This window comes from Rhodococcus gordoniae, assembly GCF_001646655.1.
GTDB lineage: Bacteria > Actinomycetota > Actinomycetes > Mycobacteriales > Mycobacteriaceae > Rhodococcus > Rhodococcus gordoniae.
Window position 1 is genome coordinate 1 of record NZ_LPZN01000017.1, and the last position, 57,671, is coordinate 57,671.

At 65.3% G+C, this 57,671-nt stretch carries 45 protein-coding genes and 3 pseudogenes (1 of these 48 running past the window's edge); 23 read left to right on the forward strand and 25 right to left on the reverse strand.

What is annotated here, in order from left to right; all coding sequences use genetic code 11:
* From A8G18_RS09330 to A8G18_RS09345, 4 genes are all read right to left on the reverse strand, one after another.
* Positions 1-870, reverse strand: an 870-nt coding sequence (locus A8G18_RS09330; RefSeq protein WP_064063653.1) for an SLC13 family permease, incomplete at its 3' end; no start/stop codon positions are given.
* Positions 871-899: 29 nt separating this feature from the next.
* A complete protein-coding gene (locus tag A8G18_RS09335; RefSeq protein ID WP_064063654.1) occupies positions 900-1,550 on the reverse strand; it encodes an AmiS/UreI family transporter in 651 nt (216 codons plus the stop codon).
* 120 nt (positions 1,551-1,670) lie between these two features.
* On the reverse strand, positions 1,671-3,083 hold the full coding sequence (locus A8G18_RS09340; protein ID WP_064063655.1) for an Asp-tRNA(Asn)/Glu-tRNA(Gln) amidotransferase GatCAB subunit A: 1,413 nt from the start codon (positions 3,081-3,083) through the stop codon (positions 1,671-1,673).
* Entirely contained in the window at positions 3,073-3,255 is a 183-nt protein-coding gene (locus A8G18_RS09345; protein WP_064063656.1) for a hypothetical protein, read from the reverse strand. Before A8G18_RS09345 ends, A8G18_RS09340 begins: the two co-directional genes overlap by 11 nt.
* A gap of 715 nt (positions 3,256-3,970) precedes the next feature.
* Here A8G18_RS09345 and A8G18_RS09350 point away from each other — a divergent pair.
* Entirely contained in the window at positions 3,971-5,074 is a 1,104-nt protein-coding gene (locus A8G18_RS09350; protein ID WP_084421645.1) for a hypothetical protein, read from the forward strand.
* Between the two features lie 342 nt (positions 5,075-5,416).
* Here the strand turns inward: A8G18_RS09350 and A8G18_RS09355 are convergent, their stop codons facing one another.
* Positions 5,417-5,974, reverse strand: coding sequence for a hypothetical protein (locus tag A8G18_RS09355; protein ID WP_064063657.1), 558 nt, complete (start codon positions 5,972-5,974; stop codon positions 5,417-5,419).
* Positions 5,975-6,096: 122 nt separating this feature from the next.
* Here A8G18_RS09355 and A8G18_RS09360 point away from each other — a divergent pair, with 122 nt between their 5' ends.
* From A8G18_RS09360 to A8G18_RS09365, 3 genes and pseudogenes are all read left to right on the forward strand, one after another.
* Entirely contained in the window at positions 6,097-6,669 is a 573-nt protein-coding gene (locus A8G18_RS09360) for a hypothetical protein (RefSeq protein ID WP_064063658.1), read from the forward strand.
* Positions 6,670-6,718: 49 nt separating this feature from the next.
* Positions 6,719-6,927: pseudogene (locus tag A8G18_RS23335) on the forward strand (IS5/IS1182 family transposase); the annotation flags it as partial.
* A gap of 103 nt (positions 6,928-7,030) precedes the next feature.
* Positions 7,031-7,603 (forward strand): hypothetical protein, encoded by a 573-nt coding sequence (locus A8G18_RS09365; RefSeq protein WP_064063659.1) that lies wholly within the window; start codon positions 7,031-7,033, stop codon positions 7,601-7,603.
* Between the two features lie 175 nt (positions 7,604-7,778).
* On the opposite strand, the gene A8G18_RS09370 is transcribed toward A8G18_RS09365, so the two are convergent.
* A complete protein-coding gene (locus A8G18_RS09370) occupies positions 7,779-8,039 on the reverse strand; it encodes a hypothetical protein (RefSeq protein WP_245207816.1) in 261 nt (86 codons plus the stop codon).
* A 47-nt stretch (positions 8,040-8,086) separates the two neighbouring features.
* A complete protein-coding gene (locus tag A8G18_RS09375) occupies positions 8,087-8,650 on the reverse strand; it encodes a hypothetical protein (protein ID WP_064063784.1) in 564 nt (187 codons plus the stop codon).
* A gap of 409 nt (positions 8,651-9,059) precedes the next feature.
* On the opposite strand from A8G18_RS09375, the gene A8G18_RS23340 reads away from it, so the two are divergent.
* Complete coding sequence (locus A8G18_RS23340; protein WP_245207817.1) at positions 9,060-9,779, forward strand: cold-shock protein; 720 nt, start codon at positions 9,060-9,062, stop codon at positions 9,777-9,779.
* 1,163 nt (positions 9,780-10,942) lie between these two features.
* On the opposite strand, the gene A8G18_RS09385 is transcribed toward A8G18_RS23340, so the two are convergent.
* The 4 genes from A8G18_RS09385 to A8G18_RS09400 form a co-directional block, all read right to left on the reverse strand.
* A complete protein-coding gene (locus tag A8G18_RS09385) occupies positions 10,943-11,377 on the reverse strand; it encodes a hypothetical protein (protein ID WP_064063660.1) in 435 nt (144 codons plus the stop codon).
* A gap of 319 nt (positions 11,378-11,696) precedes the next feature.
* Positions 11,697-11,876, reverse strand: coding sequence for a hypothetical protein (locus A8G18_RS09390; RefSeq protein WP_016933627.1), 180 nt, complete (start codon positions 11,874-11,876; stop codon positions 11,697-11,699).
* A gap of 81 nt (positions 11,877-11,957) precedes the next feature.
* Positions 11,958-12,872 (reverse strand): dihydrodipicolinate synthase family protein, encoded by a 915-nt coding sequence (locus A8G18_RS09395; RefSeq protein WP_064063661.1) that lies wholly within the window; start codon positions 12,870-12,872, stop codon positions 11,958-11,960.
* Positions 12,873-12,918: 46 nt separating this feature from the next.
* Positions 12,919-13,707 (reverse strand): aldolase, encoded by a 789-nt coding sequence (locus A8G18_RS09400; RefSeq protein WP_064063662.1) that lies wholly within the window; start codon positions 13,705-13,707, stop codon positions 12,919-12,921.
* Between the two features lie 128 nt (positions 13,708-13,835).
* On the opposite strand from A8G18_RS09400, the gene A8G18_RS09405 reads away from it, so the two are divergent.
* Positions 13,836-14,441 (forward strand): helix-turn-helix domain-containing protein, encoded by a 606-nt coding sequence (locus tag A8G18_RS09405; protein WP_026003175.1) that lies wholly within the window; start codon positions 13,836-13,838, stop codon positions 14,439-14,441.
* A 272-nt stretch (positions 14,442-14,713) separates the two neighbouring features.
* On the opposite strand, the gene A8G18_RS09410 is transcribed toward A8G18_RS09405, so the two are convergent.
* The 8 genes and pseudogenes from A8G18_RS09410 to A8G18_RS09450 form a co-directional block, all read right to left on the reverse strand.
* Positions 14,714-15,337 (reverse strand): hypothetical protein, encoded by a 624-nt coding sequence (locus A8G18_RS09410; RefSeq protein WP_064063663.1) that lies wholly within the window; start codon positions 15,335-15,337, stop codon positions 14,714-14,716.
* Between the two features lie 127 nt (positions 15,338-15,464).
* Positions 15,465-16,649, reverse strand: coding sequence for a low temperature requirement protein A (locus A8G18_RS09415; protein WP_064063664.1), 1,185 nt, complete (start codon positions 16,647-16,649; stop codon positions 15,465-15,467).
* Complete coding sequence (locus tag A8G18_RS09420) at positions 16,649-17,341, reverse strand: SDR family NAD(P)-dependent oxidoreductase (RefSeq protein WP_064063786.1); 693 nt, start codon at positions 17,339-17,341, stop codon at positions 16,649-16,651. Before A8G18_RS09420 ends, A8G18_RS09415 begins: the two co-directional genes overlap by 1 nt.
* Positions 17,342-17,628: 287 nt before the next feature.
* A pseudogene (locus A8G18_RS23035) lies at positions 17,629-17,711 on the reverse strand (alpha/beta fold hydrolase); the annotation flags it as partial.
* A gap of 159 nt (positions 17,712-17,870) precedes the next feature.
* Positions 17,871-20,600 carry a helix-turn-helix transcriptional regulator gene (locus A8G18_RS09425; RefSeq protein ID WP_245207819.1) on the reverse strand — a complete coding sequence of 910 codons (2,730 nt, stop codon included), beginning with the start codon at positions 20,598-20,600 and terminating at the stop codon, positions 17,871-17,873.
* 283 nt (positions 20,601-20,883) lie between these two features.
* Positions 20,884-21,213 (reverse strand): hypothetical protein, encoded by a 330-nt coding sequence (locus tag A8G18_RS22745; protein WP_147290711.1) that lies wholly within the window; start codon positions 21,211-21,213, stop codon positions 20,884-20,886.
* Positions 21,214-21,455: 242 nt separating this feature from the next.
* Positions 21,456-22,622, reverse strand: a pseudogene (locus tag A8G18_RS09435) (IS3 family transposase).
* A gap of 633 nt (positions 22,623-23,255) precedes the next feature.
* Positions 23,256-24,086 carry a helix-turn-helix transcriptional regulator gene (locus A8G18_RS09450; RefSeq protein ID WP_064063668.1) on the reverse strand — a complete coding sequence of 277 codons (831 nt, stop codon included), beginning with the start codon at positions 24,084-24,086 and terminating at the stop codon, positions 23,256-23,258.
* Positions 24,087-24,497: 411 nt separating this feature from the next.
* Here A8G18_RS09450 and A8G18_RS09455 point away from each other — a divergent pair, with 411 nt between their 5' ends.
* The 6 genes from A8G18_RS09455 to A8G18_RS09485 all read left to right on the forward strand — a co-directional run bounded on the left by A8G18_RS09455 (position 24,498) and on the right by A8G18_RS09485 (position 29,416).
* The gene (locus A8G18_RS09455) at positions 24,498-25,232 is read left to right on the forward strand and encodes an Atu4866 domain-containing protein (protein ID WP_064063669.1); all 735 of its coding nucleotides are present in this window, start codon (positions 24,498-24,500) and stop codon (positions 25,230-25,232) included.
* Positions 25,233-25,259: 27 nt separating this feature from the next.
* Positions 25,260-26,663 (forward strand): amidohydrolase family protein, encoded by a 1,404-nt coding sequence (locus tag A8G18_RS09460; protein ID WP_064063670.1) that lies wholly within the window; start codon positions 25,260-25,262, stop codon positions 26,661-26,663.
* Between the two features lie 23 nt (positions 26,664-26,686).
* A complete protein-coding gene (locus tag A8G18_RS09465; protein WP_172506156.1) occupies positions 26,687-26,938 on the forward strand; it encodes an Atu4866 domain-containing protein in 252 nt (83 codons plus the stop codon).
* Positions 26,939-27,713: 775 nt separating this feature from the next.
* Complete coding sequence (locus A8G18_RS09475) at positions 27,714-28,103, forward strand: YidH family protein (protein WP_064063673.1); 390 nt, start codon at positions 27,714-27,716, stop codon at positions 28,101-28,103.
* Positions 28,100-28,411 (forward strand): DUF202 domain-containing protein, encoded by a 312-nt coding sequence (locus A8G18_RS22750; protein WP_064063674.1) that lies wholly within the window; start codon positions 28,100-28,102, stop codon positions 28,409-28,411. Before A8G18_RS09475 ends, A8G18_RS22750 begins: the two co-directional genes overlap by 4 nt.
* 192 nt (positions 28,412-28,603) lie before the next feature.
* The gene (locus tag A8G18_RS09485) at positions 28,604-29,416 is read left to right on the forward strand and encodes a mycofactocin-coupled SDR family oxidoreductase (RefSeq protein ID WP_064063675.1); all 813 of its coding nucleotides are present in this window, start codon (positions 28,604-28,606) and stop codon (positions 29,414-29,416) included.
* A gap of 107 nt (positions 29,417-29,523) precedes the next feature.
* Here A8G18_RS09485 and A8G18_RS09490 read toward each other — a convergent pair whose 3' ends face one another.
* Positions 29,524-32,661, reverse strand: a complete 3,138-nt coding sequence (locus A8G18_RS09490) for an NAD-glutamate dehydrogenase domain-containing protein (RefSeq protein ID WP_064063676.1) — start codon at positions 32,659-32,661, stop codon at positions 29,524-29,526.
* Between the two features lie 176 nt (positions 32,662-32,837).
* Here A8G18_RS09490 and gabT point away from each other — a divergent pair, with 176 nt between their 5' ends.
* The 3 genes from gabT to A8G18_RS09505 all read left to right on the forward strand — a co-directional run bounded on the left by gabT (position 32,838) and on the right by A8G18_RS09505 (position 36,887).
* Positions 32,838-34,196, forward strand: a complete 1,359-nt coding sequence (gene gabT / locus A8G18_RS09495; protein WP_064063677.1) for a 4-aminobutyrate--2-oxoglutarate transaminase — start codon at positions 32,838-32,840, stop codon at positions 34,194-34,196.
* A gap of 112 nt (positions 34,197-34,308) precedes the next feature.
* Positions 34,309-35,775, forward strand: a complete 1,467-nt coding sequence (locus tag A8G18_RS09500; RefSeq protein ID WP_064063678.1) for an aldehyde dehydrogenase family protein — start codon at positions 34,309-34,311, stop codon at positions 35,773-35,775.
* Positions 35,772-36,887, forward strand: a complete 1,116-nt coding sequence (locus A8G18_RS09505) for a CaiB/BaiF CoA transferase family protein (RefSeq protein ID WP_064063679.1) — start codon at positions 35,772-35,774, stop codon at positions 36,885-36,887. Before A8G18_RS09500 ends, A8G18_RS09505 begins: the two co-directional genes overlap by 4 nt.
* 103 nt (positions 36,888-36,990) lie before the next feature.
* On the opposite strand, the gene A8G18_RS09510 is transcribed toward A8G18_RS09505, so the two are convergent.
* Entirely contained in the window at positions 36,991-38,541 is a 1,551-nt protein-coding gene (locus A8G18_RS09510) for a PucR family transcriptional regulator (RefSeq protein ID WP_064063680.1), read from the reverse strand.
* A 27-nt stretch (positions 38,542-38,568) separates the two neighbouring features.
* Positions 38,569-40,128, reverse strand: a complete 1,560-nt coding sequence (locus A8G18_RS09515; protein ID WP_084421655.1) for a PucR family transcriptional regulator — start codon at positions 40,126-40,128, stop codon at positions 38,569-38,571.
* 109 nt (positions 40,129-40,237) lie between these two features.
* Between A8G18_RS09515 and A8G18_RS09520 the strand changes: the two genes are divergently transcribed.
* From A8G18_RS09520 to A8G18_RS09530, 3 genes are all read left to right on the forward strand, one after another.
* The gene (locus A8G18_RS09520) at positions 40,238-42,301 is read left to right on the forward strand and encodes a hydantoinase/oxoprolinase family protein (RefSeq protein ID WP_064063681.1); all 2,064 of its coding nucleotides are present in this window, start codon (positions 40,238-40,240) and stop codon (positions 42,299-42,301) included.
* Entirely contained in the window at positions 42,298-44,259 is a 1,962-nt protein-coding gene (locus tag A8G18_RS09525) for a hydantoinase B/oxoprolinase family protein (protein WP_064063682.1), read from the forward strand. Before A8G18_RS09520 ends, A8G18_RS09525 begins: the two co-directional genes overlap by 4 nt.
* 330 nt (positions 44,260-44,589) lie before the next feature.
* Positions 44,590-46,083, forward strand: a complete 1,494-nt coding sequence (locus tag A8G18_RS09530) for an amino acid permease (RefSeq protein ID WP_064063683.1) — start codon at positions 44,590-44,592, stop codon at positions 46,081-46,083.
* 133 nt (positions 46,084-46,216) lie between these two features.
* Here the strand turns inward: A8G18_RS09530 and A8G18_RS09535 are convergent, their stop codons facing one another.
* Entirely contained in the window at positions 46,217-48,559 is a 2,343-nt protein-coding gene (locus tag A8G18_RS09535) for an arylsulfatase (protein WP_064063684.1), read from the reverse strand.
* A 54-nt stretch (positions 48,560-48,613) separates the two neighbouring features.
* Positions 48,614-50,110 carry an MFS transporter gene (locus A8G18_RS09540; protein WP_064063685.1) on the reverse strand — a complete coding sequence of 499 codons (1,497 nt, stop codon included), beginning with the start codon at positions 50,108-50,110 and terminating at the stop codon, positions 48,614-48,616.
* Positions 50,111-50,421: 311 nt separating this feature from the next.
* Here A8G18_RS09540 and A8G18_RS09545 point away from each other — a divergent pair, with 311 nt between their 5' ends.
* Together A8G18_RS09545 and A8G18_RS09550 are read left to right on the forward strand one after the other, a co-directional pair.
* Positions 50,422-51,132, forward strand: coding sequence for a TetR/AcrR family transcriptional regulator (locus A8G18_RS09545; RefSeq protein WP_064063686.1), 711 nt, complete (start codon positions 50,422-50,424; stop codon positions 51,130-51,132).
* A 34-nt stretch (positions 51,133-51,166) separates the two neighbouring features.
* Positions 51,167-52,018, forward strand: a complete 852-nt coding sequence (locus tag A8G18_RS09550) for a TauD/TfdA dioxygenase family protein (RefSeq protein ID WP_425337696.1) — start codon at positions 51,167-51,169, stop codon at positions 52,016-52,018.
* A gap of 73 nt (positions 52,019-52,091) precedes the next feature.
* On the opposite strand, the gene A8G18_RS09555 is transcribed toward A8G18_RS09550, so the two are convergent.
* The gene (locus A8G18_RS09555; protein ID WP_172506157.1) at positions 52,092-52,997 is read right to left on the reverse strand and encodes a formylglycine-generating enzyme family protein; all 906 of its coding nucleotides are present in this window, start codon (positions 52,995-52,997) and stop codon (positions 52,092-52,094) included.
* Between the two features lie 338 nt (positions 52,998-53,335).
* Here A8G18_RS09555 and A8G18_RS09560 point away from each other — a divergent pair, with 338 nt between their 5' ends.
* The 3 genes from A8G18_RS09560 to A8G18_RS09570 form a co-directional block, all read left to right on the forward strand.
* On the forward strand, positions 53,336-55,951 hold the full coding sequence (locus A8G18_RS09560; RefSeq protein WP_425337694.1) for an AMP-binding protein: 2,616 nt from the start codon (positions 53,336-53,338) through the stop codon (positions 55,949-55,951).
* A gap of 163 nt (positions 55,952-56,114) precedes the next feature.
* Positions 56,115-57,155, forward strand: coding sequence for an iron ABC transporter substrate-binding protein (locus A8G18_RS09565; RefSeq protein WP_064063689.1), 1,041 nt, complete (start codon positions 56,115-56,117; stop codon positions 57,153-57,155).
* Between the two features lie 83 nt (positions 57,156-57,238).
* Positions 57,239-57,671, forward strand: the start of a protein-coding gene (locus tag A8G18_RS09570; RefSeq protein ID WP_037222918.1) for an ABC transporter permease. Its footprint extends 1,070 nt past the window's final position; only the first 433 of its 1,503 coding nucleotides appear in the window; its start codon is at positions 57,239-57,241; the stop codon falls past the right edge of the window.

Consider the following 57,671-nt stretch of genomic DNA (forward strand, 5'->3'; position numbering starts at 1 on the left):
ACGCGACACGACGGAGTCGCCCTCCAGGTGCGCGAACGCCGCACGAACAAGCTGTTCGACGCCGAGGGAATGAACGACCTGAACCGCAACGGTCAGGCCGATGGCGAGAGCCAGGGCTGTCCACGGGATCAAGCTCGGGCGCAGAGCCGATCGGTCGGTGACCGCGAAGGCTGTCACGAGCACCATGGCCGCCGCCGACGTCGACCACCAGAAGGGGATCGACGTCGCGAGCAGCGGCAGCAGTATCACCATGACGATCCCGGCCAAGGGAAGCAGCGGGTGCGATGAAGCCGGTGTGCCGGGCTCGCGCGACGCTACCGGGGTTCCGGTGGGTGTGCGTAGGCGCCTGCGGAACACCATCCAAACGAATCCCACTGTTACCGCGAGCGATGCGGCTGCGGGCATCGCGGCGACTTTCACATAGTGACTCGTCTCGTCGAACAGTCCCGTCTCCATCGCCAGCAGATTCGTCAGATTGGACACCGGAAGTAGGAGCGATCCGGTGTTGGCGATCCACACCACGGTCAGTGCCAGCGGTATCGGATCGTTGCCGGCCCGCCCGGCGAGCGCCAATACCAGGGGTGTCACGAGAACGGCGGTGGTGTCGAGGGAAAGAAAGATCGTGGACACCACAGACAGCAGCACCACCAGAATCCATAGCCCCGGTCCGCTGGCGGCGCGTCCTCTGGCCGCGATTGCGGCGACCCGGTGGAACACCCCCGCCCTGGCAGCAAGGTTGATCACGATCGAAATGGTGGCGAGGAACAGCATGATCGGGCCCAGACGGCCGACCAGGTCGACCATCTGAACCCGCGGCGCAAACAGTGCGTATGCGATCAGCATCCCGATCAGTACGGCCGACAGGGCCACTGATCGCATGGGTCCTCCACTGTAGATTGTCAGGTCGTCGTCACGGACGCGCGGTCGCGGGTGGTGGTCGATCGATAGCGGCGCCGAGCATCGGCGACGTGGAGAACGTAAACGATGACGACGACGATCTGCGTGACAGCGACGGCAAGTACCGGCGTGTCGTCCCACTTCCCGGTAAGCATCAGCGCAGCGGGGATGCTCGCAGTGGACAGCGACTGCATGACTGTGAGCATTCCCGTCGCCTTGCCGGCCCATTCCGCTGCGGGGGTGGTCAGGGCGAGGAAGAAGGCGGCGAACAGCACGGCCCATGCCAGCCACAGCCAGGCGAGACGAGCGTCCCCGAGCTGAACGAAATGCACCATCGACAGGAAGAGGGCGACCGTCCCGGCCCAACCGCAGTACCAGCCAAGGCCGGCGCCGGGAGCGTTCGAGAGCGAGTTGATCGCGACCGTGAGGTAGGTGAAGCCGAACAATGCGAACCCTCCGGCCGCCACCGCCGACGCCAGCCCGTCGGGCGAGGCACTGTCCGAGGGTAGGAGCAGCACGAGTGCCGTGCCGACCAGCAAGGCGCCGGTGAGGAGATTGATCGCCACGGCCGATCGCGGAGTGACCCTGTCGAGGAAGACCAACCCGTTGGCCAGGAGCACCGCTCCGACGAACAACAGCGCCACGGGGACCATGTGACTTCCCTTCGATGAGGAGAGGAAACACCCCACTCGAACCGGACGGCCGGGCGCCGTGCCGGAAGGCATCGGCAGGCCGGATATCCGGGTCGAGCAGGTGCAGTGGGTCGAGCAGGCTCAGAGGAGCACGGGAGGAGTCCGATCCCCCATCGGTCCGCCGGCTTCGATCGCCTTGCCGACGTTGAGCACAGTGCGCTCGTCGAAGGCCCGACCGATGATCTGGAGGCCGACGGGCAGATCACCGTTGAAGCCCACCGGAACGGACATCGCGGGCAGGCCGGTCAGGTTGCTCGGGCCGGTGAACCGGATGAATGAGTCGATGAGATCGACCTTCGTTCCGTTGAGGTCGGCCTCGGACGATCCGATGTCCGGAGCCATCACCGGCAGGGTCGGGGCGATCAGGACATCGACTTCGGACAGGGCCGCTCCGAAGTCGTTCTTGAGTTGGCGCCGAACCTGCTGCGCCTGAAGGTAGTCCACCGAGGAGAACAGCTCCCCCAGTTCGAACAGGAAGCGGATGTCGGTCCCGAAGTCGTCGGCCCGGTGCACAAGGTCGTTGTGGTGAATCGCTGATGCTTCGGACAGGCTGGTGGCCAGTTCGGCCCATTCCGAGTAGCGCAGGGTCGGGATCTCGACCGTCCGTACCCGGGCGCCCCGAGACACGAGCTCGTCGATCTGGGCGCGTACGAGTCGTTCGATCTCGTTGTCGACGTCGCGGAAGTAGTAGTCCTCCTCGACGCCGATCACCAATCCGGAGACATCACCGGTGAGATGGGAGGTGTAGTCCCCCACCGGGACATCGACCGCTGTCGGATCCGCACGGTCGAACCCGGCGATCACCTGCAGCATCGCCGCGGCGTCGTCCACGGTCTTGGTCATCGGTCCGATGTGATCCAAAGTCCATGCGAGGGGGAAACATCCGTCCTTGGGGACACGACCGTGCGTCGGCTTGAGGCCGACGATGCCGCAGACGGCGGAAGGAATCCGGATCGAGCCGGCGGTGTCGGTGCCCAGGGTCGCGTAGGTCATGTGCGCCGCGACGCCCGCTCCCGAGCCGCCGCTGGAGCCCCCCGGCACCTTCGCGGTATTCCAGGGGTTCTGGACGCTGCCGAAGTGCGGACTGTTGTTGTCGATACCCCATGCGTATTCGTGCATGTTGAGTTTGCCGGTCAGCACGGCGCCGGCATTGCGGAGACGGCGCACCACGGACGCGTCCTCGGTGGGCACGAAGTCCTTGTGGATCTTCGATGCCATCGTGGTGACCTCGCCACCTACATACAGATTGTCCTTCAGCGCCAAGGGAATTCCGTGGAAGACCCCGCGGTAATCGCCTCGGCCGATCTCTTCCTCGGCACGTCGGGCATCGTCGAGGGCGTGCTCGCGGAAACTGATGTAGGCGTTGATCTCCGGATTCAGCGCCTTGGCGTGATCGAGTAGCGCCGTGGTGACCTCGACCGGAGACACCTGCTTGCTCTCGATCAGGGGCGCGAGTTCGGTCACCGACTTGGTGACGAGTTCGTCAGCGGACATGGTCGCCTCCCGGGATATTGCGAACAGAAATGTCCGCGTCGTCGACTGCCACGGCCCCGAGGTCACCGCGTCGCTGCACGATCTCGGCCCACTTGGACTCGAGCGCGGCGATCCGATCCCGCGGCGGGCATATGCCCTTGTTCGCCAGAAGTTCCTGTACCGACAGTGCCATGACGACACGCTCCTTGTAGAAGGGTGACGCTCTGGGGTGGACGCCCCGGAGGAACAAATTCAAATGAAATATTTTCACTTGAATGTGTTGCGGAGACCGTATGTGAGGCGCAGCACAATGTCAACGACTCGGCGCATCTGAAAACTCGGTGAGCGTCGGCGTGTGACGGCCCGAATACGGGTGAACTCCTGGTAGGTCGGCGAGTGCTTACGTCCCTGCCCCTACCAGGAGCCCACTTGCTGCTCCGGTGTTCCCACCCGTCAGCAGTGGGATGCCGCCGCCACAGCTTCCAGAGCCATGCCCGGCAGCGGCAGCCCCATGACCACCTCGGCGAGCAGTTGGTCTTCGATTACGCTTCGCGACATCGACTCAGTTCTCCTTCGTGGGGCGGGGTTGCTCGATGGCGGCCGGCACCGGCGCAGTGGTGGGGAGCCTGATCGGCTGCGGTGGATTCCGAATGGCAGTTCCGACATCACCGAGCCCGGCAACCACCGATACCGAGTCCGTATCTGCGTCCGAGGCAGAGATACTCGCTTCGACGGCTATCTCGACGGCGACCCCGTCGAGGATTACCTGATTCAGATGTGGCGGGCGACGAGCGTGGGAGCCCCGCGACAGGTCGAACACACATCGGGTCGGTGACCTGACGCCGCGCGCCGCGGCGTCAGAATCGTCCGCCCGTCACGGTCGCGGTGGTAATGATCTACTGGACGCCATGACGGCACGGGACACTCCGGCGAACCTGACCGAGACACTGCCGGCCGGTCCGCGCGGTCGCCGTCTTCTCCTCGAATACGCGCAGATCGCCGACGACCGTACCCGCGACGGGCATACGCAGGACTCGTTCTCGTCGGGCGTCTTCTACGCCACCTACCGCATCGACATGGCACGCGGAACCGCAGGCGTCCTCTACGGGCCCGGCGCCGACCGACCCCTCCCGAACATCTCCCCCGGCGACGTAGCGCGACGATTGGCGAACGTGCCGCTGCCGGACGTGACGGAAAAGGACCTGCGCACCGTGCTCGCCGCCACCACCGACTCCGCCCGATACTGGCAAGAACCCGACGGCGACGACATTCTCGCTGCGACGGAGCCGGTGCGCCCGCAACTGCGACGCATCGCCGAGCACCTCACCGCATCGGAGCGCACCCGGTGGTGGACCACCGGCATCGTGCGGGACGAGCAGTGGTCACTGGGCTGGGTCGAACCACACGCCAATGTCCCTCGGGTCGGACACGCGCTCGCCACCTGGCGCGAGAAGGTCGTCACCGAGGAGAAACGAGCAGCACGGGAACGCCCCACCAACCCGACGGCCAACTGGTCCGGGGTGTGGTGGTCGACGCCGCTCGGCGTCCCGTGCTCCACACGAGCACTGGACGACGGCTCACCCGCATGCCTGTGGTTCGTCGAAGACTCCGGAGGCGAGAACCATACCGGGGCACGGCGACACATCGTTCCCGACACCGTCGACGTATTCGAAATCTACGGCCTCGACGACTGGGCGCAACTCTGCCGGCGGTTTCCACTCGAGGTCACCGCCCAGAAACGTCACGACTGGTACCGCACCACCGGCCGCGACGGAAAGTGGGTTCTGCCCGACTGGCGGGCCGTCGCCGAGGTGTACGGAGGAGTGCACCTGACCGTGGCCGGTTATCTCGCCGCTGCGGGCGCTGCCATCGACGTCGATGGTGACACGGCGTCGGTGATCGCGGGCTGGGCACCCGACGAAACGTTCTGGCTCACCGACGACGTCCACGCCGACGGCGACATCGTCGACTGGGTGCGTGATACCCACACCGAAACCTGGTCCGAAGCCTGACCGCCCGCTCTACGACAGTGGCACCGGAAACCGACACGTTCGCGCGATACCGGCGTCCGCAGGTTCGACGACGTCTTGCGCACCGGGGCACGGTCTTTCGGGCAGTCTCATCGGTATGACGCCGTTGGCAATCGGGTTGGTCGCGCTCGTGGCGATAGCCCCGTGGGCTGTCGGTCGAACGACAGCGCGACCGCACCCGATCCACACATCCATCCTGATTATCACGGTGATCGCCTTCGCAGCGCTACAGGATCGCGATACGAACCGCCGACAGACCGGTCGGCCCCAGGGGTCGCCGTCCAGCAATCAACTCAGCGCTACCGCCGTACCTGCGGGCAGAGCTCAGAAACGTTCCACGAATCGATACCAGTCGCCGCTGTACTGCTCGTACCCGATGTCGCCGTCGTGGCGGGGCTTACCCAGATACGGCGCGCCACCGGGCAGATACGCAAGTCCGATCGGGTCGATCAGCCCACCTTCGATGTAGAACAGACACCCACCGTCGACGGGTTGAATCCGCCGCACCTGATACACCCCGATCCGCCGACCGTCCCAGGACGGCGCACATTGCGCCGACGCTGCGACCAAAGACCCCTTCGACACCGCAAACGCCACCGTCGACGGAACCGACCACACCACCAGCACCGCGGTGGCAAGCACCAACGCCGGCGCGATCGCGGTCACGCGCAGAGCGCGAAACTTGAACCAGCCGACCAACCCGACCACCAACCACACCGCACCCAGGATCAGAAGAACCCAGGACGCCAGAGCAAACCACGGAAAGAACACCACCGGCGGGACGAACGTCCATACGATCACCCCGCACACCAACCCGACAAGGACCGCGGTCACCCCCGACAGCACGATCCACCAACGAGCCGGACGCCCAGCGACAGTCATGACTCACCTTCGCACGAACCCTCGCACCAGAGCGCAACCGCCGGACTGTGTCGGGCGAGCGGACCCCTCCAGCGGATCCACGAAAAGCCAACATCGATCCGGCAATCGGTACCATCCGAACCATGAGCGTTCGAGCGGCGACCTTCTCGGGGATCCTTGCTGCCATCCTGGCCGGCTGCGCGAGCACAGACACCCACGCGGGCACCGATCAACTCGACCCGCCCACGAGTCCCCCGCCACCCAGCGAGCAGTCACAGCTCTATGCCACCGCCCTGCACCACCTCATCCTCGTCGACAATCCCTTCGCGACAGCACCGACCCCGATCGGATCCGTCTACATCGTCGACGGCCCTGCCTCACGCAGCGCACACATGTTCACCGTCGCCGACGGGCCACCGTTCGACACGGAACTGAAGAACGAGATCAGCGCACAGTCCGCGGATCTGCCGCCGGTCGAGTTCACCGCCGATCCACAGCAGTACGCAGATCCCGCACGGCAGGGCCTGACCGGGGTCGCACACGACGGCGTCATCGTCGGCCTGTCCCCCACCTGGCCGCAGGACGACGGAACAGTCCACATCGGCGCGGGACTCTGGTGCGGCATCGACTGCGGACTCGGCCTCACCTACGTCCTCGACCAGGTCGACGGGCAGTGGACCGTGACCGGCACAACCGGACCGGTCTCCATTTCATGATTGAAGTTCATGTCAGGCAAGAAGAACTTCACCTCTATCGACGTCGACAGTGACCTGCGCGAACACCCACGGCAGTGTGATGTTGCTGCCGATGGTCACCGCGATCGAAGGTGGTGCGCTCGCATCGGGGGCCGCCCCGCCGCGAGTCCGGCCGGGTTCGGGCGGACAAGGGCTACGACCATCTCGTGCACCGGCGGTGGCTGCGGGCGTCGCATCGCCCGGCGCGGGATCGAGCGCAACAACCGGCTGGGTCGGTACCATGCGACGTGCAGCCATGGGCATGAGAAGACCACGCAGAGCCCTCTCGCTAGGATCTAGCCGTAAACCCGACGGTCATCGGCCCGGGGGAACGGAGTCCACAATGCGGTGGTTGCTGTCTTTCGTCCTCACGGTCGGTATGGGCGCAGCACTACCGCTGTCCGCCCCGGCCACCGCACATGCCTGTTCATGCGCATACGAGCCGAACGGACCGTACATCACCGAACAGATCTCCCGCGCTGCCGCCGCCTTCACCGGCACCGCCACCGGAGAACGCACCGACGGGGATACCGTCTACTACGAGTTCGACGTTCACAGCGTCTTTACCGGGGATGTCGGATCCACCACCGTCGTGTCGTCGAGCACCCAAGGTTCCGCGTGCGGACGTGGATTCACCCTCGGCATCGAGTATCTCGCATTCGTCTCGACCCATGAAACGAAGAACGCACCCTGGTCAATCGAAGCATGTTCTGCGACAACCACATCGACCAACGCATACACCCGAGACGCGGCGCACACCGTGTACGGACCACCTCACCAGCCCGATCCGCAGACACGGCCGATCGGCATCGACGACATCCGCCCCCTGTGGCAGAAATCCCTGCTGATCATTGCGGTAGTCGTTCTCGCTGCAATGTTGATGCATCGCTGGGCCATCCGCGGCAGACACCACTGACGAAGACACCGGTCGAGAACCTATCGCGAGATGCAGCGAAGACCCGCAGCACACGCCACTACACATCGACGAATTACGGCGCGGCGGCGAACCCGGCAATATCGGGGAATAGACCGTCCTGTCCCCCACTGCCTTCCTCTGACGCTTTTGCAGGCCCGTGCCTACGCGGTGCTTCCTACTCGGGTGCACGCCGCGCAAGACTCCACCCGACGCAGTGAACGAGTGCACCGACCAGCGCTCCCAGCACGCCACCACCGAGGACCAGTGCAGCCATGTACCCGTACGGCGAGGGCGCATCGATGCGGGCCGACGCGAAGTCCAGCGGCTGATAGCCGGCGGTGTAGAAATCGAACGGCTGCGAGGCGAACCACCACAACACCGCAGCGCCGGCTATCCCGCACACCACACCGAACCCGGTGAACACCAGCACAGTCACGACCACCGACCTCGGCTGCGGCTGCGGCTGCGGCTGCGGCTGCGGCTTCATGATCCGTCCGTCTCTGAGCCGCCTGATCCGTCCGTCGAGGGCGGGACGTTCTCCGGGATGCCGTATCCGGGCATCTCCCACAGTTGTGCGGGTTCGAGGACGCTACCGTCGTCGGGCCACAACCGCAGCCGCCACACATCCCCAGGGGTAGTCGAACCGGGCCAGCCGTAGTTGACGAAACCACGCCCGGACACCTGCACCACGTACTGGCCGGGCGGCACCGCCACGGTGACCGGCTCGGTGGTCGGGGACGACAGACTCAATATCCCGGGCGCATCGACTGCGAGGCGGTCTTCGCTGACCTGCTGCCACTCCGAGCGATCGGCGGCGGGGCGGCGGTCGAAGACCTGCACCTCCACGATCATCTCGAAGTTGTTCTGATGCGGGCACAACACCACGACCATGGTGCCGTCGCCGGCGCTGGGCTGCTCCGCTTGGGCCTGCTCGAGCAGCTCGAGCTCGTTGTCGATGTCCCCGAGTCCGCCGTCGAGACAGAACTGCCCGTAATCCATCGCCAGCACCACCGTCGACTCCAGAATCGGGCTCGTCTGTGTGTTCATGGCGGTGATCTTGACACGCCTACCCGACACCTCTGCGGGCCCGCACCGATGATCGCAGCCGCATCTCACCAACCACCGGTAGGGATCACCGCAGGTTCCCCTCCGGTCCAGCGCCGTTGATGTGCCGCGCACTGCCGGTGTCGCGCCACCAGGTACCCACGACACGGGTAAACACCACCCTCGTGGGGGCGTGTGGCCGAAATGTAACGCTGGAGGCGAAAGTCCATATGTGGTTATCGGTGGTCCCCGCTCCTTCTCCCTCCTCGGAGCGACGGGGCCGCTCGGTCCGCGCATTCCTCCCCGTTGTGCGTGGGCCGACGGGAAGTCCGGTGGTGCACACCCGGACTTTCCGCACCGCAGTCGTCGCCAGTGTCGGAATGCGGGGATCACCGAGGCGGAAGGAGACGTGGTGCGCACAGCGGTACGGGCCGTCACTGCCGCGGTGATGCTGACTGCGGTCGCAGCAGTGGGGATATGGACGGTCGGTGCTGTATCCGGCCCCGATGGGGTTGCAGCCGGCGACAGTGTCGAGGAAACCGGGGCGGGAGATCACGGCGCGGTGTCGAGTCGAGGTGTGGTTCGCAGCTGGGATCTCGAGCGCATGCAGGGTGTGATCGACGGCGATGAGGTTCCCGGGGGATGTCATGTCGACTTCGCGACCGTTGCGGTGGACGGGTTTCCCGCTCTGACGCCGGGCCACGAGGTGGAGTTCGAATGGGTTCGCGCCGAGAACCCGGCGGCGGGTGTCGAATTCGAATTCGAGTGTGTGCGGGCATGGCCGGCCGGAGAACAACCGGTCCGTCGTCCTGCCGGATTCGGGGCGCGGGTGTGGTCGGTTCATCCCGACGGCCGCATCGAGGAAGAGCACTTCACCGACGTTCCCGTACCGGTCCCGTCTCGGGTGACCGGCCAAACCGTCGGCACGGTCCGGGAGTGGAACGACGAACAGGGCTGGGGAGTGATCGATTCCGACCAGACCCCCGGCGGATGCTGGGCGCATTACAGCACCATCATCGGCGAGGGCTTTCGTACCGTAGCCGTCGGAGCCACCGTGGTCCTCGATTGGGAACAGGTCACCGATCAGGACGGCTACCATTATCGGGCCACCCGGATAGAGCAACCTGGCTGAAACCGGACCGGATGATCGACACGAGATCCCCAACATGGGCGGGTGGGGAATCCGCTACGACGCACAATCGGCTGGCAGCCACCCGATGACCGAAGACGTCAAGGTCGCAAAGCTCCGACCGTGTCGGCGAAGGTTCACCACATGGACGAGGCCGGTCGCGAGGGGTTGCCGGCCTCGCGGCAGGCTTGACGACGCGGCAATGAACGTGCGGCAGCTGATAGGAAAAGGCGTAGCGCGCAGGTCGACAGTTCCCTCGGCCGGGGGAACTTACGGTCGGTCTCGGGATCCGACACGACCTGTTCTGCCCAGGCCAACCCATCATTCAGTTTCAGAACATTGTTTTTCGTTGGTTTTTCTGAAATGGACGCATGCCTCGGAACGGGACAACACGTCGCCTCGGCAACAGTGTTCGGGAATTACGGCGCAAGCACGGACTGTCCCACCGACAACCGGCGGCACTGAGCGGGGCGCACGCACAGACGATCGGGCGCACTCGAGCGGGGGAGACCAGCGGCCGAGTTCGGACCTGGCAATGCATGTCAGTGCCGTGTTCGACCGGCCAGTACAGGACGTGTTCTGCGGGGCCGATTCTTCGACGATCGTCCGCGATCGGTAATCCTTTTCGCCATTCGGGCGATCGAGAGCGCGCGGCGAATACGCTCGCGAGGACCCCCGTCCGAAACGGCGACGTCAAGTCCGGTCGCTGGATCGTGGAACTGCACCGGGCTTCGCCGACGGCTCCGATCAACGACTTACGCTGCACTGAAACGACTTTTCGCTCGGATCAGCCGGTCGCTGCGTCCGGGCCTCGTACCGGAGGACCCCGACGCAGTGACATGCAGCTACACCCGCCCGCAACGAACCCCGAGCATTGGTCTACGCCCCACCGGATCCGGCGCCGCCGCCACTCGAATTGAAGGGAAAGATCGGTCCACGGGTGCCGTCCGGACGCCGCGGCGCGAGGCTCGAATATCCACTGGGCTTTCGATCATCCATGAGGTGGCGAAGGCGGAAACTCAGCCATCGGAACAGCCGGCCGATTCGTGACCGGGTCTTCGGTCCTTCGATGCTTCCCTCATCAAAGGATGGGTTCGATCGAGCAGAGCGCTCCATACCTCCTATGGTAACGACCGTTTCGTTCGACGTTCGGTGGCTTCCGGCGGTCATCGCAACGCCAGACATGTCGAACCTTCGGTGGACATCCGGAAGCTCGGGTTTCCTCGGGCTGCTTCACGGAAACCACTGATGACAGAGCCGATTACCCTCGCTCGTCGACGTCCGCCGCGTAAACGGAACCAGATCCCCAGTGAGACCACGGCAACGACAAGACCAACGATCGCGATACCTGACGGGCCCCACTCCACGACGAGGTCATCGACATGAACGCCCGACGTGAACGCCAGCTCGCAACGAGACCCGACGATACCTACCCACGTCGTGCTGAAGCTCGCCGCTGTCGCCTCCCGCGAACCGGCCTCTGCTGCACCTGGTGTCGCCTGATCGATGCAGACCTCGATCGGCGCGTTGACGAAGAACGCCGCGCCATATACCACCGCACCGACAGCGACGCCGATCAGCGCGACCACACGATAGGCCATCGAACTATGGCTCCCTCGTTGAATCCTTCTGAATGCCAATGGATCCCCTCGCGACATCGGGAGCGCACCGATCGCATCCAACTTATCCCCACGGGGATGGCGCCCTACCTGCCGACCGGCAGACCGCGGGCCATCGGGCTGCTATCGAAGACGTGAATGTCTGGTGTCGTGATGACCGCAGTTTCACAGCACCGACGGCATCGACCTCGAGGTGCGCGACGAGGGCCGGCAGGTGGTGTTCGCGCTGATCGCGACCGGATCCGGAGTCGATATCGATCCGGCGCCGCTGACCGTGCGGGGGTGATCACCTGCGCGGCGGTCACCGAGCACTGAGCGGCGCCGGGTCACGTGTGCCCTGGCGGCGGCGTAGCAGCAGTCCCACCCCGGCCACCGCAGCGCCCAGGCCGACGAGCGCGGTGACCAAGGCCGGGACCAGATGGTAGGTGCCGGTCTCGGCCAGCGGCAGCCACCCACGTCCGAGATCCGAAGAGGTAAACACGCCGATGACGATCGCACCGGCCGTCCACGCCTGCAGTTCGGTCAGCGCGCGGAGCGAACGGCAAGGGAGCGTAAGTCCCTGTCAGTTGCCGCGTGGGACATCTGCATGCGATACACATTCGCCAATGAGGTCGCGGAGCCTGCCCGCCTCGGGATCACCGAGGGGAAGCAGCGGCCTGCGAGGGAGGCCGGCGTCGATTCCGAGGCCCTTCAGACCGGACTTGATCGTGGTGGGCAGCCCCCGACTGACGATCATGTCGAGGAAGGGACGGAGGCGGCGGAAGATGGTGTCCGCCTGTTCGGCATCTCCTGTAGCGACCACGCGGTAGAAGTCGACAATCTCGTGAGGGATCAAGCACGGCGCAGCCGTGCACCAGCCTGTCGCCCCCGCGCGCAGCGCTTCCAGGGCCAGCGGGTTGCTTCCATTGAAGAATGGAAGCTCCCCACCGCTGAGCTCGCGGAGGCGGTGCATGCGCGTCACGTCTCCGGTCGATTCCTTGACCATCGTGATGTTCTCGACATTGCTGAACAGATCGAACAAAAGTTCGGGCTGCATGTCGATGCCGGTCGTGGCTGGGTTGTTGTACACCATGACGGGGATTCCGATGGAATCGGCAAGGGTGGTGAAGTGGGTTCGCACTTCCTCCTCGGTGAGGCGCCAGTACGACGTCGGCAAAGCCATCACTGCCGTCGCCCCGAGACGCTCGGCGATCTTCGCGCGTCGCACCGTACCTGCTGTGGTCAGGTCGGAGACCCCGACGATCGTCGCTACACGCCCTTCGGCGGTCTGGATGGATTCTGTTGCCACAGTTATCCATTCGCTGTGATCGAGGTAAGCCGCTTCCCCGGTGCTACCGAGAGGCGCAATGGCGTCGACACCGGCATCGATCATCCGGTCGATCAGCAGGCGGAGAATCTCCACATTGATCACATCGTTGTCAGCGGTTTCGAACGGTGTCACGGGATAGGCGACGATTCCGGAGACGGTACTGGTCATTGATGCTCCAAGTGTGTTGTGCGGGTGCGTACTGAACGTGGTGGAATTACTTGTTCTCGATCACATCCGGATGTGAGCGCAGTGCTTTGCGGGCGTAGTAGGCGAAATTCGCATCACTGCGTCGCGGGGTGAGCGTCCAATCGTGAGCCTCCTTTGCGAGGCGAGGCGGCAGCGGCTGAATGTCGCCGGCGGCCATCGCGAGCAATTGCAGTCGCGCCGCCCGCTCGATCAGGTGCGCGAGGGAGCACGCTTCTTCGATCGTGGAGCCCGCCACGAGCTGTCCGTGATGTGCAAGCAGAATCGCCCGCTTGTCCCCTAGTGCCGCAGAAATGATCTCACCTTCCTCGTTGCCGACCGGCACCCCGGGCCAATCAGGCAGGAAGGCGCAGTCGTCGTAGAGCGGCGCCATGTCCATCTGCGAGATCTGCAGGGGAACCTCGAGCATGGACAGCGCCGCCACATGAAGTGGATGCGTATGCACGATGCAGTTGACATCCGGACGCGCGCGATACACCCAGCTGTGAAAACGATTGGCAGGGTTGGCCATACCGTCACCGTCGAGAACATTGAGGTCCTCGTCCACGAGAAGGAGATTCCCCTCCGTGATTTCGTCGAAGCCGAGCCCGAGCCGCTGCGTCAGGAACGTGCCCGGCTCCTCTCCGCGCGCCGAGATCTGTCCCGCAAGGCCGGAGTCGTGGCCGGCGTCATACAGCGCCCGGCAGGTCAGTGCGATCTTCTGACGATCGGTCCATTGAGCTTTGGGGATTTGGGTGAGCATCGCCTTCTTGGCGGTATCCATCAACTCGGCCTTACCGAGGTTCATCGTCGTAGACATCCGAGCGCCCTTTCCGTAGACACGAAGACACTATGTAGACGATAGGACACAAAGTGTCCTGCATGCAACCGTCGAAGGGTTTGAGTAGATTTGTCCAGGACCAGGAGGTACAGGAGGAGGGACGAAACGTGACAGCGTTTCTCAGGTCGCATCGGCGCAGAGCGGGTTTGACGCTTGATGCTCTGGCCAGCAGCACGGGGCTCACCAAGAGCTACCTGTCGAAGGTCGAACGGGGGTTGAGCACGCCATCGATCGCGGTTGCACTCAAGATCGCTCGTGCACTCGATACTGATGTGGGCCAATTGTTCTCCGAGAATCCCGACGAGACGGTGATGACAGTGGAACGGCACAACGAGCGTGTGCAGATACCGGAAGACGCCTCGACCAGTGCTGCCGTCTACGACGCGATGGCCACGCGGATGGTCAGGAAGTCGATGCAGCCGTTCATCGTTCATCCGACCACCGAAGCCGGCTCCGAGTACATGGAGCATGCGGGAGAGGAGTTCATCTTCGTCCAGAGTGGAGTCGTGGAGGTGACGATCCCGAACCGAGTGATCGTTCTGGAGCAAGGCGACAGCATGTACTTCGACTCGAATACACCACATCGCATACGGTCGGTTTCCGACGATCGTGCGGTACTTCTCGTCGTGGTACACGACCATGGCGGTGATCGATCGCCCGACACGACATCATCGTCGAGTCGGCGGCGGTGCGGCCCCGCTCAGGGTGCCTGAGACCGGACGTCGCGCACCGAACCGGATCAGGTGCCGAGTGTGATCGCGCGGGGTTCGGTCGACGGTGGCGCAGGCCGAGGGAACCTCCGATCCCAGGCACCCCACGCACGCCTCCGCACCCGAGACTCGCCGACCGACAGCTACACCGGGCGGTGCACGTCGGCGAGGCGGCGCTTGACGACGGTCGGAGCCATCACCTCCGAACCGCGCGCTGGTCCACCACGAATCGACCGCGCTGGACGACAAGCACCCACCCAGCGCGTTCCGCCCGCTCAGTGCGGCAGCGGATCACCTGATCGTGTCCCCGTCACAGTGAGCACGATTGCCGCCACCAACGCTCCCGCCACGGCGACAAGGACCGGAGCGAGCAGAACCACAGACGGCGCCACCATCAGGGCCGACACCGCCGACACCGCGCACGACACCACGAAGCCCGTCCGGCTGCGGCGCCGAAATATCGACACCGCAATCCCCGCAACGCACATCACGGTTCCCAGCGAGACCAGGCCCGGATCGACACCACCGGCCACACCGGCCGGCACCGTCGCCGCCACTTGGATGATCAGAGGAACCGCGGCGACGGTGCTCGAGATGGTCGCCGCGCGGAAGCGGCTCTCGGCGCCTGCACCACGAAACTCCCGGTACACGAAGAACAGCATTGCGATCATCCAGATCACCGAGACGGTAGCCAGGACCGGAACGACATAAGCGATTCCGTCCGGGCAGCTCCAACTGCCCTGCCCATCGATCCGGGTGAGGAAGCACCCGACCCGGCGCGCCTGCAAGACCTCCACCACCACTATCGCTGCCACGACTCCGAGCCCACCGCCGACGACGCCGCTGAGCGCTGCAGCCACCAACATCGACGCCCACACCGCCTCACGGTCACCGCTCATCGACGTCCTCCCGAATCCCCATACACCTCTGCGTCGTGCGTGGCGGCACTGCTACAGGCACGGACAGCCACGATCACCGCTCGTCCCGGCACATCGGTGATCGGTTCGCGGAACGATCCGACCGACGTCACACTCCAGAAGGAGACCGATATCGGACCTCCTGTGTGGCCCTTCTTCGTTGCACTTCCTGAACGAGAACGACAACAACCAAGACGGTAACAAGAAGCGCGCTGACAGCTACACCCGGCAGAGCCGTGCCGACGATCCCGATGGCGAGACACGCGAGCGTTCCACTCACCAGTGGAGCGCTGATGGTTCGTGTGGCCCGTAGCCGAAGCACAGTTTGGGCAACGAGGTAGAGGGTGGGTCCGCCGATGACCGCACTCATCTGTGCGGACGACAAGCGGTCGGTAGGGTGCGTGATGACCAACTCGTCGCCGACTGCCGTCAGAATGATGCCTGCGATGATCAGGACATGCCCGTAGGTGTAGGAGTCGCGGGCCAACTGTGTTCGAGAAGATGATCGAGCGAGGGCGTTGTGAGCAAGCTCTCGGGTCGAGGTGAAGTACAGCCACCACAAGGCCGCCGTCCCGACAAACGCTCCGCCGAACGCGGTCACAGTCATCACATCGAGCCGAAGATCGACCACGGTCGTACCGGTGATGACGATTGTCTCTCCGAGTGCGGCGATGACGAAGAGCCCGAACCGTTCGACGAAGTGGTCGGTGGCCAGATCCCATGTCCCGCCGGCCAACCGAGGCCGGCCCGGGACACGGAAGTAGAAGAGCGGCGCGCAGTAGTCGAACGCCAGCGCGACGATCCACACACCCACGCGTGCTTCATCACTCGCGAAACCGCCGGCGATCCAGAACATGCCGGCGACGGTCAACCAGATGAGGATCCGGCCGGCCCGTTCGCGTTCGATCGTGCCTTTCGCGGCGACGACGAACGTCAGAAAGAGATGACGGCCCACCTGGATCGAGACGTAAGCGGCAGCGAACAGCAGTCCTTTGCTGCCGAAGGCCTCCGGTGCTGCGATCGCCATGAGCAGACTTGCGAGCATCAGAGCGATCAGCAGGATGCGCACGGCGTTGGTTTCCGGGTCGAGCTCGTTGGTGGCCCACGTGGTGTAGTTCCACGACCACCAGACCGCGAGGAGGATCAGCACCGCTCGGCCTGCGCCGGCCCAGGTAAGGTGCTCCAGCAGCAGGTGTGAGACCTGACTGATGGCGAAGACGAACACGAGGTCGTAGAACAACTCCAGCGGTGCCGCCCGTTTTTCCTCGGAGTCGCCGCGTTGAGCCTGTCGCATCACCAGGGGAGCACCCCGGCGCGGTCGGTGACCGTGCCGGTGGGCGTGTCGGCTCCCAGGGTGGCGATGCGCACCGCTGCCTCGGCGCCGTCCTCGACGCTGTGTCCGACCCGGCCGGTGAATTCGGTTGCAGTCCGGCCGGGGTCCACCGCGTTGAAGCGAACGTCGGGGGTGGTCTTGGCGTATTGCATTGTCAGCATCGTGACCGCGCTCTTCGATGAGCCGTAGGCGGCGAGCGGGTACTGCGACTCGACTCGTTCCGGGTCCTGGGTCATCGTGAACGATCCGAGTCCGCTGGTGACATTGACGACCGAAGGGGCGGTCGCAGCCCGCAACAGGGGCAGGAATGCGTGCGTGACACGCACCAGCCCGAAGACATTGGTTTCGTAGACGAGGCGGATCTGGTCGGCCGTCATGTCCTCGGGTGGGGTGACTTCCCCGAGGATCCCGGCATTGTTGACGAGGATGTCGAGGTGGCCGACCTGCCCGCGCAGTGTCTCGACTGCAGCGTCGACCGACGCATCGTCGGTCACGTCCAGTTGGACGAAGTGGGCACCGAGCCGGTCGGCGGACGCGCGGCCGTTCTCGGCGTCGCGGGCGCCGATCCAGACGGTCTGGCCGGCCTGGATGAGGCGGCGGGCCACTTCGTAGCCGAGACCCCTGTTGCCGCCGGTGATCAATGTGGTTGTCATGTTTCCTCTTTCGTGGCATGTGGTGGTGCCGGTGCCGCGCGTGAAGAAGTGCGTGGAGAATCGGCAACGTTCGTGGTGGAACCTTCGACCAGTTCGAGCATCTGGGGGACGAGGTCCCGCATTCGCGGTGCGCTCGGATGGCTCGAGCAACTCACGGTTCTGCCGACGTTTGTCGGCGTTGATGGTCTCGGCGTTCACCGTGCACATTCCGTGAGGCAGGACCGGATACGCCCTCGACGATGCGTTCTCCATCGGCAATCCTCCTGGGTTCGATTCGGGCGGTCCATGCCGTGGTGGAACATGATCGGCCGGCCGGCGCCCCAACCCTTGTAGAAGATCTCGACCCGTCATCGGTTGTGAGGAAGGGCATGGTGGACTCCTCGCATTCGGCCCGGGTGCCGGGTGAATTGTTGACTCCACCAGCGTCGCTCAGCGCGGTGATAGCAGCCTCCGTCAGTTGACTGCCATGTCATGGCCGTCTACTCGAGTCGGGTCCTCTACAGCACGGCACCCGGCTCGCGGACCCCACTTACCGGGTGGTCGGCGCTTCGGGAGGCAGAGCGTCGAGAGCGTCTCGGAGAGCGGCACGGGATGTGATCCCCAGCTTCGGAAACAACCGATAAAGATGTGACGAGACGGTCCGCGGTGACAGGAAGAGTCGCGAGGCGATCTGCGGGTTCGACAGCCCCGTTGCTGCGAGCCTGGCGACCTCGAGCTCTTGTGGCGTGAGTCTGGTGCCGACATTGCCCCGGGAAGCGCGCGTCATTCCCGTGGCGCGAAGCTCAGCCTTCGCCCGGGCCTCCCAGGTCCGGGCCCCGACCCGCTCGAACTGGGCACAGGCAGCGTTCAGCTCCACCCGCGCGTCACGGGTGCGTCCTCGTCTGCGCAGTTCTTCGCCGTACGCCAGATGTGCGCGGCCTACCTCGAAGGGCCAGTGCTCGATGGCCGGGAGCGCGAGCGCCTCCTCGAATCGTCGGACCATGTCGTCGGGTTCCGACGTCATTGCGGTGACTGTCGCCACGCTCAGCGCCCATCGTGGTGACAGGCGGTCGACACCCGCCGCACGCAGCGCGTCGGCGTGCCGCCGCGCCTCCGCACCGCGCCCGGTGCGTAGTGCCGACTCGACGAGGTCCGGTGCGGACCAGAGCGCTTCGGGGTTGAAGGGTGGTAACACGCCGGGCGGGCAGATCGCCGTAGCGTGCTGGAAGGCTGTGTCGAAGTCAGCGGCGCCGATGGCCGCGCGGGCGGCTGCCTGGTGGGCGCAGTTCTCCAACCGCCGTAACCTTCTGGGCTCCGACCAGCTCCAGATGTGCTGACAGTGGACACGGCACGCATCGAGGTCGCCGCGCTGAGCTTCGACCATCGCCGCGATGTAGCGACCGACCTGGCCGAACAGGTGGTAGCCGGTCTCCTCACACAACGTGATGAGCTCGGCGGCAGCGTCGGCCGATGACTGCCACCTGCCGCTGTGCAGGTCGTCCAGAGCGACGAACATGAGCCCCGGCATGCTCGCGCCGACCGCGCCGTCATCGCCGACGATGCGAGAAACAGCCTCACGGCAGCCTGAAAGCCGGTCGAGGTACGAGGCGGCCAGGGCAGTGCGAACGACGATGTCGGCGTCGGTCTGGTCTTCGAGGTGGGAGATCTCGTCATCCAGTCGACGAAGCATGTCGTCCGTGACGGACCCTGGGGCGTAGTGGACGCGGCCCATGGACACTGCTGCCGCGGGCGAATCCTCGGGAAGCGGGCCGAGGATGCCGATCAAGGGCTGCCAATGCTCGTCGCGTCCCGAGTAGTGGCTGGCGAGGGTCAGGGTGAAGAGCGCAGTCTCGAGTTCGCCACGTGGCAGCTCGGAGGGGTCCAGGTTCTCCTCGATCAGCTTCATCAACAATGCGTGGGCGGTATCTGCATCCCCCTCGGTGACGAGCACCAGAAGGGCAGCGGCCGCGGCCGTGGCCAGCGCCTCCGGCGGGTTCCCGTGCATCTCACGCATGATCTCGTGCGAGGTGTCCAGTCGGCCGGCCACCCATGCGGCGATGTACGCCGCTCGGGAGAGGCGGCGTGTTCGGTTCCCCGAGTCTGGAGTCAGTTGGGCGGCGCGACGCAGACGAGCGACGGCGCCGGCAGCGTCACCGCGCCGCAGACTGCTCTGCGCCGCGGTCTCGACGACCGAGGCCACCACTTCGTCGGGCACCGTCGTGGCTCGCGCGAGATGGTCACCGCGGCGTTCCGGTTGGTCGAGGAGTGCCTCGGCCAAGCGGTGGTGCGCACTGCGACGCTGTTCTCCTGTGGCGCCGTCGACCACCGCGGACCTGACCAGCGGGTGTCGGAAGCGAATGGCGCGACCGTTCTCGGCGACCTCGAGCAGGTGGTCGCGTTCTGCAGGAGCGAGCCCGTCGAGTGTGCTCGGTCCACCAGCCACTTCGAGGAGCCCGAGGTCGCCGGAGCTCTCGAGTGCCGCGAGCAGGAGTAGGTCGCGGGTTCTCTGCGGTAGTTGCTCGATGCGGGCTGCGTACAGAGCGCGGACATCTCGCCCTTGCCCGCTCGTCCAACACGATCCACGCAGATCCGTGTCCCCGGACACGCTGGTAGCGCCGGCGAACTCGAGCAGAGCGAGTGGGTTGCCCTGAGCTTCTCGTGCCACCGTCTGCAGAACCCGGGGAGGTAGATGATCAAAACTTGTGGAGAGCAACCGCAGTGCGCCCGCGTCGTCGAGAGGCGCGATCGCGAGCTCGGTGAGGCCGATCGACCGGAACACTTCGTCGGTCTCGGTGCGCCAGGCTCCGAGAAGTCCGATTCGGCGGCCCGCGAGCCTTCTGGCGACGAATGACAACGTGGATCGGCTCGCGTCGTCGAGAGCGTGGAGGTCGTCGACGACGACCAGGAGTGGTTGTTCCTTCGCGGCCTCGCTGAACAGCACCAGCGCCGCGTTCAGTACGGCGATCCGGTCGGGTGTGGGGCCGGTGCCAAGGCCGATCGCGACCTCGAGGGCCTCTCGCGGAGCATCGGGCAAACCGTTGATCTCGCGAGGGAGCGAGGCCACGAGTTCGTGGAGACCCGAGAAGCTGATGTCCGTTTCATACTCGACGCCACTGCCGCGGATGACCCGCATCTTCTCCGTGAGCGCAAGGTCGGCGGTCGCGTCCAGGAGCGCGGTCTTCCCCACTCCCGGATCTCCGGTGAGGAGGGCTGCGGCTCCATCCGTCGCCGCTCTACCCACGAACTTCGTGAGCTCGGCAAGTTCGCGGTCTCTCCCCACCAGTGCGGTCGGATCGACCCCTACCCTCGCCAATGTTGTCCCGCCTCGTACTCATCGTGGCCCTGATGGTTGGAACAGCAGTACGACCAGCCACGCGGTCGAGAAGAAAGTATCTCACTGACAGCACCCCTTCGACCGATCCGGGACTGTCGGACAACACACGGCGAGGACCGCGTCTCGATGCGTGCCGTCGCCGACCCGGCCGGGGTTGCCGTGGGATTGGTGCGACACGCTACGAGACCGACGACGGGTTACGCGCCGCCGGACAACCGGTCGTCGACCACTACGCTCCGGTGATCGGCTCAGTGCCGAATGTGGGCACTCCGGCCCAGGTCGACGCCGCCCGAGACGAGGCGGTGCGGAACATGCGCGAGACGCATCCGACGGGTGGTGAACTACATCCGGCGCACAGTGCTCGATCCGCAGAGACGTCAGTTGGGCAGTGGCGACGGCGATCTGCTCGGCCCGGTAGCGCGCGGGCCGCCGAGGACGCGGTCGTCGACGAGGAGACGACGGAGAACGTCTCGCCCGAAGCGTCGCTGAACTCGCCGTCGATGTAGGTCAGCGCTTCGGGCAACCGCGCCGTGTCCTGGGCCGTGTTCATGACACTCATGTCACGCGCCCTTCCGGCCTGTGTCGTTCAGGACCGATCGACACCGGCCCCCGCCAGCGAAGCGGAACCGCATCTGGCATGCAACTATGCAACTTTTTCGGAGCCCTGCCCCCGCCCGAGACCAGACGCAGGGACCGAGTCACCCGCCTCGGAGCGAATCTCTGCGGAGCACCCCATCGACCAGATCCACAGCGGCCTTCAACCCCAGATGGGACTGCTGCACGATTCGGTGACAGTTTCGGTCACGCAGCGTGTGCGGCTGGTGTGGTCATGATTGTCTCGAACTCGACCGGCGTCAATCTGCCGAGCCGGAGCTGGCGTCGCCGGCGATGGTAGGTCCGCTCGATCCAGGTCACGATCGCGATGCGTAACTGCTCGCGTGTAACCCAACGCTGCCGGTCAAGGACATTTTTCTGGAGCAGCGCAAAGAACGATTCCATCGCGGCGTTGTCGCCGGCCGCCCCGACCCGGCCCATCGATCCGACCAAGTCGTGGCGGCTCAGGGCGCGGACGAATTTCCGGCTACGAAATTGCGATCCGCGGTCGGAGTGGACCACGCACCCGGCGGCCGAAGCTCGCCGGGCCACCGCAGATTCGAGGGCGGCCACGGCGAGCCGGGACTTCATCCGATCGCTGATCGAGTAGCCCACGATCCGATTCGAGTAGACGTCCTTGACCGCACACAGATAGAGCTTGCCCTCGTTGGTGCGGTGTTCGGTGATATCGGTGAGCCACAAGCAATTCGGCTCGTCCGCAGTGAAGACGCGGCCGACGAGATCGTCGTGCACCGGCGGCCCGGAACGGCCCTTCTTCGAGCCACGTTTCTTGCCGAAGGAGCTCCACCACTTGTTGGTCGAGCAGATCCGCCACGCTGTCCGATCCGACATCGACTCACCCGCATCGCGGGCCTCGTCGGAGAGAAACCTGTAACCGAACTCCGGGTCCTCGCGGTGGGCGTCGAACAGGGCGTTCGCCCGATACGCCTCCTCGAACTCGGCGTCGGTGACCGGACGAGCGAGCCACCGGTAGTAGGGCTGACGGGCGAGCTCAAGAACCCGGCACTTTCGCCGCGACGGGGATCCCGTCCGCGGCGAGCTGTTTCACGAGCGGGTAGAGCCTTTTCCCGGAAGATTTGCCTGCGACAGATACGCCGCAGCCCGGCGCAGCACCTCGTTCTCCTGCTCGAGCAGACGGATGCGTTTGCGGGCTTCGCGCAGTTCGGCGTTCTCACTGGCGGTGGAACCAGGTGTGATGCCGTCCTCGATGTCGGCCTTTCGCATCCAGTTGGTCAGGCAGGATTCGCTGATGCCGAAGTCCGCGGCGATCTGCCGCAGATGCTGGCCTGGTTCTCGGTTTCGGGCCACGCGCACGACGTCGTCGCGGAACTCTTTCGGATAGGGCTTGGGCACGGGGTCCATCCTTCCAGCAGTGCCTGACGGCACCACAATTCAGATGTCACCTACTCCTACATCAGTCCCGATCCGGATGCCGCTCCCGCAACACCCTGACCGCAGAAACCCGATCCGACGACGACGCCACCGCAGCCTCCACATCCACCCCCGGAACATCCTCCGGCGCCACCATTCTCGCCGGCACACCACCACGACGCTTCCGGGCCCACCCCCAACCAGCACCCACCACGACGAACACCCACAACCCGAACCGGAACCAGTGCCAGCCCGACGGCTCAATGAAGGCATCCGGCACAAAAATCAGCCCACCCAGAACAACCCACGCAACTAGGACTACAAACGGCCCCCACACATCCAGCCACGACAACACACCCCGCCAACTCATCCGGCCTCCCGTCGCCGCCGACCGGGCTCAAAACCCGAAGAGATCACGACCGATGCTCCCATGCCTGTTGCTGCGGCGTCACCTCTGCACCCGCCGTCGAGTACGACAACGAACGTCGCCGCACACCTGACCACTGCTGCGACAGATGACCCCACGCCTGTCGACACGCTGCCGCCCATTCGGAAAGGGTCCACAGTCCGAATACCGTGATGAGTGAACAGTTCCTCCCTGACTGCACGACAGATCTACGGGATGTCGGAACTGGTTGTCGCCGCGAGGGATCCCAGCAGTCGGAGCTTGTCGGCGCTGGGCGAGCCGACGGGAGCTTGGTAGACGATCAATTGGTGGCCGGGTGCGCTGCGGACGTCGAAAGCGTTGTACTCGAGGAGAAGATCCCCTACGGCAGGATGGCGAAATTCTTTGGCCTCGTGAGTTTTTCCTCGGACGTCGTGCCGACTCCACAGTTCGCGGAACTCGGCGCTTGCAGCGTGCGCCTGGAGAACGAGAGCGCGGACGTCATCTGCCGAACCTGTGTGACCGAGAGCAAGCCGAAGGTTCGCGACACAGGAAGTGGTTGCGCGGTCCCGGTCGGTGAAGAAATTGCGTCCGAAGGGGTCGAGGAAGACCATCCGCGCAATGTTGTCGATGCGTTCGAAACCGCTGTACAGAGCTCCAGCCAGGTCGTTGTAGGCGAGAACGTCCAATTGACGGTTGATGATGAACGCGGGGGTGTGCGACCAGGATGCGAGCAGTTGTCGGAGCGAATCGTCGACGGTGGTCCTTACCGGAGCGCGCGGTGTCGGTGCCAGGCCCGCGAGGCGGAACAGGTGTTCGCGCAGATCGGTGTCGAGGTCGAGTGCACCGGCGAGGGCGTTGAGGACCGCTGGGGAGGGGTTTCGCTCACGGCCCTGCTCGAGTCGGGTGTAGTAGTCGACGCTGACGCCGGCGAGCATGGCGACTTCTTCACGACGAAGGCCGGAAACCCGCCGCCCCGACTGCGCTGTGATGCCGACATCCGTGGGCTGCACGTGGCCGCGTCGCGCTTTGAGGAATGTTCCCAGTTCGGTGGAGCTCATGAGACGACGCTAGCCTCACCGCGTCGCGGCTGACAGGCCGTGTCGCACCCTGGTTGGGATTGCTTGGTCGTAAGGCCTCACCACTAGCGCCAACGCGGCGAAGGCAACGTCCCGTCCAAGCCACCCTGCGCCTGGCTTGTCGGCGTGTGGATGTTCTCTACGCTCGCCTCCGCGACAAACCGCACGTGGCAATCGAACGTGCCCGTTACGTCGCTTGCGGTTCGATAGGCCATGAGATTCCTTTCCCGAGATGCCTTGGAGCGGCAGGGCTCGAGCCTCGTGCTCGAGTTCAGTCCGAACCAGGCTCTGGTGCGCCCGGGCACACACCGGCCTGGTCCGGGGATCCCCCCGCCCCGATAGTGGATTTCGCCGGAATCACCCGGCGACCCCACTCCCCATTCTGGAGCACACATGATCACCCCCTTCACCCCCGAACTGCTCGAACTCATCACCACCAACCGCACCGGCGGGCATCGTCCGCTGCTGTTCGCCAACGCCCGGATCATCACCGACGACTCCCTGATCGGCGACTTCGACCGCGGCGATGTTCTTCTCGGGGGCTCTCGCGTGGTCGGCATCGGTCCGGGTCTGCTGACCGCAGCAGATGACGACGGCGCAATCGTCATCGACTGCGCCGGGTACGTCATCGTGCCGACGGTCGTCGACACCACTCGGCTGCGTGGCCTGAGTCCGACATCGTTCCGGTCACCGACCGCGATCGCACCCGGCAATCCGGCCGGTTTCGCGATCCTGTCCGCCGTATCCGGAGAATCGGAGTCCGCCGCGCTGCGTCGATTCCTCGCCGCCCCCGACATTTCGCTCGTGCTCGTCGTCGACGGTGAGATCGTCCTGTGGGACGGACACCCGGTCGACGCCGGCCGTGCAGCAGATATCGAGGTTGCCCACACCGCCTCCGCGGACCGTTATCTCGGCACGTGGATCGACGAGAACGATTTCGTGCATCAGCACCTGACCGCGGACGGTCGCTACGACGAAACCCGCGGCGGACGCCCGCACGCCTACCAGGGCTCGTACTGGATCACCGGCGACCGCATCGACTACCGCGACGATCTCGGATTCTGGGCCTTCGGCGAATTCGCCGAAGGCGTCTTGCATCACGCCGGTTACACCTTCCACCGCTCCTGACCTGCCACCAACCCCCGAAAGCACACCATGCCGAAGAATTCCCTCACCGAGTTCACCGCGGCCCGCGACAGTGGCCGCCCGATCCTGCTGACCGGCGGCGCCGTCGTCACCATGGATCCCACCATCCCGGACCTCGACACCGGCGACGTCCTGCTCGTCGGCTCCCGAATCACCGCAATCGGACCCGACCTGCGCTCCGATCCCGAGCACGGCGCCACCGCCGCAGCGGCCTTCGTCGTCGACACCCGCGGCGCGATCGTCGGCCCCGGCTTCGTCGACACCCACCGCCATGCCTGGGAGGCGCAACTGCGCCGCAGCATCCCCGACGTCGCCGACCTCGGCGAATACGTCATGTCGACCCTGGCCGGCGTCGCGCCGAACTACGCGCCGGAGGACATGTACATCGGGACCCGACTCGCCGCGCTGACGGCGCTCGACTCGGGTATCACCACCATGCTCGACTTCTCGCACAACTCACGCAGCTCCGCGCACTCCGATGCTGCGCTCAACGCGCTCATCGACACCGGAATCCGAGGAGTGCATGCCTCGATGGGCCCGCACTTCGGTGAGTGGGACCGCCAGTGGCCCGCTGACATGAACCGGTTGGTGAGCGATTTCCACGGCGCCGCAGATGGTCTCGTCACCGTGCGACTGGCCGCCCTGTCCACCGACGAGATCGGCGGACCCGTCATCGCCTACGGACCCGAACTCGCCGCTCTCGCTCGCGAGCTCGACGTGTGGACGAGCATCGACGCGGTTTTCGGAGTGCCCTCGTCCGAGGCGATCCTGCGCTGGGCGCGGATGGGGATCCTCGATCCGACCCTCACACTGATCCACTCGACCGGACTGACCTCCGAAGCATGGTCGGCGATGGCAGATGCCGGTGTCACGGTCTCGCTCGCCCCGACCTCCGACGCCCAGATCGGCCTCGACACGGCGGTGCCCGCTGTGGACGAGGCCCTCGCCGTCGGGATCCGGCCGGGTCTGAGCATCGACGTGGAGGTCGCGCTCGCGAGCGACATGTTCACCCAGATGCGCACGCTGCACGCGATCCAGCGCATGCGTGCCACGAACGCCACCTACGGAACGGAGGAGACCCGCAACCGGATCACCACTCGCGACGTCCTCGACTTCGCCACCCTGCAGGGCGCGCACGCCAACGCGCTCGATCACGTCACCGGCTCCCTGACACCAGGGAAGGACGCCGACCTGCTCATCGTCCGTGCCGACGACGTCAACAACATGCCTCTCAACGATGCCGTCGGCACCCTTGTGCTCGGCTCCGACGCACGCAACATCGACACCGTCCTCGTCGCCGGAAACCCACGCAAATGGGCGGGTTCGCTGGTAGGTGAGGACGTCGACGCCCTCCGCGAGGACGTGATCCGCTCTCGCGACCACATCACCCGACGGGTGGCGGCAGCACTGTGAAGACCGTGAAGGAAGCGAAGAACATGAAGCAGGAACAACACCCGTTCGTCGGACTGTGGGTGACCGCCGACGGGAACATCCGCCAACGTCTCCTCCCGGAGGGACGATACGTCGAGGCCCGCGGGAGCCGGGAGGCCGCCTACACCGGTGACTACCGGATCGACGGCACGATGATCTATTACCGCGACGATACCGGGTTCTCCGCCGACGGAGAGTTCCGCGGCGACGTCCTGTACCACGCGGGAATGGTCATGCACCGAGACCCGATCGGGTGAAGCCCTCGTCGAACTGACACCGGTAACCCGCAGAGGAGGCTTGCACTCGAATGTGCAGGGTGCAAGTCTCCTCGCCCCGACAACGGAACACCGCTCGTCTGATCGATACGGAAGCGTATCGACCAGCCTTGTACGAAAGGCCTTGTACGGAGGATGTTCTCTCAGGTCCTCCGAGTTCCGGACAGCAGTCGAGCAGGTCGAATCCCCGCAATGGTGTAGGTGTAGCGCTGTGCCACCGGCCGACCTCGAAGTCGCTCCGCGCCGAGGCAATGGAGAGACCGGCCGCAGCTCAGGCCGCGGAAACTCCCCACCAGAAACCGCCGTTGAACCGCCCAGCGGACAGCGGTCCCGAAGCCTGATGGTTCAGGATTCGACTCACATCGAGGGTCTGCTTGTGGGTCGGGAGCGGGCCGATGTACTTTTCGCCGAGAGTTTCGCACGGTTCGGCCACGACGTCGCGTCGGAACACGGCGTGATCGTCCTGATGCGCACACTCACAATGGAACTGGCTCCGCACTCGATCCGCGTCGTGGCGTCCCTGCCACCGGACCGAATTCCGCAGTCGCGGTTTCGCGCAGAACCAGGGAGATCCGCAAGGAACGGTCACAACTCGAACATGGGTCTACCAGGCATGCTCGTCGCACCGTCCCCCGCGCTTCCCCGCCGGGCCGACCGACGGGTTCGATGATCAAGGTAATGTAGTTTCGCCACAGCACTATCCGCATCGGATCACCGAATACCTGGGCAGGGTATCGAATTCTCGCAGGACAACGACATGCGCAACGCTTTGCCGCAACGACGACCTCGTGCGGTGTACTCGGTCGGCATCGAACCGGATGTCCGGTTCTCTCTTGCCAACGAACGCACCGCCCTGGCATGGGTTCGCACCGCTCTGGCCCTGATCGCCGGAGGAGTCACCTTGACGACAGTGGCCGGGCTGACACCATTCCCGCTGGTCATCTACGGCCTGTCGCTCGTCGCGTGCGTCGCAGGGGGCCTACTCGCACTGCTGGCACTGGTGTCGTGGCGTCGCAACGAACGCGCGCTGAGGATGAATCTCCCCCTGCCTGCCCCGCTGGCGCTTCCCTGGCTGGTCACGGCAATCGCCATCGTATCCGTGGGATTGACCGTGTTCGCCGTGACGGCACTCGCGCTCTCGTTATGACGGGCGATCCCGGACTCCAGCCTCAACGCACCGCATTGGCATGGCAACGCACCGGACTGGCGGTGGGAGTAACCTACACGATTCTCGTTCTTGCCATCATTCGACATCTCGCTGTTCCGCTTGCAATGGTCGTTCTACTTATCGGCACAGCGTTTCTCGGTCTTGCCGCTCGTCGCTTCCCGACGGGCCGAGACCGCACGGTCGAAACACTGCAGGTGTGGCCCGTGCTGGTTGCTACTACGACCTTTGCGGTGATCGCCGCGGTCATCGGTTCGACGCTCGCCGCCTGGTCGGCATTCGGGCGATAGCCCGACGCAGCCCTACCCTCACCAGCAAATCCACACCAGGTGAACGATCCTCGTCCCCGCCGCGAGCATCCGACCTGACCATCATGGCCGGTCGCACCGGGACCGATGCAGTCCGGTCATCGGAACCGAGCGACAAGTTCACAGGAAACCTGTCTACCCTGCGTGGACATCGGATGATACGGAAGGATTCGGATGGCACTGCTCGAGAACAAGGTCGCGTTCGTCACCGGTGCTGCACGCGGTCAGGGACGCAATCATGCCGTGCGCTTCGCGCAGCAGGGCGCCGATATCATCGCGTTCGACCTCTGCGCCTCGGTATCCGACGATGTCGGTTACCCCCCTTCCACCCCCGAGGACCTCGCGGAGACCGCGCGTCTGGTCCGTGCCGAAGGTCGCGACATCCTCACTGTCGTCGGTGACGTGCGAGAACTGGCCGCACTGCAGGCCGCCGTCGACGCGGGAGTCGAACGCTTCGGCCGTCTCGACGTCGTGGTAGCCAATGCCGGTATCTCGACATGGAATCGCTTCTGGGAGATGCCCGAAGAGCAGTGGATCACCATGATCGATATCAATCTCAACGGGGTGTGGCGCACCCTCTCGGCCTCGGTACCCGCCATGATCCAAGGTGGACGCGGCGGATCGATCATCGTCGTCAGTTCCGCCGCCGGCATCAAGGCCGGACCCGGCGCATCCCATTACACATCCGCCAAGCACGGTCTTGTGGGCCTGACGAAAACCGCGGCGATCGAACTGGGAGAGTTCGGCATTCGAGTCAACTCGGTTCACCCCGGCGCGGTGGACACCCCGATGGGGCAGGATGCGAACGTCGGCCGGTTGCTTGCGCGACACCCACGCTACGTCGACAGTTACAAGTGGCCCTTGGCAGGCTTGAACAAGTGCAGCGTGGACGATGTCACAGACGCCGTGCTGTATCTCGCGAGCGACCGGGCGCGAGCGATTACCGGCTCGCAGATGGTACTGGACCTGGGAATCACCACGATCTGACCCTCCACGCCGGACCGCAATGTCGGTCGAACGGATGCGCTCATCCCGTCACCGTCGAAGGCCCGCCCCGACGCGGGGCATCGGAGCGGGCCCGGTTCGTCGCTCGATCATCGCTCCGTAGCGCGTACGAGCAAGCGCAGTTCCGCGCCGAGTGTGCACGCCCGCGGCAGATCGATCGACCCGCTCCCGCACAGTTCCCCCGTCACTCGTTTCACCCGAGCAATCGAATCCGGAACTCGACGCTGCCACCGACCCATGGTTTCGTCGACGACGTCGGAGTTCTCCGGATCGCGGTCACCGCGCAGGATCGCGGTGACGAGTTCGTGCCGAAGCCCGGCGAGGTCATCACGCACCGAGGCCGCCGCCATACTGTCCCACCACGTACGGGTCGCCGACCCAGCGTCCGGATCGAAAGAAATACCGTCCAGTCCGAGAAGGGTTCCCGTCGCGGCATACATACCGGCGACCGTTCGGGTCCGGCAGCCCAGCGTGGACGCGGTATCCGCCAGGGCCAGACACTCTCCCATAAGCCGGAAATCCGGTGCCTCACCCAGTTCGGCGCCGACGAGCAGCTCCCCGACTCCGGCACGCAGCCGCACGATTTCGGAGGTCACCTCGGACAGCGACCGCATCCGCAGGAGCCACGAGGCCGTGTGCTCGATGAAATTCTGCACGGCTCCGAGACGTTCCCAACGGTCGCCGCTCGGGGCCACCCGTTCTTGCGCGTCGGCCCACAATCGGTCGGTATCGAACACTGCCCGAACCACAGCGTATGCCCGGGCAACCTCCGGTGTGCGCACACCGAGGCGCTCCTCGAACTGGTAGATCGTTCCGGGACCGATGCGGTCCACCAGTTCGGAGGCGATACGGGTCGCGATGATCTCACGGCGCAGGGGGTGATGTCGGATTTCGTCCTGCACCGCGTGACGCATGGACTCGGGGAAGTACGCCACGGCGACGTCGGCGAAGAAGGGATCATCCGGTACGTCCGAGTCGAGGAGATCCCGGCACACGATGTTCTTCGATCGTGCAAGCAGTACCGCGATCTCCGGTCTGGTCAACCCGCGACCGGAGTCGGCTCGCGCAGCCAGTTCCTGCACACTCGGCAACACCTCGGTGCTGCGCCGGAACCCACCCCCGCTCTCGAGGTGATCGATGAGGCGCTCGTGCCTACCGAGCAGCCGGGTTGCGCGGGAAACTGCGAGACCGAGTGCCACCGACTGGTCCCTGCTCATCCGCAGCACCGTTCGCGCCACCTCGTGGCGGGCGTCGTCGAGCAGTCGATCTCGGTCGTTCGTCGTCAGGGTTCCGGCACGCCTGGCACATTCGAGCGCGATCTTCAGGTTCACCTCGGCGTCGGAGGTCGTCACGCCCGCGGCATTGTCGATGAAGTCCGCGTTGATACGCCCGCCTGCTGCGGCGAACTCGATGCGTGCCCGCTGCGTGAAACCGAGATTGCCTCCCTCGCCGACGACTCGGCACCGTAGTCGGGAGGCATCGACCCGTACGTCGTCATTGGCCGGATCTGCTGCATCGGTGTGGCTTTCGGAGGATGCCTTGATATAGGTGCCTACTCCTCCGTTCCAGAGCAGATCCACCGGCGCCGTCAGAAGCGCCTTGATCAACTCGTTCGGGGTGATCGTCGCATCGGACAATCCGAGCAGGCGTCGGGCTGCTTCCGGAACGGTGATGGATTTCGCGGAACGCGACCACACTCCCCCTCCGGAAGAAAGCACCTTGCGGTCGAAATCGTCCCAACTCGAGCCCGGAAGCTCGAACAACCGACGCCGCTCCGCATAAGCGCGGACCACGTCCGGTTCGGGGTCGAGGAAGATGTGCCGGTGATCGAAGGCGCCGACGAGTCGCAGATGGGGGGAAAGCAACATGCCGTTGCCGAAGACGTCACCCGACATGTCCCCGATGCCGACCACGGTCACTTCCGTGGTGTCCACGTCGGTGCCGAGATCGACGAAATGCTCACGAACGGCAACCCACGCACCGCGGGCGGTTATCCCCATCTCCTTGTGGTCGTATCCGCTCGACCCCCCGGATGCGAAGGCATCACCGAGCCAGTAGTCGTACTCGGCAGCGATGGAGTTGGCCAGGTCCGAGAACCGGGCGGTGCCCTTGTCTGCGGCCACCACGAGGTAGGTGTCGTCCCCGCCGTGGACGGCGGTGCTTTCGGGGTGCACGACTCGGCCGTCGACGATGTTGTCGACGAGGTCGAGCATTCCCCGGACAAAGGTGGAATACGCTCGACCGGGAGAGATGTTCGACGTTTTCCGTACGAATGCGCCCTTGGCTCCACCCGGGACGACAAGTGCATTCTTGACCACCTGTGTCTTCATCAGACCGAGTACCTCGGTGCGATAGTCCTCCGGACGGTCCGAAAAGCGGATTCCGCCGCGGGCGACACCGTCGCTCCTTACATGGATGCCTTCCATCTCGTCCGAATGAACGAAGATCTCGCGGTACGGAACGACCGGTCCTGGGGCGGCGAAGCGAGCAGAGTCGAGCATGAACGCGCCGTACGGTTTCGGTTCACCGTCGGCGTCACGCTGGTACCAATTGGTACGCAGGGTCGCGGTGACGAACGATTCCAGGCTGCGCAGGATGCGGTCGTCGTCGAGGTTGTCCGCTGCACTGCGTCGTTCGGCGAGTAGTTGTTCGGCGGCGACGTCACGGTCGGTCGTGCCCGGCCGGAAACGTGTATCGAAGCAGGTGACGAGAGCTTCGACGAATTCCGCATGCCGGCAGAGTGTGTCGACGACGTACCGTTCCGACATCGCCAGGCCTGCCTGACGAGCGAAACGCGCAGCGGCCCGGACGAGGGCGATATCTCGTACGGTCACCTCGGCGACCACCGCAAGGCGGGAGTATCCGTCGACGACAGTGCGGTTCTGTACGTATGCATCGAAGACGGCTTCGACCCGGCGCGGTGAGTCCGCGGTCCACTCCTGTGGTGTGACGAACACGAATCGATGGGCCTGCTGGTTCGTCTCCTCCGTGGTCAGGGCGCAGTGATCGCCGATACGCAGGCCGAAGTGTTCGAACGTGTGCACGGCGTCGGCGAGCAACAGTTCCCGATCGGGCCATCGCACGACGGCGCACGCGGTGCCGGCGGGTAACGAGTCCTCTACGAACAGCAGGGCCGGCCCGTCGGCCGGAGACTGCACGAGCTGTCGAGCAACCGCCGCGACGTTCGCGGTTGTCGGTTCGTACGAGTGCGTGAGAGAGCTGGTCATCTCCGTGTCCTTTCGCTCACCCCATAGGGCCGGGATGTGCCGTCAGTCTGCGGTCGGCGGCCCGGCACGCATATGTACGCAGCGTCCATCCACAGGCCTGATTTTCGACTTGATGTCCATGTCGTTCCGGCGTTCTCACTCCTAAGGTTCGAGGAAACCGCTGAAGGGAGAAGACCATGACTGCAGCTGAACTCACGCTCGGCGGACCCGCGCTGGAGCAAGTCCGTCGCGTCGTGACCGAAATTCCGGGCCCTCGATCCCGCGAGCTGGCGCGCCGTCGCACCGATGCGCTACCCGCAGGTCTGACCAGTGGCGCCGAGATCTACGCAGCGGCAGGGGGCGGAGGGGTGCTCGTGGACGTGGACGGGAACTCCTTCATCGACCTCGGTTCCGGAATCGCCGTCACCACCGTCGGCAACTCCGCGCCCCGGGTCGTCGAACGCGCCACCGCACAACTGCAGCACTTCACCCATACTTGTTTTCTCGCCACCCCCTATGAGCCGTACATCGAAGTCGCCGAGGCTCTGAATCGATTGACCCCGGGCACGCACGCGAAGCGCACGGCCCTGTTCAACACCGGCAGCGAAGCCGTCGAGAACGCCGTGAAGTACGCCCGTGCAGCGACCGGCCGGTCGGCAGTGGTCACCTTCGATCATGCCTTCCACGGCCGGACGCTCATGACGATGACCATGACCGCGAAGAACCAGCCCTACAAGCACTCTTTCGGTCCGTTCGCCCCCGAGGTCTACCGCGCCCCGATGGCGTATCCCTATCGATGGCCGAGCGGAGCCGACCGCGCCGCGGACGAGGCATTCGAACAGTTCCGTCTGCTCATCGATGCCCAGGTCGGCGCGGACCAGGTGGCCTGTGTCGTCGTCGAACCCATCCAGGGCGAAGGCGGATTCATCGTCCCGGCCGACGGCTTCCTGCGACGCATCGCCGACTTCTGCCGGGACAGGGGCATCCTCGTCGTCGCCGACGAAGTACAGACCGGAATCGGCCGTACCGGAGCATGGTTCGCGTGTGAGCACGAGGGCCTTGTCCCGGATCTGATCGTCACGGCAAAGGGACTCGCCGGCGGATTCCCGTTGGCGGCCGTCACCGGCCGAGCAGAGATCATGGACCGCGCCCATCCGGGCGGCATCGGCGGGACCTACAGCGGTAACCCCGCCGCATGCGCCGCAGCGCTCGGCGTCCTCGAGACGATCGAAGCCGAACACCTGCTCGAACGCGCCCAGGAGATCGGCACGCTGATGCTGCGGGAGTTGCGCGAGATCGGCACCCGTAACCCCGTCGTGGGTGAGGTCCGTGGCCGCGGAGCCATGATCGCCGTCGAACTCGTCGAACCCGGCACGACCACCCCCAACCGGGAGGCCGTCGCGAAGATCGCCCGGTATTGCCAGAACCACGGAGTCCTCACCCTCACAGCCGGCACCTTCGGGAACGTACTGCGCTTCCTGCCTCCGTTGTCGATCTCGGATGAGCTGCTCGCCGAGGCGTTTTCGGTTCTCCGCGACGCATTCGCCACCCTCTGAGCACGACACCGCCACCACCGTCAGCGAGGTGCGCCTGCTCTCGACCGGCCGCGCATCGACCGGTCACCCCGCATTCCGTTGATCCGCACCCCACGCGTCGAAGGGACAGACGATGACGACACCCGTTCTGCTGCAGCACTACATCGACGGTGAATGGTTCGACGGTGACGCCGATGCCCTGGTGAGCATCAGTCCCGCAGAACCGGACGTGACCGTCGCGCACGGCCGCGCGGCCACCGTCGACGCCGTCGACCGGGCTGTCGCTGCCGCGCGTGCGGCAGCCCGGCGGTGGGCGAGAACCCCGGCGCACGAGCGCGGCACCGTCCTGGTACGGGCCGCCGCCATCATCGAATCGTCTGCCCCTCGATGGGGTGCGGAGCTTGCCCGCGAAGAGGGCAAGACGCGCGGCGAGGGCGTCGCCGAGGTGCTCCGCGCCGCGCAGATCATGCGCTTCTACGGTGGTGAGGGCGACCGGGAAGCCGGCGAGATGTTCGCTTCCCCGCGACGCGGGGAACGCATCATGGTCGCGCGCAAGCCGATCGGCGTGGTAGGTGTCATCACGCCCTTCAATTTCCCCATTGCCATACCGGCCTGGAAGATCGCCCCGGCCCTGACCTACGGCAACACCGTGGTGTGGAAGCCGGCAGGCACCGTGCCACTGCTGGCAATGCGACTCGCGCAAGCCCTCCACGACGCCGGGCTGCCGCCGGGGGTGCTCAACCTCGTCATGGGCGGACGAGCCATCGGCGCCGGTATCGCCGACCATCCGGGGATCGACGCCCTGACGTTCACCGGTTCGACGGCGGTCGGCCGCAGCCTCGCGGCGGCGGGAGCCGCGCGGGGCGTGCCGGTGCAGGCGGAGATGGGGGGCAAGAACGCGGCTGTCGTGCTCGGCGACGCGGACCTCGATCTCGCCGCCGAGCAGGTCCTGGCCGGAGCGTTCCGCTCATCGGGGCAGAAATGCACGGCGACCTCACGGCTGATCGTCACCGAGGATGTTGCCGACGAGTTCGTCCGTGAACTTGTTGCGCGGATCGGGAAGTGGACCGTAGGCAATCCCTTGGACGAGCAGGTCGACATGGGTCCGGTGATCGATGCCGCAGCGCGGACGTCGATCCGGGCAGGGGTCGACGAGGCGATCCGGCAGGGTGCGCGGGCGTTGTGCGGGCAGCGATCGTACGAGGACGGTGAACTCGCGACCGGGTTCTACGTACCGCCCACTGTGCTCGAACTGCCCGATACCGGACTCGACGTGTGGCGGGAAGAGTTGTTCGGGCCCGTCCTCGCCGTGTGCCGCGCAGCGGACGCCGAGGCAGCATTCGCACTCGCCGACGACAGCGACTACGGCTTGTCGGCGGCGGTGTTCACCCAAGACCTCACACGCGCGCTCGGGGCGCTCGAGGATCTGGACGTGGGCATCCTGCACATCAACTCGGAATCCGCGGGCGCCGACCCGCACGTTCCGTTCGGTGGAGCCAAGAAAAGTGGCTACGGCCCGAAGGAACAGGGCCGCGCCGCCAGGGAGTTCTTCACACACACGACGACCGTCTACCTGCGCGGTGGAAGGTCGATCACATGAGCGGGGGCGCACTCGACGGTATCGTCGTCGCCGATTTCACCCGGGTCCTCGCCGGTCCCTACGCCACCATGATGCTCGCGGACATGGGCGCCGAAGTCGTCAAGATCGAGCGTCCCGGGACCGGTGACGATACCCGGTCTTGGGGACCCCCTTACGACGATGCCGGCTCGACCACGTACTTCGACTCGGTGAACCGCAACAAGACTTCCGTGGTCCTCGACCTCGCGTCGGAGCAAGGCCGAGCCGAGGCTCTCCGCCTCGTGGCGCGTGCAGACATCGTGGTCGAGAATTTCCGCGCAGGTACCATGGAGCGGCTCGGTCTCGGCTACGACGACCTGCTCACCGTCAATCCGCAATTGATCTATTGCTCTGTCACCGGGTTCGGAAGTGGAGACGGAGCAGCCCTGCCGGGTTACGACCTGCTCGTGCAGGCCGTCGGTGGGCTCATGAGCATCACCGGACCCGAGGCCGGCACGCCGACGAGGGTGGGAGTCGCGGTCGTCGACGTGCTCACGGGCCTGCACGCCCTCGCCGGGATTCTGGCTGCACTGCATCACCGCGAGCGCACCGGCGAGGGGCAGCGCGTCGACACCAATCTTCTTTCTGCACTGCTCTCGTCGCTCGTCAACCAGGGTTCCGCGTATCTGGGAGCCGGAGTGGTGCCGGGAATTCTCGGCAATCGGCACCCGAGCATCGCCCCTTACGAGGTGTTCGCGACGAAGGACCGACCGCTGGCGCTGGCGGTGGGCAACGACAAGCAGTTCGTGCGACTTTCCGAGACCCTCGGTGTGCCGGAACTCGCCACCGATCCGCGTTTTCACAGCAACCCGCAACGCGTGGCGCACCGTGAGGAGTTGTGCGTGGAGATCACCTCGGTCCTCACCACGGCCGGAGCAGATTACTGGTACGACGAACTGTCCCGCGTGGGTGTTCCGGCCGGACCCATCAACGATGTCGCCGAAGCCTTCGAGTTCGCCCGGCGACTCGGTCTCGGGGCTGTGGTAGCGGTGCCGGGTAGCGCCACTCCTCAGATCGCAAACCCGTTGAGTTTCTCCAGGACCCCGGTCCGGTACCGCTCGGCTCCGCCACCCCTGGGCGGAGTCGCGGACTGACCGCGAAGGACTGGAGATCGCCGCCCCGCTGCCGTCCGGCAGCGGGGCGGTCCCCGTCGAACGATCCTGCAGCACGACAGTGCGCAAGGTGGCCGGGGTTCGCTCAGCTCGACGCGCCATCCAGCATCTCTCTGGCTTTGACGGCCAGCCACCACTCCGTGCGGGTGTGAACGGAGTCGAGGTCACGACGGGTGAGTTCGGTGATGCGCGTAAGGCGGTTGCGCAGCGTGTGCCGGTGGATACCGAGTGCCGCTGCGGCGCTCTCGGCCTGGCCGTTGTGCTCGAGGTACACGGCGAGGGTCTCGATCAGGCGCCCACCCGATCCGTGCTCGGCGTCGTAGGCATCGAGCGCCTCCAGGCCGGTATAGGCGATGGCGCGCAATGCATCCGGATCCTGCATGCCGAGCAACACCGAGAACGTACCCAGTTCGGCGAATACCACCGGACCCCGACTGTCGCCCCGCACTGCCCGAACAGCCGAAAAAGACTGCTGAACACTACTGCTCACATCCGCGACATCACATGCCCCGCCCAACCCACACCGGACCGGCCGGCCGAGCTGCGCACACACCCGCTCCTGCACCCGAGTGGCGATCTCACGTGCCCGATCTGCCGGGAGAACGACCATCACATCCGCATCGGCAGGGGCAGACAGATAGGGAATCCCCTCGGCCGCCAGGGCAGCACCGATCTGCCGTTCCGCGGCCAACAGTGGCCCGATGTCGGTGAACACGGCGACCGCGACGGTATCGGTCGGTTCGAATCCGAAGTACCGGAGCAACCCGGCGTCCATGCGGTCGGGGGCGTCGACGAGCGTCCGGGTGACCACCGCACGTAGCCGCTGTTCTGCGCTCTGCACCTTCGCGGGCTTACCGAGCTCGATGGAGATCAGGGACACCGCGTGGGCGAGGAGCAATCGGTCGGCCGGACGGAGCGGTTCCGCGGTGCCGACTGCCAGGTATCCGTGGAGATCCTGGGCGGTCGCGATGCTCTGGACGGTGTAGTGCCCGTCTGCATCGGCCGACACCTTGCTCATCTGCCGGCGCCGTGGCGATCGCGTCGCCGACTCCGACACTCCGCGGGCTTGCCGGACCACCCGGGTCGTGTCGGACCCGTACTCGGCGAGCACGCGATCGTCGACGTCGACGACGGCAGCCGCTCCCGCGAGAGCCTGACCGAGCGCGGTCACGACCGCCGGGACCCCGCCGCGCAGTGTGGCCCGGACCAACCGCTCCTGTTGATCGACGACCCGCTGCACCGCCCGGACCTGATCGGCAGTCAACTCGTCGATGACCGCTCGGGTGATGGCAATGAACGGCGTCGATGCGGGCACGGCCAGGACCGGGAACCCGAGTGCATCACCTGCGGCACGCAGACTGTCGGGCACGCGGTCGAATCGGGTGCCCGTGTCGAACGCCAAGGCCACGCAACCGGCCCCTGCCAGGCCCTGGAGGTACGCGAACTGTTCGTCGGCGCCGGCGCCGATCTCCAGTCCCGTGGTCATCACGAGCTCGCCTCCCGAAAGCCACGGAGTGGGGTCCGGAAGTTCGATCGGATGCGCCCATTCGATGATGCGATCGGCTCCCTCGCGACCTGCCACGAGAGTGAGCCCGAGTTCCGGCACTGTCGCAAGCCGACGCACGGTGATGGCCATAACCCAATCCTTCCTCAGAGCGGACCGCTATGCGGTGCGACGCTCGGCGAGAACCTCGAGAGCCAGATGCACGTCGGCGACGTCCCGGGGGGAACGCAACGAACAACCCAACAGCTCTTCGACTCGTTTCACGCGGTGCCGCACGGTGTTCGGGTGCAGATTCAGCTCCCGAGCAGTGCGCCCCACGTCCAGTTCGCGTGCCAGGTGAAGCACGAGAAAGTCCATCAGGTCCTCGTGTCCGTCGAGCAACGGTGCCAGAACGGCGGTAGCTCGTGTGAGCGCCGCTTCCGGATCGCGAGCCGCCAGCAGCCAGTCGGCGAGACCGACGTCCTCGAAGCGTTGGGCGGCACGTCCGCGGCGCTCGGCGGCCCGCCACGCCCAGCGTGCCTCACGCAACTTCTCGGGACCACGCGTGGGGTCGGTGAACGGTTCGCTCGATCCACATCTCAATCCCTGTGGAAGGTTGGCGGACCACGATTCGAAGGCCTCCGCTCCAGCAGGGACCACACCGACGAGACCCCCCTCGCTCCGGGCGAGCAGCAGCGTGAGCCCCAGATCGCGAGCCAGACCGGACACGTCCGCCTCGACGGCCTCGAGCAGGGAGTTCGCCCGGAACACCCATCGACGGTTGTCGTACTCCGGAGCAGCGGACAGAACCAGTAGGCGCACGTCGGGATCCGGGCCGAACCGCAGCATCTCCAACTGTTCCAGGACGGTATCGGCGTGGGCCGGGTCGCCCGAGACGAGCGCACGCACCAGTGCGGTGTGGCGCGCGCGGTTCTCCACGGTAGCTCGCTGACGGGTGCGCTCGATGGTGTTGAGCAGCCTCAGCGACACTTCGACGGCAGGGTCGGTGAGGGGGTCGCTGAGTTCGTTCGTCTTGGAGGCGAGAGCCAACCAGTAGTACTGGTCGCCGGGTGAGATGGAGTGAGCACTCACCGCCCATCGGCCCACCCGGAACAGCAACCGCCCCTCCCGGCCGCGAAGTTGATTGCGGATCAGGTGCACCGGCGCGCCGCCGGCCGAGGCGACGACATCCCCGACCTCGTTGTAGAGGATCACGCTGCTGCGGAGCAGACCGGCGAGTCGGGCGACGAGGTCGGCCTCGGGAGCCTCGGCGGTCATCGCCTCGAGCAGGTGGTTCTGCATCTGCAGCGTGCGTCGTAGCAGCATCGAGTCCTGCGCTTGCACCGCCGCTCCGACGCGCCCGACCACCTCCATGAACGGCAGTTCCGACGGAATCGCCACGACGGCGAATCGATGGCGCTCGGCCTCGTCGAGCAGGGACCGCGGAATGTCCTCGGTGATCACTCCTACCCCGTACCCCAGTGCGGTGATGCCCGCCCCGACGAGTTCGCGGATCAGTTCGCGGTAGGCCGGCTGTGGGTGCTCGAGGACCGGAAAGCGTGAACCGGTGGTGAGCATCATCGAACCCGGTTGCAGCCATCGGGTCGGGTTCTCGATCTCGATCGGGTGTGCCCCGGTGATTCCGACATTTGGGTCGGCATCGGTGACCAGCCGGAGCCCGAGATCGGGTTCGAGCAGGAGGTCGACGAGCCGGAAACGGTCGGGAAGCATGTCCGTCATCTTCTCCCCGTACTGTGAAAATCTCCAATGAATCGGGGAGCTCGATTCACTTCTTCCAATTGATGGGTTGTCGACCAGGTCGAATACTGGGTCCACCCCAACCAGGAGTATGACGATGATCACATCTCGCAATCCTTACCTGCGCGTCGCCGTGGACGTCGGCGGCACTTTCACGGACGTGTGCATCTTCGACGAGAAAGCATCGACCACACGGATCGCGAAGGTCCCTTCCACCCCGGACGATCCCATGCGTGCCGTCGTCGACGGTGTGCGTGCCGCGGGCGTCGACCTGAGCGAGGTGACCCTGTTCTCGCACGGCACCACCGTTGCCACCAACGCGCTCATCACCCGCAACTTCCCGCCGGCCGCCCTCGTCACCACCCGCGGATTCCGCGACGTACTCGAAATCCGCGACGGCACCAAGGACGAGCTGTGGGACACGTACGTCGATGTCGGCCCCCCTTACATCCGCCGCCGTGACCGTTACGAAGTCACCGAACGCATCGACTACGCCGGCGAGGTCGTCACCCCACTCGACGAAGCAGAAGTCCGCGAGATCGCCCGCATCCTGCGCCGCAAGGACATCAAGACCGTGGCGGTGTGCCTGATCAACAGCTACGTCAACAGTGATCACGAACAGCGCGTACGAGCCCTGCTCGAAGCCGAACTGCCCGACGTCACCGTCTCGACCTCCAGCGAGATCCTCCCCGAGATCTTCGAATACGACCGCGCCTCGACCACCGTCGCCAACGCCGTGCTCGCCCCGCTGGTCAGCGGATACGTCAACCGCTTGGAAGCGCAGCTGCGCACCGACGGATACGAGGGTGATCTGCTGCTGCTCCACTCGGGCGGCGGTTCCATGACCCCTGCGATGGTGGAGAAGTATCCGGTTCGGCTCGCAGCCTCGGGCATCGCCGCCGGCGCGATCGCCGTGGCCGACATCGCGACGCGCTGCGGGTACCCCAACGCGATCGGCCTGGACATGGGTGGCACCAGTACCGACATCTCCCTCGTCTACGACGGCGAGGTCCGCACCACCAAGCAGTGGCAGGTCGAGTACGGCTTCCCCATCTCCTTCCCCAGCATCGAGGTGCTCACGATCGGTGCCGGTGGTGGATCGTTGGCCTGGCTCGACGAAGCGGGTTCGTTGCGCAACGGCCCGCAGTCCGCCGGCGCCTCCCCCGGCCCGGCCTGCTATCTGCGCGGCGGCACCGAACCGACCAACACCGACGCCAACGTGCTGCTCGGCCGACTGGGCACCGCCCTCATCGGCGGTGGACTCAGCCTCGACGTGGCGGCAGCGGAGAACGCGATCAAACAGACCGTGGCAGGACCGCTCGGTCTCGACGCGGACACCGCGGCGAGCAACATCATCCAGGTCGCCAATGCGAACATGGCAGATGCCGTGCGGCTGTTGTCGATTCGTCGAGGATACGATCCCCGCGACTTCGTTCTCGTCGTCTGCGGCGGCGCAGGCGCCCTGCACGGCGCGGCCCTCGCGAAGGAACTGTCCATTCCGACCGTCGTGGTGCCGCCGCACCCGGGCATCACCTCGGCGCAAGGGTGCCTGCTCGTCGACATCCGGCACGATCTGTCGGCGATGTTCCAGGGCCGCGTGGACGACATCGACACGACAGCGCTCGAACGCGAGTTCCTGCGCCTCGAACAGGAAGGCACGCAACGGCTGCGCCACGAGGGCGTCGCACCCGAACGCATGGTTCTCGACCGTCACATCAGCATGCGCTACGCCGGTCAGTGGCGATCGCTGACCGTCGCCGCCGGCAACGGTCCCGGCTTCCTCGACGAGGCCGTCGAACGATTCCACGAGGAACACGAACGGGACTACTCGTTCCGGCGCGACGACACCCCGGTGGAGATCTACCAGATCGGCCTACGCGCAGTGGGTACCACACCGAAGCCGAAGTTCCCGCATGCCGGCGAGCCCACCACGGCCGAACCGGTAGCGGTGGAACGGCGCAGCGTCTATTTCGACGAAGCACAGCGCCGGCTCGACACGCCTGTCTTCGACCGTGACACGCTCGGGTTCGGTACGCGCATTCCGGGCCCCGCCGTGATCACCCAGCTCGACTCCACCACCGTTGTCCCACCCGGGACCACCGCCACCATCGACGAGTGGGCGAACATCCGCATCGACATCCAGGAGTCCCGATGACCACCCCGTCCACCACCCTCGATCCGGTCACCTTCGAGGTCCTCAAGAACGCGTTCGCCACCTCGGTCGATCTGATGTCCGAGCAGATCCTGCGCACCTGCTACTCGTTCGTCATCTATTCGCGGGACTTCTCCTCCGCGCTCTGCGACGCCGAGGGCAACACCGTCATGCAGGGCAGCCAGGACATCGCCGTTCACGTCGGCACGCTCCACTTCCAGTGCAAGGCCGTACTGGACGAATTCGGCTCCGACATCAACCCCGGCGACATCTTCATGGTCAACGACCCCTATCGCGGCGGCACCCACCTCAACGACGTCAGCTTCATCCGGCCCATCTTCGCGGACGATGTCCTCATCGCCTTCGCTCAGAACAAAGGGCACTGGGCCGATATCGGCGGCAGTGTGCCGGGATCCTTCGACGTCACTGCCACCGAACACTTCGGTGAAGGTCTGCGGATCACCCCGGTGCGGGTGTGGCACGAGGGCCGGTTCCTCGCCGACGTCGCGAAGCTCCTCGTCGCGAACACGCGGTCGCCGGAGATCAGCATGGGCGATCTGCACGCCCAGGCCGAGGCGACGGGGATATGCGAACGCGAGATCCTTCGCCTTGTGGACAAATACGGTCGCGGCACCGTCACCGAGGCCATGCATGAGGTCCAGAACTACGTCGAACGCATCGTCCGCAGCCGGGTCGCCGATCTCCCCGACGGCACCTGGACCACCGAGGACTACCTCGACTCCGATCCCGCGCGTCCCGAGGGCCTCGTCCCGATCCGGGTCACCATGACCATCGAGGGAGATCAACTCAGCTACGACCTGACGGGTAGCGCACCTGCCGTCGCGAGCTTCCTCAACAGCGGTTACGGCACCGCATTCTCCGGAATCATGGCGGGCACCAAGTCGTTCTTCCCCGATGTCCCGTTGAATTCGGGACTGTACAACGCGATTCACACCGAACTCGGGCCCGAGGGCACCGTCGTCAACGCAGGCTGGCCGCATGCGGTGACCGGGTTCTGTTCCGGCCCCTACGAGAAGATCATGAACGCGATCTTCGAACTGTGGTCGAAAGTCGTGCCCTCCCGGGGCATCGCCTGTTCGTTCAACCTCGAGTACCTCCTCGTCGGTGGGCGCGACGCCCGAACCGAGGAGCGCCCCTTCTTCATGTGGTACGACTGGATGGCCGGCGGCTGGGGTGGCCGAAACTCGAAGGACGGATCGAGCGCCACCGCACCGGTGTTCGGCATCGGTCTTGCCGTCCAGCCGTGCGAAGGACAAGAACGCCTCACCCCCGTGCTCACCACCGAGCACGCCATCATCACCGACTCCGGCGGACCGGGCGAGTACCGCGGCGGATGCGGCCTGTCCAAGGGCGGTGTCCTCACCGACAGCGACAACAGCGTGATGTCCTACTGCTGCGACCGCTCCCGCTCGGTCACCTGGGGAATCGAAGGGGGCCTACCGTCCATTCCCCATGGGGTCTGGCTCAACCGGGGCACACCCGAGGAACGCTTCCTCGGATCCGTGTTCTCGAACGTTCCTGTGCAGTCCGGTGATTCGTTCGACAGGCCGTCGGCCGGCGGAGGCGGATACGGGGATCCCCTGCGACGGGATCCGGAGTCCGTGCTCGAAGACGTGATCGACGGATACGTCTCCCTCGAGCGCGCCGCCCTCGACTACGGCGTCGTCGTCGTGCCGGTGGACCCCGAGATCGACCGTTACGAACTCGACCGGGACGCCACCGAACGAACCCGCACGGCGATCCGCCGGTCGCGCGAGGGTTGGCTGGACGAAGAACCCGAGTCCGTCGCCGCACGCTACCGCAGCGGTGAGTTGTCCATGCTCGACCTCGTACGGCGTTACGGCGTGATCGTCGACTGGGGAACCGGTGAGCTGCTGCCCACCACCACCACACAGTTCCGCGACCTGCTCCGAACTCGTTCTGTCGCGCACTGGTCCTGACGAGGACGGGGCGGACCGGTGATCCGGCCCGCCCCGTCCCGAGTCCGGACAGGCGCAGATCCGGCGATGTCTCCGGACGAGGCGTGGCGCATCGGGCGAGCAATCGCCCCTGCGGCCAGGCGACATCGATCGGTTGTACAGCATGGACATGTCGCAGATCACATCGTGTTCGTAGTGTTCTCCCAATCGAACGTGAGCGCTGCCGGCACACCGGAACCGGTAACCCGATTGCGCCGTACACCAGGTTTCGAAGGGAGTGCCGTGCACACCGATTCATCGGCCGATAGGTCCGATACCCTCGGTCACGCTTTGAAGAGACGTCATCTCACCATGTTGTCGATGGGCGGGGTGATCGGGGCGGGATTCTTCGTCGGCATCAGCGCCATCATCGGCCAAGCGGGCCCCGGGGCCATCTTCACCTGCCTGATCTGTGGACTCATCGTCTTCCTGGTCATGCGGATGCTCGGTGAGATGGCCGTCGCCAAGCCGTGCACCGGGTCGTTCACCGAATACGCCCGCGACGCCATGGGTAATTGGGCGGGCTTCGCAACGGGCTGGCTGTTCTGGTACTTCTGGGTGGTCGTTGTCGGAATCGAGGCGGTGGTCGGAGCCACCTTGCTCGGTCGCTGGTTCCCCGGCGTTCCGTTGTGGCTGATGGCGGCCGGCCTACTGTTGCTGATGACCGTGGTGAACCTGTTGTCGGTCGGCAACTTCGGTGAGGCGGAGTACTGGTTCGCCGGGATCAAGGTCGCGGTCATCATCGCCTTCCTCGTCCTGGCCGGCCTCTACGTGTCGGGTATCTGGCCGGGAGCCGATCTGTCCTTCGAGAATCTGACTGCCCACGGCGGTTTCCTGCCGAACGGTTTCACTCCTGTCCTCGTCGGTGTCGTCGCCGTCATCTTCTCGATGACGGGAGCAGAGCTGGTGACGATCGCCGCAGCCGAATCGAAGGAACCTGCCGCGGCGATCCGCCGCGCTACCAGCACGGTGGTGTTCCGGATCCTGGCGTTCTTCGTCGGCGCCACATTCTTGCTCGTCACCATGCTGCCGTGGGACAGCTACGTCGTCGGAGAATCCCCGTTCGTCTCCGCCCTCGATGTACTGGGTGTCCCCGGCGCAGCCGAAATACTCAACTTCGTCGTTCTCGTCGCCGTGCTCTCCTGCTTGAACTCCGGGCTCTACACGGCCTCGCGAATGTTGTTCGTACTCGGCGCCCACGGTGACGCTCCTGCCTGGATGACATCCGTCAATTCCCGCGGCGTGCCACTGAAGGGGGTGCTGTCGTGCACCTTCATCGGCTATATATGTATCGCTGCCGCCTACCTCTGGCCCGAGACGATCTTCCTGTATCTGGTCACCTCGTCGGGCGCGATCTGCCTGTTCGTCTACATCCTGATCTGCCTGTCCGAGCTGGTATTACGCCGCCGGTGGGAACGCACATCTCCGGAGATCCTGCAGTTCCGGGTGTGGCTCTATCCCGTCCTGCCCATCGTGGTCACCGTCGCCATCGCTGCGATCCTCGTGGGAATGTGGTTTACCGGTGCCCGTCCGGAACTGGTGCAGTCGCTGATCGCGTTCGCCGTGATCATCGCTGCATATCATCTCAAGACCAGGTACCGGCGTCGACGGGATTCTGCACGAGATCCCTCACCCGGAGAAGCCTCCTGGGCCCGCGCGATGCATGTCGCCCCGACGCTCCGAGACCCGCGAACACACCCCATCAGGGCCCGATTCGAAGCCGATTCCGGAGAAGAATCTTCCGGCCCTGATCGTGAATCCTCGGAGTACGAGCTCGACATGCCACCGAACAACATCGTGAAGTGACTCGCCGGCAACCCATTTCCGAAACAGGTCGGTCATCCCGCACAGACACATTCGAACCACCCGGGCAGCGCGGCCCGGGAAGTCCCTCGACGGACTTCCCGGGCCGCGGTCGACAGCGATCATCGACCTCCGGTCAGTGGGTTGCCAGCGCTATCCGCCGCTGCTCGTCCACCGGGACTCCCCCACCCGAACCGAATTCGATTCTGACGTGATGCACAGTGCCGGAGAATGCGAAACGGTCTCGGCGAGCGATCTCCTCGGCCACCGGGCTACCGCGATCGATACCGATATCGAGCTGTTCGTTCATCGAGAAGATCGCCCGCGCAGTGCGTTCGACGCGCCCATCGGCAACGGCGGCACCGTCGACCAGCAGTGTCACTCGGCCACCCTTACCGATGCCTCCACCGTCGTACTCGAAATGCACCGACACCTCGCGCACGTCTTCCGAGAGTGCCGGTCCTCGAACAAAAGTGTGCTCTTTTCCGTTGAAGTTGTAGCAGAACACCGGCCGCGACTCGAGCACATAGAACCCGAATCCGCCGAAACGCCCCCCGATACCGACCAGCATTCCTTCGCACGATGACCCCCGAGTGTCGATCCGGGCGGTCAGCGAGAAAGAACGGTTGAAGAACGAGGGTGCAGCCTTCTCGACCAGTCCCTGCATGTGCGGATACAGCGTCACGGTGCGTCGGCCCGCGAACGGGTGCGGCGGCCGGGAGCTCGGATCCGATCCTCGGCCGACGGTGCGGTCGTCGAGCGGAAGCACCCGATATCGGGCGGCTTCGGTGAGAAAGAGCTGTTTCAAGCGCTCGAGGGCGTCCGGATGTTCGTCCGCCAGATCGCGGGCCTGGGACCAATCGGTGGTGGTGTCGTACAACTCCCAGCGGTCCTCGTCGAGGCCGGGCAGTTCGAGACCGTAGGTCGCCATGTGCCAGGGCGCGCGGTGTGCCGTCACCGCCGTCCACCCCTCGTGATAGATACCTCTGTTACCGAAGATCTCGAAGTACTGGGTGACGTGACGTTCCTCGGCCGCCGGGTCGTCGAACGTGTAGTTCATCGCGACACCTTCCATGGGCATCTGGGCGACACCGTCGACCGTGTGCGGCGCCGGAACGCTCGCCGCCTCGAGGATGGTCGGGGTGATATCGACGCAATGGTGCCATTGATGGCGCAGGCCACCTGTGGCGGCAATGCCGGCAGGCCAGTGCACGATCAGCCCGTTACGGGTGCCGCCGTAATGTGAAGCGACCTGCTTGGCCCACTGATAGGGGGTGTCGAGTGCAAGAGCCCACGAAGCCGGGTAATGCGGGTAGCTGGTGGGTGTGCCGAGTTCGTCGAACCGGTCGAGCACGTCCCGCGTAGTGCTCCGGTAGCCGTTCAATTCCGCCAGATAGTTGAACGAACCTTCCAGGCCTCCTTCCGCGGAGGCTCCGTTGTCGCCGAGCATGTACAGGATGAGCGTGTTGTCCAGCGCCCCGGTCTCCTGCAGTCGGTCGACGAGGCGGCCGACCTGATCATCGGTATGTTCGAGGAAGGCCGCGTACAGTTCCATCAAGCGCGCAGACGCCTTCTTCGCGTCGTCGTCCAGTGAGTCCCAGTGGGGAAGTCCCGGGGCCCACGGCGCGAGGACGGTGTCCTCGGGCACGACACCCAGGCGCTTCTGACGTTCCAGGGTGATCTCACGTTGCCGGTCCCAGCCGTGATCGAACTCGTGCCGGTACTTGTCGAGATATTCGTCCGGTACCTGCAGCGGTGCATGACAGGCACCGAACGGCAGATAACAGAACCAGGGCTTGTTCTCGTCGACGGCGTTCACACCCTCGATCCAGGCCAGAGCGCGATCCACCAGATCTTCGGAGAGGTGGTAACCCTCTTCCGGTGTTCTCGGCGGTGCGACCACCGTGAAGTCCTCGTACAACACCGGGTTGAACTGATCCGATTCGGCGCCGAGGAATCCGTAGAACTTGTCGAATCCCTCACGGCAAGGCCATCTGTCGAACGGTCCGGCCGGAGTCATCTCCCAGGTCGGAGTCTGGTGCATCTTGCCGAACGCTCCCGTGGTGTACCCGTTTCCCTGCAGGATGCGCGCCACGGTGGCAGCCGAGGCGGGACGTGTTCCGTTGTATCCGGGTGCCGCGCCCGCCATCTCGGAGATGACGCCCATTCCGACCGAGTGGTGGTTACGCCCGGTCAGCGTCGCGGCGCGGGTCGGTGAGCACAACGCGGTGGTGTGGAATCGGGTGTACTTCAAGCCGTCTTCGGCGAGCCGTTCGGCGGTCGGCGTGCGGCAGGGGCCACCGAACGCGGACGCTGCGCCGAATCCGACGTCGTCGATCATCACGAGAAGCACGTTCGGTGCGCCTGCGGGAGGACGGACGGGTTCGTCCCGGCGGAACGGGCGGGTTTGACTGCGGTAGTCGACGGCGGCCGAAGGCTGAGGGCTCGAAGTCACGATCGGCAAGGCATGGCGATCCATCGAGATGCTCCTGACTGGACGTGGTGGGTGCGGGGCAGAGGGCGTCGACGGGGGTCAGACGTGTTCGCGGGGGGCCGTCGATGTCGCGGGCGCGGGCGCGGGCGTGGCAAGTCCACCCTGAGCAGGTGCACGTCCGTGTTTCATCACCAGCGCGATGACGATGCCCACCGCGCCGACCACAGCAGCAGCACCGAATCCCTGCACGAAAGCCGAGTCGGCATAGAGCACGGCCTTACCGCCGGGGCGTGCACCGGCCACATGGTTCGCCATGATCACACCGGTGACGGTCACGGCGACCGCCGATGTCAGCTGCATACCCACTCCGGCGATCGTGGTGCCCACCCCGCTCTGCTCGGCCGGCAACGAGTCCTGAACCAGGTTCGCGTTGGAGGAGTGCAGGAAACCGACCGCGAATCCGGCTGCCGCGCTGATGGTGATCGCTTCGGCCAGAGTCTGGGGAAGACGGGATCCGAGGAACATCACGAAGATGAACAGGGCGGCAGCGACGATCAGCACCTGTCGCGGGCCGAACTTCTTCGCGCAGAACCCGCCGAGGGGTCCGGCGACCATCGCGCCGATGCCCAGCGCACAGGTCCACAGCGCGTAGGCCGTGGCACTCAGCCCCGCCCCGTACGAGATGCCCGGGACACCACCCGGCGTCTGCAACAGGATCGGCATCATGAACGCGTGTGCGTTCATCATGTAACCGACACACGCCACGGCGAGAACGGTGGGACCGAACCGGCGCCCGAACAGGATGGCGAAATCGATGAGGGGATGCTCGGTGGTGCGCTGTCGCACGACGAACAGTGCCAACATCACCGAACCGATCACCAGTAGCGCCACTGTCCGGCCGGTCGACCATCCCCACGCCGACCCCTTGGTGATGCCGAGCAGCAACACACCGACACCCGGACCGAGAAGCAGGGTCCCGAGATAGTCGACGGGCCGGTCGGCGCGCACGGGGCTCTCCGGAACCACCAGGGCGTACAGCGGGATCAACGCGGCCACGTAGACGGCGAGGAACCAGAACACCGATCGGAATCCGAAACCGTCGATCAGCCACCCCGCGATGAACGGTCCGGCCACCGCCGACATGCCGATGCCCGTGGCCACGACACCGAGCGCGATCGGAACGAACTCGCGCGGCATGATGTCGCGCACGAGACTGTAGGACAGCGCGACGATACCGACCAGGGCTCCCTGGGCCGCTCGGCCGACCAACATCATCTCGAAGGAGGTCGACGCGGCGCTGATGACGCTGCCCACGATGAACACGACGGCGAGAAAGAGAATGACACGCTTCTTGCCGAGTTTGTCCGAGGCCTTGCCGATCATCGGCATCAGTGTGGCGCCGGCGAGGGTGACGATGGACATCGTCCATGCCACGTTCAACGTGTTGAAGGACGACGCGATATGGGGCAGAGCCGGATACACCATGAGGATCTCGAAGGTGGCGATCTCCGAGAACAGGATGATGACGGCGAGCAGGGCGAACAACCGTCGTTTCGAGGTGCCGGTCGTGGGGGGTGTCGGAACGCGCACAGGCATGATCCTTAGATCGAGTCGGCAGGGCCGAGGAGGGTGGAATTGGTCGCGGGGCGCCGGCGGCTCGGGGGCGGCGCGACATGCAGACGTCGGCTCGTTCCACGGAGCTCGACCCGACGTGACGCTAATCACGAAAGTTCGCCTCACCGTCCTTCGGTCCCGCTGAGTGAGACCTGTGATGCACCCCGGCGAGCCGAGCCGCCGCGACAGATCATGGCCGACCCGACACAGCACGAAAAAAGGTTTCCTGCAGTGATTTCCCCGATTTAAGACAGTGTCTTGACGTGGCGGGTGTGTCGACATAACGTGTTCGCATGTCGCCATCGGCCGATTCCCGCCAGTCGCTCCTCGAAGCTGCCGAACGCCTGTACGCCGTACACGGCATCGAGGGAGTGTCCATGCGCGACATCGCCACGACTGCAGGGCACCGGAACAACTCTGCCGTGCAGTATCACTTCGGAAACCGAGAAGGGTTGCTGCGAGAAATCTTTCGGTTCCGAATGACCACCATCAACGCGGTTCGCCGGCAGCATCTCGACGACATCGACCGTGCCGGTCTGGGCAACGACGTACGCGCCCTGGTCGAAGCGGAACTGCGCCCGCTGACCGAGTTCCTCGCCTCCACCCCCGAAGGCAGCCACTATGCCCGCTTCATCGCACGTGTATCACCGAGCGTCGACTTCGCCGCCCCCGATTTCGCCGGCCTCCGGGACGCCAACTCGGAGATCATCGGCCGCCTCATCCGCGCTCTGACGCATCTCCCGGCCCGTGTCGCCACGACACGCATCGATCTGATGTTCAACATGGCGGTGTCGGCACTCGCTCTGTACGAGCAGCGTCGCGCCGAATTCATATCCGTGCGAGCAGACTTCGACGAGACCGTCGATCACCTGATCGACATGACCGTCGCCGCCCTGCTCGCAGACGCCACCCACCGGCATCCCGGACACAACGCAACCGGTGATCGCCCGAACCCACCCGACAGGAGCTCCGGTGTCCCCCACGATTTCCTCACGCACAGTTGAAATAGGCTCGCACAAAATCGAATTCGGACCACGCCTGCTACGTCGCACGGCGGGGGAGCACGAGACCGCTCCGTACACGACGGTGCAGCTGGAACCTGTCACCCCGTACATCGGTGCGGTGGTGTCCGGAATAGATCTGCGCAGCCCGGAAACCGAACAGATCGACGAGTTGCGCAGAGCCCTGCTGGAGTGGAAGGTGCTGTTCTTCCGGAATCAGCACATCACCGCAGAACAGCACCGCGATTTCGCTCGCCACTGGGGAGAACTCGAGGTGCATCCGCTGCTTCCCCAGGGGGAGGTTCCGGAAGTGGTGCATTTCGAACGCAGCCAGGACAATCCGGGTACGGAGAACATCTGGCATGTGGATGTCACCTGGCAGAAACGACCTCCGCTCGGCTCCGTTCTGCGGGCGCTGGAAGTTCCGCCGGCCGGTGGCGACACGCTGTGGGCGGACATGGGAAATGCCTACGACTGTCTCCCGGACGAGATCAAAGAACGGATCGACGGACTCGAAGCAGTACACGATTTCGTTCCGTCGTTCGGCCGCAGCATGACTCCGGAGCGACTCGAACAGATGAAGGAACAGTACCCTCCGGTACGGCACCCCATCGTACGGACGCACCCCGAGACCGGACGTAAGACCCTGTTCGTCAACAGTCTGTTCACCACCCACATTCCCGACATCGATCCGGTCGAAGGCGACCGACTGCTCCAGCAGTTGTTCGATCAGGCCAAGGTTCCCGACTTCCAGTGCCGGTTCCGCTGGGCACCCGACTCGATTGCCTTCTGGGACAACCGAGCCACCCAACACTACGCCGCCAGCGACTATTTCCCTCACCGACGAGTCATGGAACGAGTCTCGATCGAAGGCGACATCCCGTTCTGAGCCCTCTCGGCCGGTGCCGCGGAGCCGTGAAGCTCCCGGCACGGGCCGACGGCAGTGCACGGCGACCAGAGCATCATGGACGGATGACGCAACGGAATCCGATGTGACACGTGGACGTCTCCACACTTTCTCCCTGACGCGCAGCCGGGCGATAGCGCAAGCAGTAGTTGGGCGCACACAGATGCGATCCACCCTTGATGACCCGGCGAGGATAACGCTCGTCCCCATCCGACGTCGTTACGCGCGGATTCGACGGAATACAACACGCACGTGCCGATTCGAGGTCACGGCCATCCGCACCGTGGCGCGCGAAGAAGAAGTCCTCGGTCCACTCCCAGACGTTGCCGGCCATGTCCGAGAGCCCGTAACCATTGGGTCCGTACGCTCCCACCGGGGAGGTGCCCACAAATCCGTCCTCCGCGGTGTTCTCCCACGGGAAACGTCCCTGCCACGTGTTCGCACGATAGCGGCCGCGAGGCGTGAATTCGTCCCCCCAGACGAAACGGGCCCGGTCCAGACCGCCCCGCGCCGCATACTCCCACTCCGCTTCCGAGGGCAGTTCTTTACCCGCCCACTGTGCATAGGTCCGGGCGTCGAAGTACGACACATGCGTCACGGGATGACGTTCGCGCCCGGCCAGGTCGCTGCCAGGCCCCTCCGGGTGGCGCCATGAGGCTCCGGGTGTCCACGTCCACCACCTGTGATAGTCATCGAGCGGCACCGGCCCGGACGGGGCGGTGAACACCAGCGAACCCGGCACGAGCAAATGCGGATCGGCGTCGGGATAGTCCTCGGCCCGAGGTGATGTTTCCGCGGTCGTCACGTATCCGGTTGCCTTCACGAACCGTCGGAACTCAGCGACGGTCACCGGATGGGTGTCGATGAAGAATCCGTCGACACGCACCTGATGGACCGGCCGCTCCTCGGGATAGAACTCCTCCGAGCCCATCCAGAACGTGCCGCCGGAGATCCAGGTCATGTTCTTCGGGGGGATACGCACCGACGTCGGAGACCTCATATCGGAAGCTTGTCATCCTGGCATATCTTGCTCGGAGGTCGTCCCACTGGCCGGATAGCCGACCGACCCGGCACCGGCCGGACGATCAGCGCGTCAAGGCTGTGTCGGCCACCGCGTCGAAGGTCCGCACGTGGCGGTGAACGCTGGTGGATTGTCCCAGCTCGCGCCACCTGTCATCTCGGATGACCGCCGCGTCCAGGAGAACGGTGTCCCTGGCCGTGACCAGGAGAGACGTTCACCGTGGAGAACTTCCCCCACTACCCTCGGCTGTTAGGTTCGCCATACCTTAGACTTTTTCGGTGTTCAGCTCCCCCATACTCGACGAGCGTCCCGGCGTGCGCTTCGTACGTCGGCTGCAAGACTTCGGCGACACCCCTGCCTTGATCACGTCGGAGCGGACGGTCACCTACAGCGAACTGGCCGCGCAGGTCCGGCACGAAACGTCCCGGCTCGGCGAGACCCGCCGCCTGGTGCTGCTCGCAGGTGCCAACGAGATCGACGTGATCATCGTCTACCTCGCGGCTCTGCTCGCCGGACATCCGGTGTTGCTGGCGCCGGGCGACAACCCCGTCGCTCTCGAAGGTCTGATCGACGTGTACCGACCCGACGTGGTGGTGCGCAGCATCGACGGGACCGTGGCTGTCGAGGAACGGGGTGACGGTTCCTCACATGTGCTGCACCCCGACCTGGCGCTGCTGTTGAGCACCTCCGGCTCGACCGGTTCCCCGAAACTCGTCCGCCTGTCGCATCGCAACGTGCAGTCCAATGCCGAGTCGATCGCGGACTACCTCGGCATCCGCGGAACCGACCGTGCGGTGACGACATTGCCGATGCATTACTGCTACGGCTTGTCGGTGATCCACAGCCATCTGCTGCGCGGCGCTGCAGTGGTGCTCACGACCCGCTCGGTCACCGACCCGGCGTTCTGGGAGCTGTTCCGGGCACACGGGGGCACCAGCTTCGCCGGCGTGCCCTACACCTTCGATCTGCTCGACCGGTTCGGATTCGACGAACTGGATCTGCCCGACCTGCGCTACATCACGCAGGCCGGCGGGCGACTGTCACCGGATCGTGTCCGCGCCTATGCGCAACTGGGTCGTGAGCGGGGCTGGGACTTCTTCGTCATGTACGGACAGACGGAGGCAACCGCACGGATGGCGTACCTGCCTCCGGAACTCGCCACCGACCATCCGCAGTCGATCGGACGGGCTGTACCCGGGGGCTCCTTCCGCCTCGAGGCGGTACCGGATGCTCCGGACGGCACCGGTGAACTGATCTATACGGGGCCGAACGTGATGCTCGGCTACGCGCACACTCCCGAGGATCTGGGTCTCGGGGACATCCTGGAGGGCGAACTACGAACCGGAGACCTTGCGCGGCAGATCGACGGCGGATTGTACGAGGTGGTGGGCCGGCGCAGCCGATTCGTCAAGCTCTTCGGGCTGCGGCTCGACCTGCAACAGATCGAGTCGACTCTCGCACAGGAGGGCCTGACGGCCTGCTGCGTCGGTGGTACGGACGAAATGATCGTGGCGGTCGAAGGCGCGAGCGATGTCGACGCGGTCCGGTCCGCGAGCGCACGGGCCTGCGGTCTTCCCGTCGCCGCGGTGCGGGTGTGCCTCGTCGACGAACTTCCACGGACCAGCACGGGCAAACCCGACCTTCGGGCGGTGGCCGGGCTGGTCCACGACGCAGCACCCGTTCCGGTGACGACAACGACCACCGTCGCGGACACGGACGCCCTGCGGGCCCTGTATGCCGAGGTGTTGCGCAGTACGCAGGTCACCGACGACAGCTCGTTCGTGAGCCTCGGCGGCGATTCCCTGTCCTATGTGCAGATGTCCCTCCGACTCGAGCGGATGCTCGGCTGTCTTCCCGAGAACTGGCACACCACCGCGATCAAGGATTTCGTACCCGCACCCCGACGACGATGGTGGCGGACGGTCGAGACCAACGTGCTGCTCCGCGCCGTCGCGATCGTGCTCATCGTGGGATCACACATTCGGCTGTTCGGGGCGCTCGGCGGCGCGCATGTGCTCCTCGGGGTCGCCGGCTACAACTTCGCCCGCTTCCATCTCGCCACTCCCCGGACCGAACGGGTACGCCATGTCCTGGGCAGCGTGGCCCGAATCGCCGTCCCCAGCATGCTGTGGCTCGCTGCCGTGATCGCACTGACCGGCGACTATCTCGTGACCAGCGCCTTCTTGCTCAACGGCATTCTCGGACCCGACGGGTGGACGCCGGAATGGCGGTACTGGTTCATCGAAGCGATCGTCTACATCCTGCTCGTCGTCATCGCGGTGTTGTCCATCCCGCTCGTCGATCGCATCGAGCGCAAACACTCGTTCTGGTTCGCCATCGGATTGGTGGGCGTGGGTCTGCTCCCCCGCTACGGCATCGTCGAGCTCGGCGACGGCAACAATCTCATCCTGAGCGCCTCGATGGTCTTCTGGCTGTTCGCCCTGGGTTGGGCCGCCGCCACGGCGACGACCGTGTGGCACCGCGCGGGCGTCACCGCGGTGATCGCAGCCACTGTGCCCGGATACTTCTCCGGCGACCTCCAGCGAGAGCTCCTCGTCATAGGTGGGCTGTGCCTGCTGGTGTGGCTCGACTCCGTTCCCTGCCCACCTGCACTGAGCAGGATCGCAGGGGTGCTGGCAAGCGCATCTCTCTACATCTACCTGACGCACTTCCAGGTGTACCTACCGTTGCGAGAAGACCATCCTTGGCTGGCCTTCGCTCTGTCGATCCTCGTCGGCATTCTCTTCTGGCAAGGAGTAACGGCCGTCCTCTCCCTGCGCCGACGGCTCGGCATCCCGCGATCGAGAGGCGACCGGGATCCGATCGTCTCCACCGATAGTTCGTCTCGCACTTCCGCAACCGAGGCACACACAGCCGCCGGCAGCCGGTCGTAGTAAGGCTCGGACTCCGGGAGCGTTACCAGCGAGAGCCGGTGCTACCGAGTCGGTCCGGATCGCGAATCCGGTTCCGATTATTAGGCTTGCCAATCCTTCGAGTAGCATCGTTTTCCTGACCACGGGTGGGAGATTTCCCGCTGCACAAGAGGACGGACACACTATGAGGATTCGGACCGGACTGATATCGGGAGTGGCTCTGGCCACCGCCGCGGTGCTGACACTGTCGGCGTGCTCGGAGTCCGGTTCGGGTGGCGGAGCCGATTCGGACACCGCCGACCAGATCACCGTGTACAACGCCCAACACGAGTCACTGACCCAGGAATGGGCCGACGCCTTCACCGCCGAGACCGGCATCGAGGTAGAACTACGCAACGGCAACGACACCGAACTCGGCAACCTCCTCGTCGCCGAAGGTGACCAGTCGCCGGCCGACGTCTTCCTCACCGAGAACTCCCCGGCGATGACGCTGGTGGAGAACGCCGGACTCTTCGCCGACGTCGACCAGGACGTCCTCGACCAGGTCCCGAGCCAGTACCGGCCGTCGAGCGGCAAGTGGACCGGCATCGCGGCCCGCTCCACCGTCTTCGCATACAACAAGGACAGCCTGCCCCAGGACCAGCTTCCCGGGTCGCTGCTCGACCTGCAGGACCCTGCCTGGAAGGACCGATGGGCCGCGTCGCCGTCGGGCGCCGACTTCCAGGCCATCATCAGTGCGCTGCTCGAGCTGAAGGGTGAGGACGCCACCCGCCAGTGGCTGGCCGGGATGAAGGAGAATGTGCGCACCTACCAGGGGAACAACACGGTGATGAAGGCCGTCAACGCCGGGGAGATCCCGGGCGGCGTGATCTACCACTACTACTGGTTCGGAGATCAGTCCAGGACCGGTGAGAACAGCAACAACGTCGCGCTGCACTACTTCAAGAACGAGGATCCGGGCGCGTTCGTGAGCGTCTCGGGCGGCGGCGTCCTGAAATCGAGCACCCAGCAGGACGCAGCGCAGCGGTTCCTGAAGTTCGTCACCGGGAAACAAGGCCAGGAGGTTCTGCAGACCGGGACGTCCTTCGAGTACTCGGTCGGCAGCGATGTGCCGGCGAATCCGGAACTGGTGCCGCTCGCCGATCTGCAGGCCCCGAAGGTCGACCCCGCGAAGCTCAACAGCCCGCAGGTCACCGAACTCATGACGGAAGCCGGCCTGCTCTGAAACTCGCACCGATCGGCCGCACGCGGTCGGGCGACTCGGACACTCCCCGTCGCCCGGCCGCTCGGCCGCGCCCGCCGCTCCCCCTGGCGGTTGCCGCACTGATCGTGGTGGCCGCGTCACTCATCCCACTCGGCTACATCGTCGTGCAGAGCATCGACACGGGCTGGGATACCGCATCCGCGCTGCTGTTCCGCCCCCGCGTCCGCGAACTGCTGACGAACACCGTGCAATTGGTCGTCGTCACGGTGCCCCTCTGCATCGTCGTCGGTGTCCTCGCCGCCTGGCTCGTCGAGCGCACCCGGGTACCGGGAGCGAAGGTGTGGGCGGTGCTCCTCGCGGCACCGCTCGCCGTGCCGGCGTTCGTCAACAGCTATTCGTGGGTGACGCTGATTCCCTCCCTCGGCGGACTGCACGGCGGCGTTCTCATCGCCACCCTCTCCTACTTCCCGCTCGTCTACATTCCGACCGCCGCGACGCTACGTCGGCTCGATCCCGCCGTCGAGGAATCGGCGCGAG

Excerpts from the sequence above, each read along its gene's own strand:
- A8G18_RS09375 (WP_064063784.1), bottom strand. The coding sequence starts at position 8,650 with ATGAACACACAGACGAGCCCGATTCTGGAGTCGACGGTGGTGCTGGCG.
- A8G18_RS09525 (WP_064063682.1), top strand. The coding sequence starts at position 42,298 with ATGACCACCCCGTCCACCACCCTCGATCCGGTCACCTTCGAGGTCCTC.
- A8G18_RS09365 (WP_064063659.1), top strand. The coding sequence starts at position 7,031 with ATGCGGTGGTTGCTGTCTTTCGTCCTCACGGTCGGTATGGGCGCAGCA.
- A8G18_RS22750 (WP_064063674.1), top strand. The coding sequence starts at position 28,100 with ATGACGGGCGATCCCGGACTCCAGCCTCAACGCACCGCATTGGCATGG.
- A8G18_RS09540 (WP_064063685.1), bottom strand. The coding sequence starts at position 50,110 with ATGCCTGTGCGCGTTCCGACACCCCCCACGACCGGCACCTCGAAACGA.
- A8G18_RS22745 (WP_147290711.1), bottom strand. The coding sequence starts at position 21,213 with ATGAGTGTCATGAACACGGCCCAGGACACGGCGCGGTTGCCCGAAGCG.
- A8G18_RS09545 (WP_064063686.1), top strand. The coding sequence starts at position 50,422 with ATGTCGCCATCGGCCGATTCCCGCCAGTCGCTCCTCGAAGCTGCCGAA.
- A8G18_RS09490 (WP_064063676.1), bottom strand. The coding sequence starts at position 32,661 with ATGACCAGCTCTCTCACGCACTCGTACGAACCGACAACCGCGAACGTC.
- A8G18_RS09410 (WP_064063663.1), bottom strand. The coding sequence starts at position 15,337 with ATGAGCGGTGACCGTGAGGCGGTGTGGGCGTCGATGTTGGTGGCTGCA.
- A8G18_RS09460 (WP_064063670.1), top strand. The coding sequence starts at position 25,260 with ATGCCGAAGAATTCCCTCACCGAGTTCACCGCGGCCCGCGACAGTGGC.
- A8G18_RS09360 (WP_064063658.1), top strand. The coding sequence starts at position 6,097 with ATGAGCGTTCGAGCGGCGACCTTCTCGGGGATCCTTGCTGCCATCCTG.
- A8G18_RS09455 (WP_064063669.1), top strand. The coding sequence starts at position 24,498 with ATGATCACCCCCTTCACCCCCGAACTGCTCGAACTCATCACCACCAAC.
- A8G18_RS09335 (WP_064063654.1), bottom strand. The coding sequence starts at position 1,550 with ATGGTCCCCGTGGCGCTGTTGTTCGTCGGAGCGGTGCTCCTGGCCAAC.
- A8G18_RS09485 (WP_064063675.1), top strand. The coding sequence starts at position 28,604 with ATGGCACTGCTCGAGAACAAGGTCGCGTTCGTCACCGGTGCTGCACGC.
- A8G18_RS09465 (WP_172506156.1), top strand. The coding sequence starts at position 26,687 with ATGAAGCAGGAACAACACCCGTTCGTCGGACTGTGGGTGACCGCCGAC.
- A8G18_RS09450 (WP_064063668.1), bottom strand. The coding sequence starts at position 24,086 with ATGAGCTCCACCGAACTGGGAACATTCCTCAAAGCGCGACGCGGCCAC.
- A8G18_RS09475 (WP_064063673.1), top strand. The coding sequence starts at position 27,714 with ATGCGCAACGCTTTGCCGCAACGACGACCTCGTGCGGTGTACTCGGTC.
- A8G18_RS09530 (WP_064063683.1), top strand. The coding sequence starts at position 44,590 with ATGTTGTCGATGGGCGGGGTGATCGGGGCGGGATTCTTCGTCGGCATC.
- A8G18_RS09345 (WP_064063656.1), bottom strand. The coding sequence starts at position 3,255 with ATGGCACTGTCGGTACAGGAACTTCTGGCGAACAAGGGCATATGCCCG.
- A8G18_RS09395 (WP_064063661.1), bottom strand. The coding sequence starts at position 12,872 with ATGACCAGTACCGTCTCCGGAATCGTCGCCTATCCCGTGACACCGTTC.
- A8G18_RS09565 (WP_064063689.1), top strand. The coding sequence starts at position 56,115 with ATGAGGATTCGGACCGGACTGATATCGGGAGTGGCTCTGGCCACCGCC.
- A8G18_RS09400 (WP_064063662.1), bottom strand. The coding sequence starts at position 13,707 with ATGTCTACGACGATGAACCTCGGTAAGGCCGAGTTGATGGATACCGCC.
- A8G18_RS09520 (WP_064063681.1), top strand. The coding sequence starts at position 40,238 with ATGACGATGATCACATCTCGCAATCCTTACCTGCGCGTCGCCGTGGAC.
- A8G18_RS09555 (WP_172506157.1), bottom strand. The coding sequence starts at position 52,997 with ATGACCTGGATCTCCGGCGGCACGTTCTGGATGGGCTCGGAGGAGTTC.
- A8G18_RS09535 (WP_064063684.1), bottom strand. The coding sequence starts at position 48,559 with ATGGATCGCCATGCCTTGCCGATCGTGACTTCGAGCCCTCAGCCTTCG.
- gabT (WP_064063677.1), top strand. The coding sequence starts at position 32,838 with ATGACTGCAGCTGAACTCACGCTCGGCGGACCCGCGCTGGAGCAAGTC.
- A8G18_RS09350 (WP_084421645.1), top strand. The coding sequence starts at position 3,971 with ATGACGGCACGGGACACTCCGGCGAACCTGACCGAGACACTGCCGGCC.
- A8G18_RS09420 (WP_064063786.1), bottom strand. The coding sequence starts at position 17,341 with ATGACAACCACATTGATCACCGGCGGCAACAGGGGTCTCGGCTACGAA.
- A8G18_RS09510 (WP_064063680.1), bottom strand. The coding sequence starts at position 38,541 with ATGGCCATCACCGTGCGTCGGCTTGCGACAGTGCCGGAACTCGGGCTC.
- A8G18_RS09340 (WP_064063655.1), bottom strand. The coding sequence starts at position 3,083 with ATGTCCGCTGACGAACTCGTCACCAAGTCGGTGACCGAACTCGCGCCC.
- A8G18_RS09500 (WP_064063678.1), top strand. The coding sequence starts at position 34,309 with ATGACGACACCCGTTCTGCTGCAGCACTACATCGACGGTGAATGGTTC.
- A8G18_RS09515 (WP_084421655.1), bottom strand. The coding sequence starts at position 40,128 with ATGACGGACATGCTTCCCGACCGTTTCCGGCTCGTCGACCTCCTGCTC.
- A8G18_RS09385 (WP_064063660.1), bottom strand. The coding sequence starts at position 11,377 with ATGGCCTATCGTGTGGTCGCGCTGATCGGCGTCGCTGTCGGTGCGGTG.
- A8G18_RS09505 (WP_064063679.1), top strand. The coding sequence starts at position 35,772 with ATGAGCGGGGGCGCACTCGACGGTATCGTCGTCGCCGATTTCACCCGG.
- A8G18_RS09355 (WP_064063657.1), bottom strand. The coding sequence starts at position 5,974 with ATGACTGTCGCTGGGCGTCCGGCTCGTTGGTGGATCGTGCTGTCGGGG.
- A8G18_RS09415 (WP_064063664.1), bottom strand. The coding sequence starts at position 16,649 with ATGCGACAGGCTCAACGCGGCGACTCCGAGGAAAAACGGGCGGCACCG.